This window comes from Alitiscatomonas aceti, assembly GCF_025567195.1.
Lineage (GTDB): Bacteria > Bacillota > Clostridia > Lachnospirales > Lachnospiraceae > Alitiscatomonas > Alitiscatomonas aceti.
Genome location: NZ_JAOQJF010000029.1, coordinates 1,247 through 41,987, shown reverse-complemented (window position 1 = coordinate 41,987; position 40,741 = coordinate 1,247). Strand labels below are relative to the sequence as shown.

The following is a 40,741-nucleotide window of genomic DNA, read 5'->3' as shown; positions in this document are numbered from 1 at the left end:
GGTGGAAGTGCAGCAATGTACGGAGCTGACTGTCACTAATCGGTCGAGGGCTTATCCAGAAAGGCTGTTTAAAAGGTTTCGGAAGTTCAGTATGTGGTTTTGAAGGCATAGTCCTTCAGATGGCCCGGTGGCTCAGCTGGTTAGAGCGCCGCCCTGTCACGGCGGAGGTCGTGGGTTCGAATCCCATCCGGGTCGCTCTTCTTAAATAGAAGAAACAATTTCATATCTGGGGTCTTAGCTCAGCTGGGAGAGCATCTGCCTTACAAGCAGAGGGTCATAGGTTCGAGCCCTATAGGCCCCACTTTTCAACTAAATGTGCCGATGTGGCTCAATTGGCAGAGCAGCTGATTTGTAATCAGCAGGTTATCGGTTCGAGTCCGATCATCGGCTCGAAAAACTCATTGAGCTGAAGACAATATGGGCGGGTTCCCGAGTGGCCAAAGGGGACAGACTGTAAATCTGCTGCAACTTGCTTCGGTGGTTCGAATCCACCTCCGCCCAGTAAAATAAGTATTGATATTTTCAAACTTATTGTATATAATAATATAAGAAACGTCGCGGGGTGGAGCAGTCTGGAAGCTCGTCGGGCTCATAACCCGAAGGTCGTAGGTTCAAATCCTGCCCCCGCAATTTTTATGCCCAGATAGCTCAGTTGGTAGAGCAGAGGACTGAAAATCCTCGTGTCGCTGGTTCGATTCCGGCTCTGGGCATTACAACTAAATAGTTGTATGGGATATTAGCTCAGTCGGTAGAGCACTTGACTTTTAATCAAGTTGTCCGGGGTTCGAATCCCCGATGTCTCATGATTATAAAATGGCGGAAAACCTAGTATTTATGCGGGTTTCCGCCATTTTTGTTGTAACCGTATGTGGGAGATTCTGGACTAAAGTAAATGTCCCATTTGTGTCCCAGAGGGGCATTCTGGATGGGAAATGTCCCAAAAATGTCCCAGATTTTTTTTCCTATAAAGCCAGGGCCTTGGCAACAACGTCCGGGGCTTTTTCTTTTTCATCCACGATGTGACTATACACCTCCAGGACCATCTTTTCATCGTCCCCCAGAAGCTGGGCAATCTTTTTAGTGGAGATTGCCGGAATCTGATAGCATAATTCCGTACAGTAATTATGGCGGAATATATGTGCCGTCAGACCAAAGATCACACGGATATTTTTGTTTCCACCAGCGGCAGCATTCATTTTGTCCACGATACGCTGCCACATCCTGGTATATCCAGTATGTGTCATGATCCGGGCATTCTGGTTATGGAAAAGATATTCCCCAGGGATAGAGGGCATATAATTTTTTAATTGCATCACCAGATAAGGCGGCATAGGGACTGTACGGTAGCCGTTATCCGACTTTGGAGACTTGGGAGAGGGATTATTGCCATCAAACTCAAAAGCCTGTCTGACGGTCAGTTCGGCTGTTTTAAGACATATGTCAGTTTTACGGAGGGCCAGTGCCTCTCCACGTCTTAGGCCGCAGCCGTAGAGGATATAAACAAAGGTCCGTTCCATAGGGCTGAAATCCGCTTTAGGGATCATTTTTTTCTCCAGATCAGTCAGGGGACGCCTCTCTTTTGCTTTATACCTGGGCAGTTCTATCCCCTCACAGATCGTCCGGAAGGCGCTTTCCGGCAAGAGGTGGTCTGAGATTGCGGATCGGATGACCTGCCGGAAGGTAAGCCGGATCTGCTGGCAGATACGCGGCCGGTCAATCGCGGAGTTGATAAGCATCTGGAAGTGCAGCTTACGGATGTCCTGGAGCCGGATCCCTTCCAGAACAGGAAAGTGATGCGTGATAATATTGAGGTACATTTTCCGCGTGTTTGTGCTCCGGACGGCCTTATAGGTTTCCAGCCATTCCGCAGCATACTCGCAAAACAGTGTATCTGATCCGCGCACGGCATCTCCGTTCCGGATCTTGGCCTTCAGCTCGATTACCTGTTTTTCCAGGTCCGCGCTGGATTTTTTTGACCGGAGTGTGACCCTGTGTTTCGTTCCGTCCTGGTTATAGGATCCGTCCCACGTCTTTGTTGTGAAATATCCGTCTGCTCCTTTGGTATATTTTGCTTTTGCCATCTTCGTTCCTCCTTTTTAAGTATAAAAACAACAGCCGTACAAATGTTTGGATTGCATGCTGTTTCCGAAGATGGTACAATGTTCTTGTGATTGGTTGTCACATTGTATCTCTTCGGAGATATCTGAAGCCGGTTCCTGTTGGCGCAGGGGCCGGTTTTTATTATTTCTGACGCGATAATCAATAGCCAGAACCGATCTGGACCATTTTGTTGACCTCAACGAAATGGTATTCAGATTTGACAAAATGGTCCAGGTGACATATAATATACTTAACAAGACAGCCGACAGGTAGGTGCACGCTACCCGTCCCGGCGAGTCAATAACCTAAAATAGTCGTCTCCTCCGCCAAGAGCAGGACGGCTATTTTTTATGGGTGTAATTCAGAATCGCAACAATCAAACTGGCTGTCGCCAGAATTATCATAAATTCCTCATATGTACTCATAAAGCATCTCCCCCTTTCCGAAAGGCTCGGAACGGATAGAGAGCTGCCGCCTGTTCGGCTGCCCGGATAAGTATATTATATTGTCAATGGGGTGCCCCTTGCGGTGAGGCAAGGGACACAAAGAAAAATTTTATTCAAGATGCTCAATTGCATAGTCCGCTTCTTCGGCTGTAAACTTTTCTCCATATTCAGAAACTAATTGATCACGAATTGCAGCAGGAGACATGCTCATAGTATCCTGGTAGACTTTGGCTTTTTCTAACGCATTAGAGTTCCAATCTGCCTCAATATTATCAATGGCATATTGGGCTTCACTCTCAGTAAAGGCCTCACCATGCTCAGAAATGAGCTGGTCATAAATAGCAGCCTTAGACATATGCATGGTTTCACTATAAGTCTTGGCTTTTTCTAAAGCGTTGATATTCCAATCTGCATCTAAATTATCAATAGCATACTGGGCAGCTTCTGGTGTAAATTGCTCACCGAATTCAGAGGTCAATTGGTTATAAATTCCGGCCTTGGACATGTACATCATATCACTGTAGGTTTTAGCTTTTTTTAATGCTGATTTATATTCTGTGGGAACAGAAGGCTCTGTTCTAGCAGTTGCTTGCTCTGCAATGGATGTTTGCGTTTCAACTGGTTCTATGGTGGACGTTTCCGCTTTGGGTTCGGCTGAAGAGATTTCAGTTGCAGAGACAGAAGGAATTGTATCTACGGAGTTGTCTGAACCGTTCCCCCCAAAAGCACTTCCTATTACACCAATAACAACTAGACCAATAACAACTTTAGGGAACATTCCCATCCCTTGCTTTTTACGACATTGAGGACAAATTTTTGCCCCATAGGGGATTTCTGTTTTGCAATGTTTGCAAACTTTTGTTGTGGGTTTTTCTTTTTTCATACTCATACTCCTTTTTCGTTTGATTATTTATTAAAACGCCGTAGGCTGTTTTAACCTTAATTCAACCAGTTCTTTCGGGTACCCTGTACCCTGGCAGAACTGCTCAATCGTGCATTCTTTGTATTCCGATATCATCTCATCGGATATCAGAAGATACGCTGCAAATAAATTTGCCCTTCGTTCCAGTTTTGAGTTAAGTAAAAACGTTTTGTTCCGGATAAAATAACAGTTTGATTTTCGATCAAGCAGAGCATGTCCCAGTTCGTGGGCCATTACAAGGATCAGCTCTTGACGGTTTAAAACGCTACTTAAAAAAATATACCGGTGATTTTTTAGAAACATATAGCACCCGTCGCATTTTAAATTACCTATTTGGTAAAGTACACCAAGCTGATCGGCAATCTCAAATGGATCAGTAGTTCCGAATTTACGGATACAGGATGCGACCATACGCTTGACCCTCTCAACATCCCCCATAAGTTACCACCTTTTATTTCTTTTTGCGGCCGTACTTTTCTTTGTTTATTATCTTAAGTCTGCGGAGGGCGAGATCTAACTCGTCCCGGAAAAGTTCTGCGGCTTCCGGATCCAATTCTTCTCCATCATAGGAGGCAGGACCTTCTTCTCCAGCAGACAACTTCTCCATAATCCGATTCAAGTCTTTGGCAATGTCCCGCTCATCTCTGGCAGTCAGAACAGGGGCTTCCTTTTTATCCTCTGTGCCGGTCATCAGATAGTCAATAGTTACCCCAAAATAATCAGCAATTTTTTGAAGTTTATCGTTTTTAGGCTTGCTACGACCACTTTTCCAGTCGGAGAAGGTTGATTTTGTAATTCCTGTTGCTTTTACAACATCTGAATCTTTTACTCCTTTTGAATCTCTTAACTTGCAATAAATTTCATACATAGTGCACTCCTCGTAAGTTTTAAAATCCGTACAAAAAACTATTGACAAGTTCTGAAATCCGTCTTATAATACAGGCACAAAGTTCGGAAATCAAAACAGCCAAGAGCTGTGGGTTATTTTATATCTGGTAAATGTATTATAACTGATTTCCGAACTAAAATCAATAGGAAAGTTCGGAAAGGAGGAAAAATATGTATGGACGATATGTTGCGCTAAGAGAAAAAAAGGGCGTGACTGATTACAGAGTGGCTGTAGAAACAGGGATTACAAAATCCACTTTTTCAGATTGGAAAAGTGGTCGTAGTGTTCCAAAGGCGGACAAGCTTCTTAGTTTGGCAAAGTATTTTGATGTACCCGTAGAGTATTTTCTGGAAGAAGAGAAGAGTCCCGATGTGTCTGTTGCTGAAGTGGGGAGGTGAGAGAAATGGGATCAAAGGAACGTTTAGAGAATGAAATTCTGGACTTTATTGAGAAAACAATAAAAGAGCCAATGTCGGAAAAAGCGATAGAAATACTCCCGGCGTTGGCTCATGAGTTGATTGAATTATGGAAAAGCTAATCTGCCTTGTTGTTTAGTTCAATAAGCTTATCGTAGATTACTTGCATAAATTCAGCAACTTTTTCTCCACCTTCTTTTGATGGAGGGGTGTTAGTATTGGACATTTTTGCAACAGTAATTTCCTTTACCATGTCTATTACATGTTTGTTACTAAGTTTATCCATAAAGCGCTCCTTTCTTTTATACTCGGCCTGGCGGGGCCTGTAAGTACAGTATAGAACTAAGAGGGAGAAAAAACAAGATTCAGAAGGTCGCGGATTATCTGGCGTGATCATTGAGGAATTGCTGAAGTAGGAGGTGAAGAAATATGAAATTTCCCAAGCCGATTATGAGGACGTCAGAACTGGTTAAAATGGGGTTTCCGGAAGAATTTCTCCGGCGGGCCTATGGGGATAAGAACCAGAGGTTTGCTACAAAACTGGATCCGATGAAATCGAATAGCCCCATTATTTATGATACAGAGGGGCTGTGGATCTGGTGGCAGAAACAGGTAGAGCTTCAGACAAAAACCATGCAGAGGAGGTGAGGACGATGAAAAGAAGACCAAAGCGGCCGACCGATGAGCAGGCGATGCTGATCGCAAAGGCCGGGCTGATGGCCAGGGACTGGCTGGTCCTGTGGGCATCAGAGCGCCAGATGTGCCTGGTGCATCGGGGAAACGGTAAGACCAGGAGAATCGAGATTTAACGGAGGTGAGGATGATGGAAAAAGAGATCCTGTACATGCCGGTGGGCCGGGTACGCCGCCGGAGAAGGACCTGGCACCGGACCATGAGAGATCTGGTCCGGATGCTGATGGCCGGAGGCGAGCTGATCGTCACAGGGATCCTGGCCGGGGCCGGATTCGGGATCGGGCTGGCAGCAGTGACAGTTTTATTATAGGCAGGGAGGTGCGGACATGAAGGACGGAAGCGTGGCAGTAAAGATTGATTTCCCGGGAAGCGACCTCGCAGGGGCAATCATTTTCCTGGAGGACTGGCAGGCCCGGGGGCTGAAAGCCCGGGTGGACAAACATAACCGATGGCTGCGGTCCCTGGGACGTCCGAAGGATTACACCATGGCACATGCCATCCACTTTGCGCTCGAGATGTACTTCAGATGGCTGGAAGAAAAAGAATCCCCGGAAGCGGTAACTTCCAGGGGACTCAGGTAAAAAATTCACACACCCTTATTGTAGGGCAAAAACAGGAGGAAATCAATGAAAAAATTGATTCGGGTTTCGACAGACTTAAAAGTGACCATTCACGACTACCCGGAAGGTGGAGCCTACCGGACTCACAATGAAGCATTCCACAAACTGATCGGCGAGGACTGTGAACTCTATGAAATAGTAAAGCCGAAAAGACTCTACACAAGGATTCTGACAGGAGTGGGGATGAAGAACAAAAGAACTCCGCTCGTGATGCTGGTTGACGAGGAAGGACTGCTTAAGAATTTGGAATCGAATATGCTGGGGAGCTGGCTGTACATGACAGACAGGCATGGTTGTCCGATTGCAGGTAACGTACTCTTTGTTGGAACTGAATACAGCGGTATGGGAATTGATATCTGCGGAATTCAGGAAGACATAGCGGAAGCATTGAGCGAGGAGTTGAAAAAGGTGATTGAGAGGATTGCAGGATGATGCCAGCCCAGAAGTATGTACTTCCTGATCGTATCGCCTGGCTGGAAGCAAGAAAAAACCATATCGGCGGGTCGGATGCGGCTGCCTGTGTGGGGCTGAGTCCCTATAAGGACAACGTCCAGCTCTGGGAGGAGAAGATGGGGCTGGTACTTCCGGAGGATATCTCAGACCGGGATTATGTCCGGTATGGAACCGAGGCAGAGGGGCATCTGAGAGCGCTGTTTGCCATGGATTTCCCGCAGTACCAGGTCCTGTATGAGGAGAACAACATGTTCCTTAACCCGGAGTACCCCTGGATGCATGCCTCCCTGGACGGGGAGCTTGTGGATCCGGATGGGCGGCACGGGATCCTGGAGATCAAGACCACGGAGATCCTCCAGGGAGCGCAGACCGTCAAGTGGAACGGGAGGATCCCGGACCAGTATTACTGCCAGATCCTCCATTACCTGGCTGTGACGGGATATGATTTCGTGGTCTTAAAGGCACAGTTAAAGGACAGCCGGAGCGGAGAGCTTCGGATCACGACAAAGCACTATTTTATGGAGAGGGATGAGGTCCTGGAGGATATCCGGTGGCTCGTGGAGGCCGAAAAGGGCTTCTGGGACTGCGTGGTCTCCGGACGGAGGCCGTATCTCATCCTTCCGGTTATTTAGGAGGCAGCTATGGAGTTAAAGATTTACAGCCCGCAGGATAACGGGTTTGCACAGGTGGTTAAATGGAATTTCCAGGAACTGAAAGCGGAGATCTCGGAGACGGTCCGGGACTATGAGATGGCCGTGTATACGGATGATACCATCAAACAGGCCAGGGCGGACCGGGCAAAGCTACGGAAATTTACGGAGGCCCTGGAGGACAAGCGGAAAGAGATCAAAAGGAAGTACCTGGAGCCGTATGAGCAGTTTGACCGGGAAGAAAAGGAACTGGTGGCCATCGTACAGGCTGCCATTGACAATATCGACAGCCAGGTAAAGGCATATGAAGAGCGGCTCCGGAAAGAGAAAACGGATAAGATCCGGGAGTTTTATGAGGACAACATCCATGACATCGGGGAGTATCTTCCCTTTGAGCGGGTCATGCGGCCGGAATATGCCAATGCCAGCGTGACTATGAAAGCGGTCAAGACGGAGATCCTTGCCATGATCCAGAGGGTGGATGAGGGCCTTGCAGTCTTAAATGAGGTGGACAGCCCCTATGCCGCCGACATGAAAGCCGTATTTTTAAAGACCTATGATATCGGCGCGGCACTGGCCGAGCAGAACCGCCTGGAGGCGGCAGAAAGAAAGCGCCAGGAGTATGAGGCAGAGCGGGCCAGGCAGAAGGCCGAGCGGGAAGCCAGAGAAAAGAAGGAGACCGAGCAGATCATCCGGGCCGGACAGAAGGCTGAGACGTCTCCCACTGCGGCCGCAGAAGAGCCGCAGCCGGAGGAACCGGTGACTGCGATCGATATGCGGGTGTATGTGACCAGGGCCCAGATGGTGCAGTTAAAGCAGTTTTTAAAGGATAACGGGATCCAGTTCGGACCCGTTCCGCAGCAGTAAAAGGAGGAAACAAAAATGGCAGTAGGAAACAGTCTGACAAAAACACAGCCGAAAGCAGACCGTGTGGAATTTGAGGTGGCCGGTGAGAAGATCGTCTTAACCCCTCAGACCGTGCGGGATTACCTGGTAAGCGGAGACAAAGAGCGGGTGACCATGCAGGAGGTTGTCATGTTTATCAATCTCTGCAAATATGCGGGCTTAAACCCGTGGTTAAAAGAGGCGTACTGCATCAAGTATGGGAACGAACCGGCCACGATGGTCGTCGGCAAAGAAGCGTTTATGAAGCGGGCCGAAAAAACACCGGGATTTGACGGCATGGAGGCCGGTATTATCGTAATGTCCGGGAACGAGGTCGTATACAGGACCGGAACCCTGAAACTTCCCGGAGAGGAGCTTGTGGGGGGATATGCGGAAGTGTACCGGAAGGACCGGTCCCACACATATCGTATTGAGGTATCCTTTGATGAGTATGCCGGCCGGAAGAAGGATGGCTCCTTAAACAGCCAGTGGTCCAAGAAACCGGCTACGATGATCCGCAAGGTGGCTCTGGTACAGGCGCTCCGGGAAGCGTTTCCGGAAAGTTTCTCCGGCATGTACAGTGAGGAGGAAGGGGGTGGATCGGAAGCCTCTTTCCTGGCTCCTCCGGCTCCGGCAGAGGCCGATGCAGCCGTTTCTGAGCTTCAGCCCCAGAGACCGGCGCAGATCCAGGAGCCGGTGACTCCCCCGCCCACCCAGCAGGGAGGACAGGCCGGTGTGCAGATGGATATGGCATCGGCGTTCTTTAACGACTAAGGAGGTGAGAGCAGATGCCGATCACGTTTGACAACATCGCCGGAGGAGAGCTGGCGGAAAAGTTTTCCATGGCTCTGGCCCAGATCGGACGGAATATCATAGATCCCAACATGGATCCGGAGGCCGCCCGTGGGATGACCATAAATCTCAAATTCAAGCCCTCAAAAGCCGGGACGATCCAGGTCGCATTTAACATCAGGACAAAGCTGGCCGGGATCGCAAAGACAGAAACAGTATTCCTGATCGGCCAGGATGCCCGTACCGGGCGGGTGGAAATGTCCGAGTATGGAAATAACCGCCCGGCCGTGACAGGAGCCTATGATGCGGTCCCTGCGGATCCAGGGGCACATGAAAAAGCGTTTGACCCGGATACGGGAGAGATTTTAGAAGAGGAGCGGCGGGGGCCTATTGACCTCCGGTCAGCCAGATAAAAGAAAGGAGAATTAGATATGTTGGAAGGATTAAAAGAAGCATTACAGTATGTGGTGGGGCTGGGGAACAGCTCCGAGAAGGTACAGGTCGTGGAGATCTGCGGGGAGACGTATGCCAACCGGCGCCTGGAGCGCTACGGGGCTCCGAAGCGGGCGGAAGCTGTGGAGGCATCCACTCTGTCTTCGATGGCAGAGTATATTTCACGCTGCTCTGAGGAGTTTAAGGGCAATAAGATGATCATCCATGTGGAGAGCCCGAAGCTGGTCAGCCTGGTCTCCTTCCTGGACGGGGAGAGAAAAAGGGAATGCCTTTTCTCCTCAAAGGCAGAAACATCCGAATTCCAGTTCGGACGATGGTATGACCAGGAAGAGTTCATGATCGCACTCCAGTCCAATTTCCAGATGACCCCGGACCTGGAGGCCATCATGAAATTTGCTGGAAATGTAGAAAAGAAAAACGAGCAGACGTATTCGGATGACGGCAGGACGCAGGTGGCTACAATGAATGTGGGTGTGGCATCGAAGGCGGATGTGATCGTGCCGAATCCGGTGGAGCTGATCCCGTTCCGTACCTTCCAGGAAGTGAAGCAGCCGCGCAGCCAGTTTGTGTTCCGGATCAGCGACAAAGGGGCCCCGGCCTTTAAGATCGTAGAGGCAGAGGGAGGCATCTGGAAGAACGAAGCAGTCCAGAACATCAAGGAATACTTTGAAAACGAACTCGGAGACGCGCCGAAGGAGATCCTGGAGCATATCACGATCATCGGGTAAAGCATAAAAAGACAGCCCTCCCCTTTTTTAATATGTCACAGTAAAATATCCCGGCGTTTTGGCTGTCGACGCCGGGGATCAAAGGAGAGAGACGTATGAACAGCAGGCAGAAAGGAAGCCGTGGGGAGCGGGAACTGGCAAAGATCTTTCGGGAACATGGATATGAGGCAAGACGAGGACAACAATATTGCGGAATATCCGGAGATGCGGACGTGGTCGGGCTTCCAGGAATCCATGTGGAGTGTAAGAGAGTTGAAAAGTTAAATCTTCTGGATGCGATGGGGCAGGCCATGCGGGATGCGAAGGATGGAGAGTTGCCTACAGTCTTTCATCGGCGCGATCGGTGCGAATGGCTTGTTACCATGAGGTTAGAGGACTGGTTTTCCTTGTTTCGTGAATGGGAAGCAGGTATCGAATTAAGACAGAAAGATGAAAGGTAGGTGACTGCCTTTATGAATTATATTGCCCAGATCAATGCGTTCTGGGATTCGGCCACAACAAATCCGTTGTCTACAGGGCAGGTGTCGTTATACTTTGCGTTATTGCATGTATGCAACAGGAGCAACTGGACAGAGTGGTTTGCAGCGCCGAATCAGGTGCTCTCGGTACTGACAGGTTTATCCAGGTCAGGAATACTGAAAGCGAGAAACGAATTGAAGCAGAGAGGGCTGATTGACTTTCAGGAAAAGGCCACGAAGGCCACTAAATATAAAGTCACTATGGCAAATAGTAAGCAAGTTAGTACGCAAATTGGTGTGCAAGATGGTACGCAAATTGGTGTGCAAGATGGTACGCAAATTAGTGACACATTATATAAACATAAACAAAACGAAAAGAGTAGTACTGACGTACTACCAGAAAAGACGGATGCCTTTTCTGACCAGATCACCACGATTCGAGAGCTTTATAACTCCGTTTGCGGGTCGTATCCCCGCCTGGTGAAAATGTCAGAGGCAAGAAAGAAGGCGATCCGGGCCAGGCTGAGAGCTGGATATACCGTAGAGGATTTCCAGAAGCTCTTTGAGATGGCAGAAGCAAGTGATTTCCTGAAAGGCAAGAACAATCGAAACTGGTCCGCCACTTTTGACTGGCTGGTGGCGGATTCCAACATGGCCAAGGTTCTGGACGGAAATTATACGGACAGGAAGAGCGCAAAGGAGCGTGACGGGGATGCGGATCGGAGACCGGCGGCGGATTTTTATAAACAGTTCATGCCAGGTGGAAGCAACCGTGAAGATGGTCCGGCCATACGGACAGGGACGGGACCGCTGCCTCCTGGTGACGTATGATGTGCCCGGATATGGGGAGACACAGCCGTTTATGATGCCATGTGGATCCGAGTCCCCGTATGCAGATGACCCGTCCAGGCGGATTTCCAGGAGCATGATGCCCGAAGGGTATATGCAAAAGACCGGTAAGGACTTTGACTGGAGCCTGTATGGGGAGGATACAGAGCCGCAGAAAAAGATTGTAAATGCCTTTGTAACCAGGTACGCAGAATTTGAGCGATCTGGCCGGGGACTCTATATTTTCTCAAAAGTCAAAGGATCCGGGAAAACATTTCTGGCCTGTATCCTGGCTAATGAGATTGCAGCGAGAAGGCCGTTTTCGCTTAAATTTATTACGCTTCCAGACCTCATCGAACTGGTAAAGAGCCGCGATGAATTGGATCGTCAGACATTGGACGGCCTGTATGCTTGCCGACTGCTGATTATGGACGACATAGGCGCCCATGACGGGGGACAGGCATGGATCAATGAGGCCATCTTCCGGCTGATCGATTACCGGTACCGGGAGCGGAGACCGGTGATCTTTACCAGCAACTGCGATACCAGCCATCTGGACTGCAATGAGCGGATTGCGGACCGGATCGAGGCAATGACCGTTCCGCTCCGGATGCCGGAGGTACGGGTCAGAAAACAGATTGCGGCAAGGGAGTCTGGAGAATTTTTAAGATCTGTGATGGGATAGGAGACACAGGATGGAAGAGGAAGAAAAAACAGGTATAGAGCTGGTGCAGACACCTGCGTATTATCCGGATGTGGGATTGGAGCAGGCGGACCAGAGCATCAAGGCCTGTCTGCTGGATGCCGGAAGAAATGTGATCGCTGTCGGATATTATCTCAAGGTGATCCGGGACCGGGAGCTCTTCCGGGATGCTGGTTATGAGACCATCTGGGATTATGCCAGAGAGACGTATGGATTCAGCAAATCGACAGCGTCCCGGTACATGGCACGGAATGACCGGTTTTCGGTCGGCGGGAACAGCCCGGTCATGGCAGAGGAGTACCGGGAGTACAGCAAGGCCCAGCTCCAGGAGATGCTGTCCCTGGATGCAGAGCAGATGGAGCAGGTGACGCCGGAGATGACTGTGCGGGAGATCCGGGAGTTAAAACGGCCAAAAGAGATCCCGTATTATGAGATCCCGGGACAGCTCTCCATGGGAGAGGTGAGCCTGGAGGATTTCCTGGGAGCGGCGGAAGAGCCGGAAACCGCGAAGGATCCGGAAACTCCGGACTGTCCGGAATGCAGCAGTTCAGAGAGCCACACGATCCGGCCGGAAGATTTCTTCCCAGCCAGTCAGCCGGGAGACTGCATACACCGCCCGGGATTTGCATGTACGCTTCCGGAAGAGGCAAAACAATCGCCGGGAACCGGAGCAGACTGCAGTACACACTGCTGCTGGGACTGCGTAAAACATGGAGACTGCCGGCTGGAGTGCCATGCATCCGCGGGACGCGAGGGAAGAATTGCGACGTCGCAACGGATCCTGGAAGATGTCGAGCAGGAGCTTGCTGCGGAAACGCAGCAGAAAGAGGCTGGGTGCTGCGAAAACCGCAGCGGAGAATTATCAGCATATGGTACTCCGGCCAGGATATATCCAGCAGACAGTCTGATTGCGACTGCGGGCTGTGAGGGCGGCCATGATTGTTTCTCCTGTTCCGCGGAGTGCGGGATCCGGAAGAAAGACCGGTGGTGTGTGGAAGCTCCCTGTGGAAATCCGTTTCCCTGTGAGATCCTTCCGCATCTGGAGGAGGTCCGGGAACATGTAAGAGATACTTGTGAGTTCACAAACCATGATCTGGCTTATCACCGGGCCGGAGACGGGGAGCCTGATCCATGCTGCAAGCACTGCAAAGAGCCATGCGAGTACATATGCGGGCGGGCCATGAAAGCCCTGGATACCGGGGATAAGGCAGCGGAGAGCCTGGAGGAGCCGTCAGAAGAGTCAGTAACCGTAGAGGCCAGGGAGCCGGATCCGGAGGAACCAGCCGCCAGTGACCAGGATTTACTTCGGGGAATGCTGGAGAAGGAACAGAGCTTCCTGGAGGAGATGCTGGCAATCGATCAGACGGATCCTCTTCCGGATAACATGGTCAGAAAGAAAAAGCTGCTGGTCGGGGCCCTGGCCGGGATGCTGTGTGATCTGGAAGTCGTGGAAGAAGAGGAAACGGAGCAGCCGGAACTCCCGAAGCTGAAAAATAATGACCAAAGGAAAGAGTGGCTCCAGAATTACCAGGAATGGGGCATCTGGTACATAGATGACCATATCGGATGCCGGTATTACAAGTATGATTTTGACAACGGGGCCCGGCTCATCGTGGAGGAGTATGATGAGCGGAACGAATTCACCGGTGATGCGTATGTATCCGCCTATTATCATCTGGTGGGCGGCCCGGAGCCGCCGAAACATCCCATGCATGGAGCTTGCAAATGGGCCTGGCATGAAAAATACAACCGGTATCCGGACAGCATGACGGAGCTGATCGAATTCCTGAAGGCTGTCCAAAAAGGCGAGGAATAGGAGGGGGAACCATTGAAAATCCGGAGTATTGCAGAAGCGAAAAAGAAGATTAAGATCGGGTCAAAGGTTATGATAACGACCCAGAAGGCATGCGCCAAAGACTCATTTGGGGCAGTTAAGACCGGGATCCCGAGACAAGCGGTTGTTATTGGCATTTATGAGTATTTTGTCCATGTACAGCTGGAGAGCGGAGTATGTGAGAGCGTGATGTGGATGGATCTGATCAATGCCAGGGAATAGGTACAGGAGGGAAGAAATATGTTTGTGAAACAGATTGATATGGCAAAAGCCCTGGAACTGGCGGCGAAGGGGATGGAGATCAAGGTCCTGGCCCCGATCGGCCAGGAAGACGGCTGGGAGAACTTGGTCCCGGATACTCTCCAGCACATGCTTGAGGGAGTAATATTCTTTCGGCAGGAACCGGCCCTGGAGAAGGAGATCCTTCCAGTAGTTTCCAGAGAGGAGCCAGAGCCGCCAGCAGAAAAGTCCCTGTCGGATCTCACGAAGGAATTGAAACAGGCCAGACTGCAAAAAGGGAAGCTGGATGTGGACATCGGGAAGATGAAGGCCCTGCGGGAGGCCGGATGGAGCTACGCGAAGATCGCGGATGAGATGCGGATCAGCGAAGGGAGCGTATATAACTATCTCAAGCGGGCAGAGGAGGAAGTAAAATGATCAAAGACAGTGGGGAGCGCACAAAATTTGGGACCGGAGCTGTCCGGGACATGCATGCGGGCAAGGGGAGGATGGATCTCCTCCCTCTGTCGGCGCTGATCGAGTTGTCAAAGCACTGTGAGGAGGGGGCCCTAAAGTACGGCGAGCACAACGTGGACAAGGGGATCCCGCAGCACAGCCTCTGCGACTCGGCTATGCGGCACCTGGTCAAGTATATGCGCGGCGATACAGACGAGCCCCATCTGAGGGCGGCAGCCTGGAATCTTATGTGGGCACTTAACCAGTCCGTAGAGTGTCCAGAGCTAGTGGATATGCCATGGAGGGAGGAGGAAGAGCGATGAAAAATAAAGAGGGATACTCGGATCCGACTGCGGGCAGAGCGATCCGGGAGGCCGACCGGCCGCCGGAGAACGTGGTCATGTTCCGGCGGATGATCAAGTCGATGTGCACGATCTTCCATCTCCGGATCCTGGGCAAGGTGACGATTGTGGATGAGAAAGGACGACGGTGGTGATGACGAGAGCGGAGAGGAGGCGTCTGGAAAAGGCCGGAGCCAGGAGGGAGCCGGTCTACACGTTGACCCAGACCCAGATCAATGAGATCCGGAAGCAGGCGGTCCTGGAGCGCAAGGAGGAGCTTAAGGCCAGCATATCCAGAGAGATCGACGAGCGGATCCAGAAGGAGTGGGCCGCACGCGAGGCGGCGCTGACAGGAGAAACAGACGAGGAGCAGATCCTAAAGGTCCTGTGCCTTCTCCTGGCGGTGCCAGCCAAGGTCCTATGTGAAAAATTCCGTTGGAAACCGATTGAGGATGAGAATGACCGGAGATCACGGCTTTTACAGTTTTCTGAGGCCGTGGTGAAAGAGGTCAACCGGACATTTGAAAATGATAATGTGGACATCCGGGTGATCGGCGAGGAAGTATATGAGAAATACGGTGTGAGATTTGAAGTGAGGTGAGGCCGTTGGACCAGAGCGTCTTAGTCCAATACAGCGAGGTTATGGAGGAGATCAAGGATTTAAGGGAGAGGATCCGGAAGCTGGACCGGTTTTTATCGGATCCGCCAATCGTTTCGGATACGGTCCGGGGAACCCGGAAGAACGGGACCATCGGTCCGATCAAGATCACGGGGATCCCGGTACCGGAGTACCAGCGGAAGGAAAAGATGCGGGACCAGTACAGGGAGATGCTGGAAGAGAAGGAGGCAGAGCTCCTGGAGCTGACCTGTAAGGCAGAGGAGTACATAGAGTCGATCCCGAAGGCAGAGATCCGGATCATGTTCCGGCTGTATTACATTGACGGGCTTACCTGGGAGCAGGTGGCCAGGCAGATGAATCGGGCATTTCCGAAAAAGAGGATTTCTTATACTGCGGACAGCTGCCGGATGCGGGCGAAAAGATTTTTTGAAAAATTTTAAAAATGTTCGCCAATGTTCGGTAAAAACGTGGTAGTCTATAGACTGGGAGCCGGAGGCGGAGAGCTGCCGGCCCCCATCTTCCTCATCCAAGTACTTATCCCCGTAAGCCCGTCCATCCCAGGCGGGCATTGACGGAACATCTTCCCAAACGGGAGGAAGCGTGAGCCGTAAAACCGAGCCGCAGGTTCGAATCCTGGTGTTCCGATGTTGTCACAACCTCCTATACAGTATATCCCGGGCGGCCATCGTACCGCCTGGAGAACTAAAAACTTGAGGGGAATCGAACCCCTGTCCACATGGAGACATCCTCGAAAGAGGGTGTTTTTTGTATGCTTTAATTATTTAAAGATGCTAAATATATTGTATTTTAACAATTCAAATGGTATACTGAATTTATTACAAACGAAAGAGGATGGGGATTATGGGACTGAATGAAAATGTAATAAAAGTACATATTGCTGTGTTTTTTGAAGAAAGTCCGGATGCTTTTAAGTTAGCTTTGGCTTTAAAGGAAACTTTTTCAACTATGTTTCCGAATGATCCTCAAATGATTCCGCTTCCTCCAGAAGCTCCAGCTGACGCTCCAAGATGTGTTTTTCAAAATGCAGAAGGAAGTGCTAATTTGACATTTGGTTTAAACCGAATGGATTTGGATAATTTGTTAAAAGTAGGGAGCCCTTGGAGAAACCATATTGAGGTTATAGAATTAGCATTTATTGCCATATGTAAAGCCTGTGAAATAAAAATTAAGCGGTTGGGTATAGTGGTACAGACATTAGCTGATGATATTTTGATTCAAAATGTAAATAACAAGATTGATATTAACAATTTCTCTGAAAGCGATGAAAAAAGTATTGCTTGGGTTGTGCATGAAAAAGTATGCGATTCATTGAAATTTAATGTAAATACCAATATACAGATTAATTATAAAAATCCTGAATCTAATGGGATTTTGACATTTGACGTTAATACAAGTGTTAATTCGTGTTTACCCAAAGAGGATACCGAGCTAGTGAAAATAATTGGTTTACTGTTGGATCGAATTGAGGAGAAGATGAAAGATGTTTTCAACTAATAATGGTGATAGTAAAATTATCAATATACACAATCTGTCAGATAGAGGTATGCGTGCAGCTGGCGCAGAGGAAACATCAAGTATATTACCGGCAGCGGACGAATATACTAATACAAGAAGTGCTGTGTCAAAACAATTTGACGAGTATTTAAAGTCCATAAATACTCAAGAATTAAAGAGAGAGGTTGATGGCATGGGCGAAAATAAATTACTTGAAATGTATATAGAAAAAGTTGATAAAGATCAACGAGAGCTTCGGGAAAATATGAAAGAACGAGAGGAGAGAGTCGAAAAACAAATTGAAGCTTCTGAGGCAAGGGAAAATGAACGAATGAATCGAATAGAGCAGATGATTTCGTCTCAAAATGAAAAAATAGATTCTTTAAAAGAAAAGATAAGTGAGCAATTGGAAGAAGATAAGAAGTATCGTCATACAAATAATATTGCTATTGTCACGGGAGTAGTTGCAACTGTGATTGCCTTAATTGGAATTTACTATGCAACAGTTTCTATGATTACTGATATCATTGGAGTTACAATAAAATAAGAAGGATAATTTTTGAGAGGATAGCTTTGGCTATCCTTTTCCTTTGCCCAAAAACCAACGAATAGGAGGTGATTGACATGGCCAGAGCGCCGGATTCACAAGATGGTGCCTTTTTATATATCAACATATTGTGTATAACATGTTAATAACTACAAAATACAGACTGGAGGTGAGCCGAGATGGCATTAACGCCAAAGCAGCAGCTGTTTGTGGAGGAGTATCTGATTGATCTGAATGCCACCCAGGCTGCCATCAGAGCCGGGTACAGCCCGAATAATGCAGATAAGATCGGGAGTGAGCTGCTAGGGAAAACCAGAGTTTCAGAGGCAATAAAAATAGCAATGGCTGAGCGGTCCCGTCGGACCGGGATCAACCAGGACCGGATCCTGGCAGAACTGGCCAAAATTGCCCTGGTGAATCCGGCCAGGGTGGTCAACTTCGACGAGGCCACGATCCGGAAAGATGCGCTTCCGGAGGATCTGGCGGCAGTGGCCTCTGTAAAGGTCAAGCGCTTCCCGACCAAAGACGGGGAGGGGATCGAGCGAGAAGTCAAATTCCACGATAAAAACAAAGCGCTGGATCTGGCAGGACGGCATCTCGGGATGTTTAAGGACCGGCTGGAACTGTCTGGCGGCCTGGAGGCCGAAAAAACAAAGCTAGATGATCTGATCCAGCAGATGAGGAAGGACAATGTATGAGCACCGAACGATTATTACTGTCGGATAAATATAAAGCCTTCCTGCGATGCGACGCCCCTGTGGAGTTCCTGGAAGGAACCACAGCTGCCGGAAAAACAACAGTAGGCCTGTTTAAGTTTATGCTCAAGGTGGCCGAATCACCTAAAAAGCTCCATATCATTGCGGCCAAGGACACCGGTACTGCCGAAAAGAATATCATAAACAAGGATCTGGGAATCATTGATGATTTTGGTATCCTGGCTGAGTACAATGGTAACGGGACCAAGGATGATAAGATCCCGCATATCCTGTTCCACACATCCCGCGGGGATAAGGTGGTATATGTTATGGGCTATGGAGATAAAAAGAAGTGGCAGAAGGCTCTGGGCGGCCAGTATGGATGCCTGTACATCGATGAGATCAATACGGCAGATATTGACTTTGTGCGGGAGGCTGCCATGCGATGTGACTATCTCATGGCCACGCTCAATCCGGACGATCCGAATCTGGATGTTTACAAAGAGTACATAAACTGCTCCAGGCCATTGCCAGAATGGGAAGAAGAGACACCAAAGGAAATCAAGGACGAGCTGAAAGAAGAACCAAAACCCGGATGGGTACACTGGTTCTTTTCTTTTTCGCATAACCTGGGACTCCCAAAAGAAAAGTTGGAGAAGATCATGGCCAACACCCCGAAGGGGACCAAGATCTGGAAGAACAAGATCCTGGGGCTCCGGGGGAAGGCAACCGGCGTTGTTTTCAGTAACTTCGACCGCGCGCGTCATGTGCGATCAGAAGCCTGGGCGATGCAGTTTGTACAGCTCCCCGGAGAACGGAAAAAAGAAGAATTTTTTATGTACTTTTCTGCTGGCATAGATACATCCTATTCCCAGCAGTCTCCGGATACAATCGCAATCTCCTTTCTGGGGATCACGAATAAAGGACGCTGTGTCGTGCTGGGTGAAAAGGTGTATAACAATGCTGCCATGGAGATTCCCCTGGCCCCTTCTGATACGGTATGGAATATCGTGGATTTTTTAGACCGGAATAAAAAGAAGTGGGGCCTGGCCCGGAACGCATTCCTGGACACTGCCGATCAGGCAACTATGCAGGAATGGAACAAATATAAGCGTCGGAATGGCTGCGTATACACATTAAATAATGCCTGGAAACAGATGGAGATTATCGATCGTATCAATGCCCAGCTGGGATGGATGGCCTACGACGATGCGGCCGACATTGAACCATGTTTTTATGTACTGGACAGTTGCCCGAACTATATAACGGAACTAGAAACATACAGCTGGCGGGAAGATAAAGACAACGTTCCAGAGGACCGGAACGATCATATGGTCAACTCCGTGCAGTATGCATGGATCCCATACCAGAGCAAGATTTTCAGGAGGTGATCCGGATGAACCGGTTACAGGAATTTATAAAACGGATATTTAGGATCGAACCGGCCAGAGACAGAGAAATCGTGATCATCGAACCCCATACGTTTATTGCAGACGTGATCCGTAATAAACTTTGGTACCGGGGAGACAGTGCGGAACTGGAGCAGTACTTTAAAAAGACGGCCAGATGGGACGTTGAGAAGGCACGTTTCTGGGCGGCAAAGGCCCAGGGCAGCGTCAGAAAAATGCACAGCGGCATTGTAGCGATAGTCGTGGACCGCTACCGCGATATCGTGCTGGCGGATCTGGACCGCGTGTCTTTCGGAGAGGGGCAGATGGAGACGAGCGAAATCTGGCAGGAAATTTTTGAAACGACACATCTTAACGATGTGATCGGGGATGGGATATCCGGTGCGCTCTCCTCTGGAGATGGGGCATTTAAGATCACCGCAAATGAGCTGAGTCCTTACCCGGTTGTGGAATTTTATGATGCCGAAAATGTGGATTATGTGTATGTTCATTCCAGACTGAAGGAAATCAAGTTCTATACCAGCTATAAAGACGGAGGAAAGGATATACGCCTGGAGGAGATCTACGGATACGGATACATTCGGTATCACCTGTATGATGATGCTGGAAAAGAGATTCCCATGGACAGGCTTCCGCAGACGGCAAACCTGATAGATATCGGAATTGAAGGGAATCTTCTCCTGGCGGTCCCGTTCCGGGTCCTGTCCTCGGTTAAGTATAAAAACCGTGGCAGGGCTCTTTTTGATGCCAAAACAGACGTGTTGGACGGCCTGGATGAGGTGATCAGCCAGTGGATCGATGCGATCCGTATGGGACGGATCAAGCGGTACATACCGGAGAACCTGATTCCGCGCGATCCGGATACTGGTAAGCTGCTTCCGGCCAACCCGTTTGACAATGATTTTATCGCTATCGGAGATAACATGGCCGAAAATGCCAGCCAGCAGGTAGCGGTTTCCCAGCCACAGATCTCCTATGAGGCGTATGTGGAGAGTTATTCCAGCTTTTTGGATATGGTGCTCCAGGGAATCATGTCCCCGGCCACGCTGGGTATCGATCTGAAAAAGACCGATAACGCCGAATCGCAGCGGGAGAAGGAAAAGGTTACGCTGCATGTAAGAAATAAAATTGTAGATGCCCTAAATGAGATGCTTCCGCAGCTGATCCGGGCTGTGATGCAGTGCTACGACCTTATGTGCCAGAAAACTCCAGGAGAGTATAATCCATCCGTCAAGTTCGGGGAGTATGCATCCCCGGATTTTGGGACCACGGTGGAGACCGTAGGAAAGGCCAGGCAGTACGGCATCATGAGCGTGGAGACGTCTGTGGATCAGCTTTACGGGGATACCTGGACAGATGAGGAGAAGAAAAACGAGGTGGAGCGGTTAAAGGCCGAACAGGGGCTTATAGAACTGGAGGAACCAGCGGTAAACCGAGATACAAATCTATTACAAAGGGGAAACAAGGATGCAGGTGAAGGTCATGAGCCGGATCTACCGGATGAGTAAAACGGAATATCAGGGGCTTTTACAGGTGGCCAGTGAACAGGTGCCGTTCGGGATCTATGCGGTGGAAAAACAGGGATATGCTGAGCTCCGGTGTGACCGGTGCAACAGCGTTACACGGCTGAAGGAGCTGACCAGGCAGTTTAAAAGCCAGGGATTTAAAGTGTATGCGAACGGGAGGTGAGTGCCATGGAAGTGCCGGGATTTACATTGCTGTTACAGGATTTCTGTGGGTACTGCCCGGACTTTGATGCAGAAGTGGATACGTTTGATTGCAAGTCTCTTGGAGGGGCTCCAAAAGCGACCCACAGTATTCGGTGCAGGAACCGCCGCCGCTGTGCCAGGATTGCAGAAAATCTGAAAGTGAAGCAGCAGAATGAATGAGTATGATATTGCTGCCGCTTTCCAGGCCATTGAAGAGGAACTGATCGCCTCCATGATCCGTAATATGGACCGTCACCGGGCAGAAGAAACGAAAGAAGGTTATGAATGGTCCATGTGGCAGGCAGAACAGCTGAAAGCCCTGGAAAAATACAAACGGGAGAACCAGAAAAAGTATACGAAGCGGTTTAAGGAGCTGAACGGAGAGATTGAGGATCTGATCCGGCAGGCCAGACAGGCCGGCAGCATGGGACAGGAGATCCAGATCCTGGAAGCCATAAAAAAAGGCTTTACGGCCCGGAAATCTGAAAAAGGTATGATGGCGGAATTTTTCAAGTTGAACGAGCGGAAGCTGGAAGCGCTGATCCAGGCAGTTCTGGACGATATGGAGAAGGCGGAGACGGCAGTTTTAAGGAAATCCAATGACGATTACCGGAAAGCCATCTATAACGCACAGGTTTACGCGAATACCGGTGCCGGAACCTATGAGAAAGCTGTGGATATGGCTACCAGGGATATGCTTTCCCGTGGCCTTAACTGTGTCGTATATTCCAACGGTGCCAGACACACACTGGCTGATTATGCGGATATGGCGATCCGGACGGCCAGCAAACGGGCATATCTCCAGGGCGAGGGGGAAAAGCGGAAGGAATGGGGGATCACGACCGTTATCTTGGCTAAGCGTGGAAATCCCTGTCCTAAGTGCGTTCCATTTTGCGGGAAGGTTCTGATCGATGATGTGTGGAGCGGCGGCCCGGAGGATGGCGTGGATCCGGAGACAGGAAAGAAATATCCGCTTATGAGCAGGGCGATTGAGAAGGGCCTGTATCATCCGAGATGCAAGGACAGCCACACAACCTATTTCCCAGGGATTTCGACGGCAGACGATACCTGGACAAAAGAGGAACTGGAACAAATTGGCTTGAATGTGAAGCGGGAAGCCCGGAGACAGTACGCAGAACGCCAGGAAGAAAAGTTCAGTCGTATGGCAGAATATTCATTGGATACGGAGAACCAGGAGACTTACAAGAAAAAAGCCGAAGAATGGAAGCACATTCAGATCCAGGAAGACAGCACGGAAAAGTACAGGGCCGTAGATGTTACAGAGGAATGGTTTAGAGATGCACAGCCGGATTCACATGAGGTAACAGATTTATTTGAATACATAGTAGATGGAATCACATACAAGGTTGACGGAAAATATGTGCGGTTGGATTATTCGGACAGGGAAAAAGAAGTGGCACAGCTTCTGGAGCACAGGCTTGGCGGCGAACTATTTATGGTTCCCCGGATTTTAAATCCGCCAGGTATTTCTACACCCGATTATCTTTTCAGAGGAGAGGCATTTGATCTGAAGGAATTACAGGGAACAAGTAAAAATCTAATCTACAATGTAATTTCAAAAAAGAAGAGGCAGGCGTGTAATTTCATTCTGGATATTTCCTGCTGCCCTTTGCCCGAAGAAGAGTTATGCAGACAGGTAGATGGAATTTACTGGTCAAAGCATACGACCTTTGTGGACAAAATTATACTTGTTAAGGGTGGGGAGATAAGAAGAATTTTTAGAAGAAGATAATTAAGAAAAGCGATGGCCCAACCCAGTATGCGGGGGTCAGGTATCGCTTTTCATAAAAGATATATCTTAGGTATAGTATATACCACTATAATTAAAATGTCAAATCCGTTATAGCGAAGAAGAACAACGAATCCACCGGATGGCCGGTGGTATTTTTATACCCATTTTGCAGTTGCGGCGTCGCAACGGGAAAGAGGAGGCGGGAATCATGATTACAGTGTTTTTTGATGAAAAGAACGAGTATGCAAGAGCGGCCGGGCTCTGGCAGTGGGACTATGGGCAGGTTTTAAGGATCCAGGGACTTACACTTCCAACAGCTGTGGAGATTCACTTTTCTTTGACGGAAACAGGTGGGCAGGCGATCACCCGTGTCGGAGTGACCAGGGACGGTGTGACTGAGGTTGTGATTCCGGACAGTATGCTGGAGAATGGACCTGCGGCAGGTTCCCAATATACAATCTATGCGTGGTTATATCTCACAGACTCGACCAGCGGGCAGACGATCCGGCGTATTTCCTTACAGGTGAGAACCAGATCAAAACCAGAACCATTTGATACCCCAGAGGCAGAGGAATTGTTCCGGCGGGCTATTGATACAGTCAATGAGGCCGTTAAAAAGGCTGAGGATATTGGAACTGGGGCGGAAACTGCTGCGGGGGAGGCAAAAACTGCAGCTTCAGAAGCTGGAAAGAGTTTGAAAGCGGTGCAGAGGCTGGCAGACCAGGTACAGCTTGACGCAGATGCAGCAGCACAGGACAAAATAGCTGTGGAAAAGATAGCAGCGCAGGCACAGGAATCAGCCTTTATGGCGGGTCTTTCAGAGCAGTCGGCAAGAACATCGGAAACGGCTGCAAAACAGGCGCAAGCAGGCGCAGAGGCCGCCGAGGATGCGTCCAGACAGCATGCGGAGGCAGCGGAGGAAGACCGGATGGAGGTGTCTGAGGCCAGAAAGGCAGTAGAACAGGCCGTTGCAAATATCGTTGCAGACCGGGAACTGATCCAGCAGAATGCAAAGGATCTGGCGGATGTAAAGAACGAGCTGACGGAAAAAGCCGATGTGATCGTAGAGTCAGCAAATGGGAATGGGTACTGTATGCCAGATTCGGCCGATGAACCACTTAGATCACTGCGAATCCTTGGTAAATCCACACAAAATGGCGACCCCAGCCCGGAATCCCCAGTGCCGATTGTCAACGCGGGAGGCAAAGGGAATATCGGGATAAAGATCGAGGGAAAAAATCTGATTCCAGAGTCAGAAATTAGATTAGATCCTTTTCTCAAAAGAGCTTTTTTAAAAGGGTATCTCTTGAAAGCCGGGGTTACATACACATTAAGCACAAAAGGTATTGTTTCTGGTATATATTTTAATAATGTAGGTGAAACAGAGAAAATTGCTTATGCATATGAAGCTAAATCCGTGACGTATACGCCCAATGTAGATATTCTTACAACATTAAGGGTATGGGATGATGGATCGCACATGTCCGATTTAAAGGATTATTACATCCAACTTGAGGTTGGTGATACGGCTACCGGATATGAGCCTTATAAGACACCTCAGAATCTCACTGTCCAGACTCCCAATGGTCTGCTCGGGATCCCGGTTAAGTCTGGCGGTAATTACACAGATCATGATGGACGGCGGTGGATATGTGATGAGATTGACTATGGCCAAAGCGTTTATATTCGTCGCATCGGCAAAACCGTGGTGGATGGGGAGAATATTAAATTCACGGCATCGGCCGATGAAAACTACTGGAATTTGCCATCGAAAAGTTCGCCTGGCATTATATCGGGCGGAATTATTTCGGCATTTTTTAAAACTGGAATTTTCCCCGCAAACATAACCAACCAATTTATTTTTGTAAAGAAGGAATCAATTAGTAGCCATTTCGCAACGGTGGACGAACTCAATGCTTTTTGTGTCCAGAAAAATACGGAGGGTACACCAGTTGAGTTTTATTACATGGCGAACCCCATCGAAACTCCTTTGTCTCCAGAAGATATCGCCGCATATAAACAGCTCCACACGAATTATCCGACAACCATTATCCTCAACGATGAAAATGCCGACATTGATGTTGCCTATGTGGCTGATACGAAAAATTATATCCAGAAACGCGAAAATATTATGCAGAAACAGCTTTCTGATATCCAGGCGGCATTGATTAGTCAGAAAATTTCTGGGGGGGGTGTTAAGGTAACTGATAGTTTAAAGATGCCTCTTAAGAATCTCCGCCTTTGTGGCCGATCATCGCAAGTCGTTACGACTGGAGCGCAGTTGTTCGATATCGGGAAAGCAACTCCCCACGCCGATTCTTATGGGTTAAAAATATCCATTGATGGACGACAGCGTGTGAAAATAAAAGGAACTGCAGAATCGGAACACTCTACCATTTGTTTTAACATATTGAATTATGATAATTTTGATTTATCTGGTAAGAGCTATAAGATTAAAATATTTAATTTACGAGGAACCCATTCGATTCAGGAAATTTATGGACTTAGAACCAAGAATGAAAAATCCATTGCGGTTGTTATTGACGTTTCGAGTAAGAAGAATGTTGATATAACCTTCCAAATTATGGTCAGCAAAGAGGAGCCAACAAAGTGGGAGCCTTATACCGGAGGCAAGCCAGCTCCGTCTCCAGTGTATCCGCAAAAAATTTCCGATGCGGGAAATGATGGGAATATCGTGGCCAAAATAGAGGGAAAAAATCTGATTGATATAGAATCTGGAATTGTTGCAGGATGGAACATCAATCTTCCAGAGCTTAAATTAATCCCCGGAGAAACGTATTCTTTAACAAATGTAAATGTACCAGTTAATATCGCACTTGTTGAGGAAACTACCAATACCAGATTAACAGCGAACTATATCGCGAGCGGAAGAAAAGATACTTTTATTATGCCTGATATTCCGGATGCTAAAATATTTATTTCTGGAACGAATGCAACGTGGAATAAGGGCGATTTATCTACTGTCAAAATCCAGCTTGAGCTTGGTCCTGCCGCCACAGAATACGAGCCTTACAAACCAGCACAGACCCTCATTGTATCCACTCCAGACGGCTTACCAGGGATTCCGGTCTCTTCTGGCGGTAACTATACGGACGAAAACGGTCAGCAGTGGGTGACAGATGAGGTGGATTTGACAAAGGGTGTATACATAAAGAAAATTGAAAAGATTGCATCTTATAACAATGAGTCGATTAATGGATCGTATATATCTGAAACCGGGGAATTAACTGTTGGGGCAAGAGTCTTGTTTGTGCTTGATACCTCAGTAGAGACTCCGCTCTTACCAGAAACCATTGCAGCATTTAGAAAGCTTTGCATGAATTACCCGGTTACTACAATCACCAACAGCGACAACTGCGGGATGGAAGTCGCTTATACCGCCGATACCAAGGCGTATATTGATGGCAAAATCGCAGAGATCAGCGCAGCTATTGTATCGAAATAGGAGGGGGTGAAACTATGGTTTTTAACTTACATGACTTTGTCATGAAGACTTTAAAAGGAATGAGCGAACAGTATTCTGAATTCCAGGTTAGAGAGTATGCTCTGAACTGGTATTCAAGAGGCATCCTTAAAGACGAGGATATGGTGGAGATTGAGAACTGGTATCCTTCTGCAGCAGGGGAAGAGATTCCTATTATGTAGCACAGCAGACAGAATCAGCACCCAGACTACTGGGTGTTATTTTTATGTCCGGAATGACGTAAAACTACCAGAAAGGAGAAGAGCATGACTCAGGAACAGTTTGAAGCCATTGGCATTGAGAAGAGCCTGGCGAAAAAGGCTGCTGAAGCTTCCAAGAAGGAATTGGAAGGGTATGTATCAAAAAATACATACGACCAGACGGAGCAGCAGCGTAAGCAGTTGGAGACATCGGCCAACGATTATAAAACGCAGCTGGAGGATCTCAAAAAGGCGGCCGGAGATAACGCCGAGCTGGCAAAGAAGATTGAAGATCTCCAGGCTGAGAACAAGAAAAAGGACGAGGATCATCAGAAAGAGATCCAGGATCTGAAGCTGTCCAGCGCGATCCGGATGGCTGTTTCGGCTTCGGCGCAGGACAGCGATCTGGTAGCCGGCCTTCTGGACAGGACCAAGCTGATCCTTGGAGATGATGGGAAGGTGACCGGTCTGGACGAGCAGGTGAAAGCTTTGAAAGAAAGCAAGCCCTTCCTGTTTAAATCCGAGCAGAAGCCCGACGGAAAAAAAGGATTTTTCCCTCTGGGAGGCAAGGAAACTGGAGGAACCGGAGGAGAAGGCGGTCGCATGAGCATGAAAGAGGCAATCGCCGCAAAACTGGGCATGGGCCCGGAAGGGAAAGGAGAATAATATATGGCTGTTACATTGGAAGAGGCAAAAAAGAATGTGCAGGATGATCTTCAGATGGGAGTGATCGACGAGTTCCAGAAATCGAACTGGATCCTGGAGCACATCCCGTTTGATGATGCAGTGTCCCCGACTGGAGGAGGTGCAACACCCAGCTACAGTTATACCAGGCTGAAGACTCAGCCGACGGCTGCTTTCCGCGAGATCAACAAGGAATACAGCCCCTCCGAGGTGACCAAAGAGCGCCATACCGTAGAGATCAAGGTATTTGGTGGATCTTATGAAATCGACCGTGTGATCGCCAGTATGGGCGGTATCGTCAGCGAGGTCGAGTTACAGCAGGCCCAGAAGATCAAGGCGGCGCAGGCACTGTTCAATGATACGTTCATCAACGGTGATTCGGGCCAGGATTCCAAGGCGTTTGATGGGCTTGATAAAGCGCTGACCGGGAGCTCCACAGAGTACAACAAAGAGACGGAGATTGATCTTTCTACTTCGGAGATGATCACTAAAAACTACCAGTATTTTCTGGATATGCTGGATGAATTCCTCGGAGGTCTTGACGGTACTCCGTCCTGTATCATGGGTAACAACAAGCTGATCGCGAAGCTCCGGGCCTGTGCAAGACGCGCAAGCATGTACCAGATCACCAAGGACAACTGGGGAAACCAGGTGGAGAGCTATGGCGGGATCCCGTTTGTGGACATGAAGACAAAACCTGGAACAAACGATGAGGTCGTAAAAATTGGGGAGGACGGTACCACGTCTCTCTATGTGGCCCGTCTTGCGATGGACGGCCTTCATGCGGTATCCTTTGCCGGTGTGGCGCCGGTCCAGACCTGGCTTCCGGATTTTTCTACCGCTGGCGCAGTAAAGAAAGGCGAGGTTGAAATGAATGCCGCGCTTGCCTTAAAAGCATCGAAGGCGGCAGGAGTATTCCGGAAGATCAAAGTAAAATAGGAGGGGTGATTGATAATGAAGATCTACAGTCCGAACAAAGAATATACAGGGATCTCTGCTTCTGTCCCGTTTTGCGGCGGGGTTGGAGAAACCGATGACCCGTATCTGATCCAGTGGTTTAAAAGCCACGGATACCAGGTAGAGGAGGCGGGGAAAGAATCCGCCTCCTCTTTGAAGGAAAAGGATAAAAACGGGGACGGCGGTAAAAAGGCGGGTGAGTAGGATGGCCTATGAGCCGTATTCCACTACGGAGTACTATACCGATGTATATGGAGGCAGCCTGATTCCTGGAGAGAAACTGCTGGGGCTTCTCCGCCAGGCATCCCGCCATGTGGACTCCCTTACGTTCAACCGGATTTTTGGGAGAGGATTTTCCTCTCTTACGCCGTTTCAGCAGGACATAGTCCGGGAGGTGGTCTGCCAGCAGGCTGACTTCGAATACGAGAATGCGGACGAGATCAGCACGATCCTGTCCAGTTACAGCATCAATGGGGTATCGGCCCAGTTTGGCAGCTCCTGGAATGTGTTTACGGAGCATGGAGTGGCCATGAAGCGGGACACTTATGCCCTGCTGTGCCAGACAGGCCTTTGCTGCAGGTTAGTGGGGTGAGATCATGAAATATCCATGTCTGGTGCCGAAACGGCTATGCCGGACGGAAATCCATGTGCATCTGGAAACAGAGGAGATCACAAATCTGGGAATGCCGGCGGGAGTGCGGGATCTGGATCTGAAATGTAATTTCCAGGACAGGGCCAGAACAGTCCTGACGGCCGAAAAGAAACTGGTACAGGCTACGGGAACCGCACTGTTTCCCGGGGATATTGCACCGGATATGCCGTCTTTAAGCGCGGGGACTGTGACGGTTTTTAGCCAGGAGCGGAGGATCATCCAGGGATCGAAGGCCAGGAACCCGGACGGGACGGTCAATTACTGCTGTCTGGAGGTGATGTGATGCGGGTGAAATCTTCCGTTAAGCTGAATATGGCGAGGATCAATGAGCTTACACAGGCGGCGGTGACGGCTTTGGAGAAGACTGGAGAGGCTCTGCATACAGAGGTGGTACAAGCCCAGGTGATGCCATTTGAGACAGGCCATTTGCAGGAGGACGCCACCTTTGTGGATTACAGCGAATCTTCACAGGGAAAGGTATCACTGGTAACAAGCACACCATATGCCCGGAGGCTGTACTACCATCCGGAGTATAATTTCCAGACAGATGAGAATCCATTTGCCGGAGGGGAATGGTATGAACCATGGCTGCCGGGCGGTATCAGCGAGGATTTTGCCAAAGAGGCATTCAAGAAATTTTACAAAAAGGCAGGTGGGGTCTGATGCTGGCATTAAGAGATATCCGGGAATGGGTGGCCGGATTCGGTATATCTGAAGACAGCCATGTATATATAGGAAAACTGGATAACAAAAAGGAGCGATCCATCGGAGTGTACCGGAGAAAAGGCAGCGGCCCTCCGGTAATGGCCCTGGGGGGCGCTCTACAGTCCAGCTACGATGTCCGGCGGATCTCCCTTCTGGTCCACTGGGAGCGGGATCCGGTCCGTTCTGAAGCGGCGGCCATGGAGTTGTTTGAACGGATCCGGAAGGAGTCGGATAAGCCGGACCTTGAGGTGGGTGATACCCGGATCTTCCTGGTATCTTTACAGGTCCCAGAGCCCCAGGATGTAGGAACCGATGAGTCCGGCATATACGAATACGTGATATGGCTGGACCTTTATTATGAAAGAAAGAGAGGAATGGGTTATGAGTGATGCAGCCGGAAGAGTGTATCCGGTACACAATAACAAGTTTAAATTTGGAACAAAAGGCCTGAAAAGTGAAGACCTGGACATGGTCATCCCGAAGGACCTGGAGAATTTTGCCCCGGCTATTGATGGTACGTTAGAGGAATGGTACGCCATGGATGCCGGAGGATGGGCGAAGGCAGCTATGACAGGAAAGAAACTGGGATTTTCCTTTAAGGGGAAGCGCTCAGTCGGAGATCCTGGAAACGATTACATTGCCGGCCTTGCCTGGAAGTTTGGCGAGGACGTGATGACAAAGTTTGAATGGGAAATGGTATCGGGTGCGAAGCTGTCCTGCGAAGTTGTGGTGAACGTGACCACACCGGGCGGCGGAGATACCACAAACATTGATACCCTGGAATTTGAAGTGGTGTGCTACGGAGCCCCGGTATTTACACCGGCGGGGGGAGCGTAGGCTCTGTTGGAATTGATGTATATACAGTATCCGGGGAAACGGATCTGCTTGGAAAGAAGGCATCCGAACTGATGGAAGGAATCACGGTGGAAGGAGATACCGTTACTGGTATGCTGAACTATGTGACGGGGTATACCGGTTTTCATGGTTCTGATCCGGAAGAACAGGAGGGCAATTACCTGGCCCTCTTGTTCCGGGCGGATGGATACCAGCTGTCGGCCTCCCATAGCGGGGGGAAGCATCCGGACAGTCCGGTTCCCCTGGATGGGGACGGGATTTACCTTCTCCGGGTCTCCGAACCCGGTCAGACGATCACTGTACATGCATCCCGGGACAGCTCCCGGCAGATCCGCACACTTAATCTGGCTGTTACATTAAAAGAAAAGGAGTAGAAACAGAATGGCAAAAGTCGTTGATATTACAGAAAAACTGACATTTGATGGAAATCCCAGACTGGGGATCATGGGAAAGGAACTGGAGGTCCGCGCGGATGCTCCCACCATGCTGAAGGTTATGGGACTGATGGGGCAGGAATCTCCTGGTATAGGAGAAATATTGGAGACATACAGTCTCCTTTTTCCGGAGGAATCCAGAAAAACACTGGAGGAGCTGAAACTGGGATTTAAGGATCTGGTCGTCGTGATCCAGGAAGCAGTCAGCCTGATCGCAGGGGAGGAAACTGCACCGGGAGAGCAGTGACCCGTACTACGACCTTTTCGGGGACTGGGATCTGATTGTTTCCAGTTTCCTGTCGCAGTACGGGCTCCGGATCCGGACGAAGGAATTTGAAACAGTCACATGGGACGAGTTCCGGTCCTTGCTGGCCGGGCTCTCCCCGGAAACGCCGTTGGGGAGGATCGTTGCCATACGGTCTGAAACAGATAAAAATGTGATCCATAATTTTACCCGTGATCAGAAGCGCATTTATGATGAGTGGAGGGAGCGGGAGGTGGAGACGATGACCCAGGAGACGTTTGAGAAGCAGATGGCCAGCCTGGAGCTTATGATGGCCCGGTTATGCGGTTAGGAGGCGGTAAGGATTGAAAAGATAGATGTGAAGCGTGAGAAGGTCCGGTGCCCGTTCTGCGGGCATCCGGTAAACGCCATGAGACAGAGAGACGCCTATTGTTCCGGCGTCTTTTTTAAATGCAAGAACAGAGAGTGTAGAAAAGAGTTTGAGTTAAAGATTTAAGACGCTGTGCCGATGTGCCTGTCTTATGAAAAAGGCAGGTGGAGACATATGGCAGCGGATGCATCTATACAGTTTGATATATCGCTGGATTTGGGAAAAATCAAGACAGCGATAGACAGTACATCTCACAAAGTAAAGGCTGATTTTGAAAAAACTTTTTTAAATTCGGCGAAAAAATGCCAGCAATCATGCGATGAGATGGCCGGGGCTTTTGGAAAAATTAACACTTCCACTGATGAAACTCGTCAGAAAATAGAAGCTGTTCTAAATAATAGCGAAAAGAGTGCGAAGTCAAAAGCTTCCTCTATTGCTTGGATTTATCGGAAACAGGGGATGACACAATCTGAAGCCATGAGAAAAGCATGGACGGAGATTGAGCGGAACAGTAAGGTATCTTCAAGGAGGGTAAAAAAGAGCATATGGGGTATTGGGGCACAGGCCCAAGAAACTTCAAGAGAGCTCACAGGGACTTTAGGCCCAGCTCTTAAAAAGGTGGGCCTTACCCTGGCAGCGGCTTTTTCCGTAAAAAAGCTGGTGGATTTTGGGGCCAGGTGCATAGAGCTGGGTTCTGATCTCCAGGAAGTACAGAACGTGGTGGATGTAACATTCCCACGGATGTCAAAGCAGGTGGATACGTTTGCACAGGGTGCGGCGGCATCCTTTGGCCTGTCGGAGACCATGGCGAAGAAGTTTACGGGAACTTTCGGGGCCATGGCAAAGGCGTTCGGCTTTAATGAAAAGGCCGCTTATGAGATGTCCACGGCGCTGACGGGCCTGGCCGGTGATGTGGCATCCTTTTACAATATCAGCCAGGATGAAGCCTATACCAAGCTGAAATCTGTATTTACAGGTGAGACAGAATCCCTAAAGGACCTGGGCGTAGTTATGACCCAGAGCGCTCTGGATTCCTATGCGCTGGCCAATGGTTTTGGTAAGACCACAAAAGCCATGAGCGAGGGCGAAAAGGTTGCGCTGCGGTATAAATTCGTCCAGGATCAGCTGGCCCTGGCATCCGGAGACTTTATCCGGACATCCGATGGATGGGCAAACCAGGTCCGGGTCCTGAAGCTCCAGTTCGATTCGTTAAAGGCTACCATTGGACAGGGACTCATCAACGTACTGACACCGGTTATTAAAGTTATCAATACCATTATCGGGAAACTGATGAGCCTGGCCAATGCATTCAGGGCTTTCACTGAAGCTTTGTTCGGTAATGCAGGAGGCGGTAGTGGAGCGACCGCCATGTCTGATGCCATGAATAATGCCGCCAGTGCTTCTGGAGTAGCTGCCGGTAATGCCAAAAAACTGGCAGGAGCATCTGAAAAAGCCAAGAAAAATATGGGTTCAACGGGGATTGATGAGCTGAATATCATATCCGGGCCAGTTTCCTCTGGAGAAGCTGGCGAGAATGCGACTGGCGGAGTGGGGGGCATTCCTGGATTACTTCCAGAGAACATGGCAGTTCCCCCCATTGATACGTCTGCGGTAGAAGCGGCTGCACAACGGATTAAGGATTCGGTCAATCGGCTCAGACAGTTCCTTTCAGATAACAAGAATGCAATCCTGTCCATTGCTGGAGGCTTGGCCTCTGGTATTTTGTCTTATTTTGCAATAACCAGATGGGATGCTATTAAAAATGCGATCGTAGGCACATTTGGAACACTCAAGACCGGAATTATGGCTGCGGTTTCTGGTCTGTCTCTTCCAGCTGCGGGGGCTGCGGCCGCCATTGGTCTGATTGTCGCCGGGATTATTGATCTTTGGAATACATCAGATCAATTTAGGGATGCGGTTAAGCTTGCATGGGAGCTCATTGCAAACGCTTTTAGGACTTCTTGGTCATTTATATGGAATGAGGGACTTAAGCCCTTAGGAGAGGCCCTGGCAGAACTGGGGAGTACCCTGTACACATTTTATGAGGCCAGTGGTTTAAAGCGACTTTTTGAGATTGTCATGACAGCGCTCGTAACAGTGGCCGGAGCACTTACTTCGATCTTAATCGGCGCGATATCCGGTGCCTTGACTGTGATTTTAAAAGCGGTGACCGCTCTTATCCATGCAGTCACATGGATTGTAGAAAAGATTCTGTGGCTTAAGGATAACTGGGTAGAGGTTTGGAGAGGGATTGCAGACTTCTTCTCACGGACTGGACAGGCAATCTGCGATACCGGGCGACAGATGATGCGGAGGATTGCGGAATCGATCTCGTCCAAACTGGATACGATACAGGCCGCATGGAATAGAATCTGGGAAAATATCCATACGTTTGCGGGAAATATCTGGGACAGTATTAGCAGTCTGGCAGTTACGATTTTTACGACGATCCGAAATGAGCTTTCTGATATATGGTCAGCGATCAGAGGGACTGTGGAAACGGTCTGGAATGGGATTCGGTCATTCTTTACATCTACATGGACCGGGATCAAGACAACTGTTAGTACCATAACGGACGGGATATACATGAAAATCCAGACCGTTATGAGTGCCGTGAAAAACCAGTGGACCCTTATCTGGAATGCGATCCACGCCTTCACGGACACCCTGTGGAATGCTATAAAAAATCTGGCTGAAGCTGTCTTTACAGCGATCCAGTCAAAGATTTCTGCGGTATGGGCCGTAATCCGTAATACTACGGAGACGATCTGGAATGGGATCCGGTCATTCTTTACATCCACATGGACCGGGATCAAGGACACAGTCAGCAGTCTGGCAGACGGGATCCGCGATAAGATCCAGATGGTCATGGATGCAGTGAAGTCGGGAATCCAGACTGCCCTGGACAGCATTCGGGAGAAGTGGAGCAGTGTCTGGAATGGCCTTAAAGAGACCACAATTTCTGTTTTCGACGGAATGAAGGACGGAATCAGGGGCGGGATCAACGGCATTCTCAAGGGAGTCGAGACCATGGCCAATGGCGTCATAAAGGGACTGAACCGGATGATCGATGCCCTCAATAATCTGAGCTTTGATATTCCGGACTGGGTGCCGGGCCTTGGAGGAGAAAGCTTCGGGCTGGATATTCCGACTCTTCGTGAGATCCAGATTCCCAGGCTGGCCAAAGGCGGCTTTGTGCGGGCCAATACCCCACAGCTGGCCATGATCGGCGACAACCGGCATTACGGGGAGATCGTAGCACCGGAAGACCGGATGCAGGAGATGGTAAACCGGGCAGCGCTTATGGCCTCCCAGGCCAACAGCGGTATGAGCGACCAGTATCTGGCCCTCATGGTGGAGCTTCTGAAGCAGATCATCGAACTGATTGAGGCCATGGACCTGACGGTGAATATTGACATCCGGGAAATCAAGAAAAAGCTGACAGACCTTGATAAACGTACAGGATTCCGGCTGCGGACAACATAGGGAGGTGAAAGTGTGTGGCTGTAATAACGATCAACGGAAAGGAATTTCCGGCCCCGGACCTGGGAGCGAATCTGGTTGTTGCCACGAATGTATCGGATGGAAAAAACGCCCTGGGTGAGTTTGTGGGTCAGAAGGTGGGCCGGGACCAGTACAAGTTCGACAGCCTCCAGTGGAAACTTCTGGATGCCGCCACATGGGCGGCCATTCTCCAGGAGTTTGACCGTTTTGTGGTATCGGCCAGGATCCCGGATATGGTACATAACTGTTTTATGACCATCCGGATGTATCCGGGAAACCGGACGGCAACTCCGGTGGCATTTGACAGTGATGGCCTCCCGGTCCTGTACCGGGACTGTAAGGTAAATCTTATTGACTGCGGGGTGATGGAATAATGCAGACGGCAAGCCAGGCGTATAAGGCAGAAATGAAAAAGCAGCTCCGGGACAGATCGTATATCCGGGTAACGATCGGGCTGATCAACCAGGAGGCCCAGGCCTCCGCCAGTGTGCCGTACCCGGAACGGTATACCTATTACAGCAATCTGGGGATGCCGCTCAATAATTACCAGGTGGAGGAACTGTATGCGGCCTGTGACCAGGATTACAGCCAGGTGGACGGCAGCATGTATTTCCTCCCCAGAAGGGCGGAGGACGTAGTTTTAAACCAGGGGATCGTTTCAGAGTCGCTTCTGGGACCCGTCGAACTCCGTTTTCCTCTGCCATATGACATCCGTGGGCTGACCATTGAGTTTGGGAAGGCCTGGCCTGTGAATTTCAGGATCGAATCAGACCAGAGCACTGTGGAGGTAAAGGGGAACGCCTTCGGACATTTTGTCACGGAGGAGATTTTCGATAACACCACCTGGCTGCGGATCGTACCGGAAACCATGGTCAATGGCCAGGGGCGGCTCCGGATCCACCAGATCACCATGGGAATCGGAATTTATTTTGATAACCACAAGATCCTGTCGGCCACCAAAAAGGAGCATGTGAGCCCGATCATGGAAGAGCTGCCCACTCTGGATTTTGACCTCACAGTGAATAATAAAGACCGGACTTTTGATATTGAAAATGAGGATTCGGCGGTTAATTTCCTGGAGATCGGCCAGGAGATCCGGGTTCTGTATGGCCAGGAGCTGGAGAATGGGGATACAGAATGGATCCCCGGGGCAACGGTCTACCTGCGGGAATGGTCAGCGGATGACGAGCGGATGAGCTTTTCGGCATCGGACCGGTTTGAGGACCTGGACGGAACGTATTACCAGGGGACCTACCGCCCGGAGGGGATTACCCTGTATAACCTGGCGGTCGATGTGCTGGAGGATGCCGGGGTAGACAGCCGGACTTACTGGCTGGATGGATATCTCCGGGACGTGACGGTAAACAATCCGCTTCCTCCGGTTCCGCACAGGGAGGCCCTTCAGATGATCGCCAATGCCGGAAGGTGTATCCTGTACCAGGACCGGAACGGGAAAATCTGTATGAAATCCAGTTTTATTCCGGATATGGAGGCGCGTGCGGGTGCGGAAACCTACTTCAGCAGCGCGGCCAGTGTTCTGGAAAAAACCAGGAAAGAAGCCTATGCCATGACTGGACGGAATTTTACAGATGTGAAACCGGCTCAGTTTTTCCTCCCCCGGGAGGGTGGAGATACCGGCCGGATCCAGAACGGGTATGTATCAGAAGCAGTGGCCGGAGAGGACGGCCGTTTCCAGGAAAATCCCCAGGTGGAAATTGTTCTGGAGGCCAGGTATAAGTGCTTTGGCCTTACTCTGGTTTTCGGCCGGAATCCTCCGGGCGAGGTGGTTTTCAGATCCTATCTCGACGGAGACCTGGCGGAAGAGTATACCGTTTCGGAAATCGACGGGGTTACCGTTATCAGCCATGAATTTCCGGATTTTGACCGTCTGGTCCTGGAGTTTACGAAAGGTACACCGTTTAACCGTGTGGTTCTGGACCAAATAGAGTTCGGAGAGAGCACGGATTATGAGCTGTCCTACGGAACAGAACTGACCAGAACACCCAAAGGGACGCAGCTTGCCAGGGTACGGGAGCTCCAGGTGCTGCGGACGCTTTACAGCCCAAGTGCGGAGGAAAGCAAGGAGCTGACACGGGAGACGGTGGAGATCACTTCGGCGGATAACCGGTATACTTTTTATTTTTCCAATGCTTCTTATGAGTTTTCATGCGCGATTACAGATGCCGGGGCGGGGCAGACGGCCAGAATCGTAGACAGCAGCAGTTATTACGCTACAGTGGAATTTTCCGGGATCTCCGGTTCCTGTGAGGTTGTGATCATGGGGAAAGAATATGCGGTCTCCCAGGCAAAGATCAGCCGTCAGACAGGCTTGCAGGGAAGTCTGGAGGTGTGGGAGAATCCACTGGTTTCCAGCCCCATACATGCGGCAGATCTGGCGGACTGGGTGGGGGATTATCTAAAGGCAGACCGGGAATATGACCTGGAATACCGCGGGGATCCCAGGATCGACACGAATGATCTGGTTTTTCTGGAAAATAAGTATGTGCCCGATCTTCTGGTGCGGGTTTACGACCACACGCTGAAATTCAACGGGGCCCTGGCCGGAACGATCAAAGCGAGGAGGGATATGAGTGGCGTGGCAGCAGCCAAAAACAGACTGGAAAGAAAGTGATTATTTCAACGTGGAAGATTACAACCGGATCAAGGGCAACCTGAACGAACTGCACCGGATGGCCCTGGTATACTGGGAGGAATTTCCATGGGATGAGATGGGAGAGGACAAAACCTGGGAAGACTATGGTTTTTACTCCGATGAGATCAACTGCTTTGAGTCCAATGTGGAACATATCTGCGGGGGGACATATCCTTTTCCAGTGGGGAAAAGAAAGGTGTTTTATGATAACCAGCCGTTCATCGACTGGAAGGAATTAAACCGGGTGGAATCAGCGTGCCTGATGATTTATGAGAATATCAGAAATGTTATAAACGGCCGGAGACGTCTGGCCTTTAAACTGGGAAGGAGGGAAGTACCTTGTTAAAAACAGATTACAGGGATGACATGTTTGCCGGGGCAAGAAAATATGCAATGACAACCAATGATGATAAAACAATCTCGTTGATTGACATGACTGAGTATACACAGGAGGGGGATTTTTTTGGAGCCAATGACATCAATGCATCCAATACGGAAATCAACCGCCTGGGAAATGCCGTGGTGGTCAGCCTTCCGGCGTCCGGATGGAGCGGTTCTCTTCCATACGGACAGACCGTGGCGGTACCGGGGGCAAAGGCTACGGATGTGGTCGGGATTCACCCATATACGCCAAAGGAACTCCCTGCGGCTACAGTGAAGCAGTATAGGAAATTGGCCGGAATGATCACGGACGGGGAGAGCGGAGACGGAACTATGGCCTTTTATTGCGGAGAAAAGAAGCCGGATGCAGACTTCCAGGTCATGCTTACCGGAGTAAGTATCCAGAAAGGAGATATCTAATGGCAAAAGCAGTTATTATGGGAGGCGGAGGTGGCGGAGTATCATCGGACGAGCTGACCGCCGCCAGAGGAGATGTGTTAAAAGGGAAGACTGCAGTTACAAGCGACAGTAACGATGAGCCTGTGGAGGGAACGCTGGATCTGACCGGGGATGCGGCGGATTCCCATGTTCTGACCGGGAAAACCTATTACAATAAGGACCCGAAAACGAGACGGACCGGGACGATGCCAAATCGTGGGGCTGTGGCCCAGGAGCTGGCAGCAGGAGGGAGCTATACAGTTCTGGAAGGGTACCATAACGGCGCGGGAAAGGTAACGGCAAAGAGCCTGGCATCGCAGACGGGAGGAGCCACGGCAGCAGACGGGGATGTCCTGTCCGGCAGGACCTACTGGAAGGACGGCGTGAAACGCACCGGAAGTATGGCCAATCAGGGAGCGAAAACAGCAGCATTAAACGCTGGAGGGAGTTATGCGATTCCGGCAGGCTATCATAACGGATCCGGCCGGGTGACGGCCAACAGCCTGGCGTCGCAGACCTCTGCCAATGCGGCAGCGGGGCATATCCTGTCTGGAAAGACTGCGTGGGTCAATGGAGTGAAGGTCACAGGTACTCTCGCTGTACAATCCGCGATTTCTTTTAGCGTGGCCGCTCTCTCTCATGATAAAATCCGGATCAGCTGGAAAAACCCGGCCAAAGGTCCATGGCAGGGGGTATTCATCCAGATGTCTGCATCTGGAAATCCAGGGACGGGCGGCGGAACGAGAGTATATACCGGGGCTGGAAATAACCCGAACCAGGCTGGGGGGAGCAATTACGTGGATATTGGAGGACTGAGTCCTAATACCACATATTACTTCACTTGTACAAGTTATTGTGATGCGCTTGGTTGGGGAAATAGCTATAACTTGAATGCGAGAACGACGTATGTTTATCTTTACAACCGTGGTAATAATATCGCAGGATTTAAAAAAACGAGTAGCGCTAGTAATACAACATTTGAGTCGGATAGAATTTCGATTAAAAATACAATGCCCCCAATACTGAAATCATCTCTTGAATATGACTTGTCCAAGTACTCTAAATTAAAGATGAGATGTAATGTTACTGGTGGAAGATATAGTTACTATCAATTTCGATCATGGCTAATCGTAAATGGGTCCACTTTTAGACTTGATTCACCTAAAATACTTCAAAAGGGAGATCAAGTAACGGAAACCAATAGGGAAACATCTACTTGGAAATCTACTTGGGAGAAAACGGGACTTATACAAGTAAATGTTGGTAGCTACAATGGTACTGGTGAGTCTTCTGCTTCTGGTACTGTTACTGCTGATATATATGAGATTTGGCTGGAATAAGAACGGAGGTGATACCAATGGATGAGGCTGTAAAAGCGGAGCTTGCCAGACTCCGGGATGAGGACAACCGCCAGAACCATCGGATCGATGACCTGGAGCAGTCCGTAAAGGCAATCCAGGACCTTACGATCTCCGTCCATGCCCTGGCCCAGGACATGCGGCAGATGTTATCAGAACTTAAGGACCAGGGAACGCGGCTGGAGCGGTTTGACGGCCGCCTGGAGGCTCTGGAGCAGCAGCCGGCGAGGAGATGGCAGCGGATGTCGGACAAGGTCCTGGATACGGCCGTGGGGCTCCTGGCCGGTGCTGTGATCACAGGGCTTGCAATGCTGGCCGTGCAGTATATCAGATAATGAAAGGGGAAAAATAGAATGGATTTTAGCGGAATCATGCAGTACATATCGTATCTTTTGGTGGCCATCGGCGTGATGGCCTTTGCGGTGTCTACAATTACCCAGGTGGTCAAATCCTGGCCGGGCTTAGATAAGCTCCCCACGTCAGCGGTGGTGATCGTGCTGTCCCTGGTGCTGTGCCCGGTGACCTTTGTGGCGCTGATGGCGTGGATGGATCGTGAGATCACCTGGTATATGGTCTTTGCGTGTATGATCGGGGCCTTTATCGTGGCACTGGTAGCCATGGACGGATGGGAGCGGATCAAAGAGATCTGGGACCGGACAGGTTACCAGAAAAAGCCCATGGACAAGTCT

General features: G+C 49.7%; 56 protein-coding genes and 8 tRNA genes. 59 read left to right on the top strand and 5 right to left on the bottom strand.

Annotated features, from left to right (window positions below; translation table 11 throughout):
* Window positions 1-121 precede the first annotated feature (121 nt).
* The 7 genes from OCV69_RS12845 to OCV69_RS12815 all read left to right on the top strand — a co-directional run bounded on the left by OCV69_RS12845 (window position 122) and on the right by OCV69_RS12815 (window position 803).
* Window positions 122-195 (top strand) — tRNA-Asp (locus OCV69_RS12845).
* A gap of 33 nt (window positions 196-228) precedes the next feature.
* Window positions 229-301: transfer RNA gene (locus tag OCV69_RS12840), tRNA-Val, on the top strand.
* Window positions 302-317: 16 nt separating this feature from the next.
* Window positions 318-390: transfer RNA gene (locus OCV69_RS12835), tRNA-Thr, on the top strand.
* A gap of 29 nt (window positions 391-419) precedes the next feature.
* Window positions 420-501 (top strand) — tRNA-Tyr (locus tag OCV69_RS12830).
* A 55-nt stretch (window positions 502-556) separates the two neighbouring features.
* Window positions 557-630: transfer RNA gene (locus OCV69_RS12825), tRNA-Met, on the top strand.
* 7 nt (window positions 631-637) lie between these two features.
* Window positions 638-710 (top strand) — tRNA-Phe (locus OCV69_RS12820).
* Window positions 711-730: 20 nt separating this feature from the next.
* Window positions 731-803: transfer RNA gene (locus OCV69_RS12815), tRNA-Lys, on the top strand.
* Window positions 804-962: 159 nt separating this feature from the next.
* Here OCV69_RS12815 and OCV69_RS12810 read toward each other — a convergent pair.
* From OCV69_RS12810 to OCV69_RS12795, 4 genes are all read right to left on the bottom strand, one after another.
* Window positions 963-2,081: a tyrosine-type recombinase/integrase gene (locus tag OCV69_RS12810; protein ID WP_158359556.1), complete on the bottom strand. Its 1,119-nt coding sequence runs from the start codon at window positions 2,079-2,081 to the stop codon at window positions 963-965.
* 574 nt (window positions 2,082-2,655) lie between these two features.
* Window positions 2,656-3,429 (bottom strand): Ltp family lipoprotein, encoded by a 774-nt coding sequence (locus OCV69_RS12805; protein ID WP_262563137.1) that lies wholly within the window; start codon window positions 3,427-3,429, stop codon window positions 2,656-2,658.
* A 30-nt stretch (window positions 3,430-3,459) separates the two neighbouring features.
* Window positions 3,460-3,906, bottom strand: a complete 447-nt coding sequence (locus OCV69_RS12800) for an ImmA/IrrE family metallo-endopeptidase (RefSeq protein ID WP_158359554.1) — start codon at window positions 3,904-3,906, stop codon at window positions 3,460-3,462.
* A 13-nt stretch (window positions 3,907-3,919) separates the two neighbouring features.
* Window positions 3,920-4,336 carry a helix-turn-helix domain-containing protein gene (locus OCV69_RS12795; protein WP_158359552.1) on the bottom strand — a complete coding sequence of 139 codons (417 nt, stop codon included), beginning with the start codon at window positions 4,334-4,336 and terminating at the stop codon, window positions 3,920-3,922.
* Window positions 4,337-4,527: 191 nt separating this feature from the next.
* Here OCV69_RS12795 and OCV69_RS12790 point away from each other — a divergent pair, with 191 nt between their 5' ends.
* Together OCV69_RS12790 and OCV69_RS12785 are read left to right on the top strand one after the other, a co-directional pair.
* On the top strand, window positions 4,528-4,755 hold the full coding sequence (locus OCV69_RS12790; RefSeq protein ID WP_158359550.1) for a helix-turn-helix domain-containing protein: 228 nt from the start codon (window positions 4,528-4,530) through the stop codon (window positions 4,753-4,755).
* A gap of 5 nt (window positions 4,756-4,760) precedes the next feature.
* The gene (locus OCV69_RS12785; protein WP_262563136.1) at window positions 4,761-4,895 is read left to right on the top strand and encodes a hypothetical protein; all 135 of its coding nucleotides are present in this window, start codon (window positions 4,761-4,763) and stop codon (window positions 4,893-4,895) included.
* On the opposite strand, the gene OCV69_RS12780 is transcribed toward OCV69_RS12785, so the two are convergent.
* Window positions 4,892-5,059, bottom strand: a complete 168-nt coding sequence (locus tag OCV69_RS12780; protein ID WP_262563135.1) for a hypothetical protein — start codon at window positions 5,057-5,059, stop codon at window positions 4,892-4,894. The two genes, OCV69_RS12785 and OCV69_RS12780, sit on opposite strands and share 4 nt — an antisense overlap.
* A gap of 143 nt (window positions 5,060-5,202) precedes the next feature.
* Here OCV69_RS12780 and OCV69_RS12775 point away from each other — a divergent pair, with 143 nt between their 5' ends.
* The 50 genes from OCV69_RS12775 to OCV69_RS12530 form a co-directional block, all read left to right on the top strand.
* Window positions 5,203-5,421 (top strand): hypothetical protein, encoded by a 219-nt coding sequence (locus OCV69_RS12775; protein ID WP_158359548.1) that lies wholly within the window; start codon window positions 5,203-5,205, stop codon window positions 5,419-5,421.
* A 5-nt stretch (window positions 5,422-5,426) separates the two neighbouring features.
* The gene (locus OCV69_RS12770) at window positions 5,427-5,582 is read left to right on the top strand and encodes a DUF6906 family protein (protein ID WP_262563134.1); all 156 of its coding nucleotides are present in this window, start codon (window positions 5,427-5,429) and stop codon (window positions 5,580-5,582) included.
* Window positions 5,583-5,593: 11 nt separating this feature from the next.
* A complete protein-coding gene (locus OCV69_RS12765) occupies window positions 5,594-5,776 on the top strand; it encodes a hypothetical protein (RefSeq protein WP_158359546.1) in 183 nt (60 codons plus the stop codon).
* 16 nt (window positions 5,777-5,792) lie between these two features.
* A complete protein-coding gene (locus tag OCV69_RS12760) occupies window positions 5,793-6,047 on the top strand; it encodes a hypothetical protein (protein WP_158359545.1) in 255 nt (84 codons plus the stop codon).
* 45 nt (window positions 6,048-6,092) lie between these two features.
* Window positions 6,093-6,518, top strand: coding sequence for a hypothetical protein (locus tag OCV69_RS12755; protein WP_158359543.1), 426 nt, complete (start codon window positions 6,093-6,095; stop codon window positions 6,516-6,518).
* Window positions 6,515-7,171, top strand: a complete 657-nt coding sequence (locus OCV69_RS12750; RefSeq protein WP_262563133.1) for a YqaJ viral recombinase family protein — start codon at window positions 6,515-6,517, stop codon at window positions 7,169-7,171. Before OCV69_RS12755 ends, OCV69_RS12750 begins: the two co-directional genes overlap by 4 nt.
* Before the next feature lie 9 nt (window positions 7,172-7,180).
* Window positions 7,181-8,056: a DUF1351 domain-containing protein gene (locus OCV69_RS12745; RefSeq protein WP_158359541.1), complete on the top strand. Its 876-nt coding sequence runs from the start codon at window positions 7,181-7,183 to the stop codon at window positions 8,054-8,056.
* Window positions 8,057-8,071: 15 nt separating this feature from the next.
* On the top strand, window positions 8,072-8,848 hold the full coding sequence (gene bet, locus OCV69_RS12740) for a phage recombination protein Bet (protein ID WP_158359539.1): 777 nt from the start codon (window positions 8,072-8,074) through the stop codon (window positions 8,846-8,848).
* 14 nt (window positions 8,849-8,862) lie between these two features.
* Window positions 8,863-9,279, top strand: a complete 417-nt coding sequence (locus tag OCV69_RS12735; protein WP_158359538.1) for a hypothetical protein — start codon at window positions 8,863-8,865, stop codon at window positions 9,277-9,279.
* An 18-nt stretch (window positions 9,280-9,297) separates the two neighbouring features.
* The gene (locus tag OCV69_RS12730) at window positions 9,298-10,047 is read left to right on the top strand and encodes a hypothetical protein (RefSeq protein ID WP_262563132.1); all 750 of its coding nucleotides are present in this window, start codon (window positions 9,298-9,300) and stop codon (window positions 10,045-10,047) included.
* A 95-nt stretch (window positions 10,048-10,142) separates the two neighbouring features.
* Complete coding sequence (locus OCV69_RS12725) at window positions 10,143-10,487, top strand: putative PDDEXK endonuclease (RefSeq protein WP_158359536.1); 345 nt, start codon at window positions 10,143-10,145, stop codon at window positions 10,485-10,487.
* Between the two features lie 12 nt (window positions 10,488-10,499).
* On the top strand, window positions 10,500-11,336 hold the full coding sequence (locus OCV69_RS12720; protein WP_158359534.1) for a hypothetical protein: 837 nt from the start codon (window positions 10,500-10,502) through the stop codon (window positions 11,334-11,336).
* Complete coding sequence (locus OCV69_RS12715; RefSeq protein WP_262563139.1) at window positions 11,284-12,018, top strand: ATP-binding protein; 735 nt, start codon at window positions 11,284-11,286, stop codon at window positions 12,016-12,018. Before OCV69_RS12720 ends, OCV69_RS12715 begins: the two co-directional genes overlap by 53 nt.
* 10 nt (window positions 12,019-12,028) lie before the next feature.
* Entirely contained in the window at window positions 12,029-13,852 is a 1,824-nt protein-coding gene (locus OCV69_RS12710; RefSeq protein ID WP_158359530.1) for a hypothetical protein, read from the top strand.
* A 12-nt stretch (window positions 13,853-13,864) separates the two neighbouring features.
* Window positions 13,865-14,092, top strand: coding sequence for a hypothetical protein (locus OCV69_RS12705; RefSeq protein WP_158359529.1), 228 nt, complete (start codon window positions 13,865-13,867; stop codon window positions 14,090-14,092).
* Between the two features lie 18 nt (window positions 14,093-14,110).
* A complete protein-coding gene (locus tag OCV69_RS12700) occupies window positions 14,111-14,527 on the top strand; it encodes a helix-turn-helix domain-containing protein (protein ID WP_158359527.1) in 417 nt (138 codons plus the stop codon).
* Window positions 14,524-14,868: a dATP/dGTP diphosphohydrolase domain-containing protein gene (locus tag OCV69_RS12695; RefSeq protein WP_158359525.1), complete on the top strand. Its 345-nt coding sequence runs from the start codon at window positions 14,524-14,526 to the stop codon at window positions 14,866-14,868. Before OCV69_RS12700 ends, OCV69_RS12695 begins: the two co-directional genes overlap by 4 nt.
* Entirely contained in the window at window positions 14,865-15,041 is a 177-nt protein-coding gene (locus OCV69_RS12690; protein WP_215654059.1) for a hypothetical protein, read from the top strand. Before OCV69_RS12695 ends, OCV69_RS12690 begins: the two co-directional genes overlap by 4 nt.
* Entirely contained in the window at window positions 15,041-15,487 is a 447-nt protein-coding gene (locus tag OCV69_RS12685; RefSeq protein ID WP_262563131.1) for a hypothetical protein, read from the top strand. Before OCV69_RS12690 ends, OCV69_RS12685 begins: the two co-directional genes overlap by 1 nt.
* A gap of 41 nt (window positions 15,488-15,528) precedes the next feature.
* Window positions 15,529-15,945, top strand: coding sequence for a hypothetical protein (locus tag OCV69_RS12680; RefSeq protein ID WP_158359523.1), 417 nt, complete (start codon window positions 15,529-15,531; stop codon window positions 15,943-15,945).
* A 132-nt stretch (window positions 15,946-16,077) separates the two neighbouring features.
* Window positions 16,078-16,150: transfer RNA gene (locus tag OCV69_RS12675), tRNA-OTHER, on the top strand.
* A 216-nt stretch (window positions 16,151-16,366) separates the two neighbouring features.
* Window positions 16,367-17,020: a hypothetical protein gene (locus OCV69_RS12670; protein ID WP_158359521.1), complete on the top strand. Its 654-nt coding sequence runs from the start codon at window positions 16,367-16,369 to the stop codon at window positions 17,018-17,020.
* Window positions 17,007-17,567, top strand: coding sequence for a hypothetical protein (locus OCV69_RS12665; protein ID WP_158359520.1), 561 nt, complete (start codon window positions 17,007-17,009; stop codon window positions 17,565-17,567). The genes OCV69_RS12670 and OCV69_RS12665 overlap by 14 nt, the downstream gene beginning before the upstream one ends.
* 179 nt (window positions 17,568-17,746) lie before the next feature.
* A complete protein-coding gene (locus tag OCV69_RS12660; protein ID WP_158359518.1) occupies window positions 17,747-18,265 on the top strand; it encodes a terminase small subunit in 519 nt (172 codons plus the stop codon).
* Window positions 18,262-19,653 carry a terminase gene (locus OCV69_RS12655; RefSeq protein ID WP_158359516.1) on the top strand — a complete coding sequence of 464 codons (1,392 nt, stop codon included), beginning with the start codon at window positions 18,262-18,264 and terminating at the stop codon, window positions 19,651-19,653. The genes OCV69_RS12660 and OCV69_RS12655 overlap by 4 nt, the downstream gene beginning before the upstream one ends.
* A gap of 5 nt (window positions 19,654-19,658) precedes the next feature.
* Entirely contained in the window at window positions 19,659-21,179 is a 1,521-nt protein-coding gene (locus tag OCV69_RS12650) for a capsid protein (RefSeq protein WP_262563130.1), read from the top strand.
* Complete coding sequence (locus OCV69_RS12645) at window positions 21,139-21,360, top strand: hypothetical protein (RefSeq protein ID WP_158359514.1); 222 nt, start codon at window positions 21,139-21,141, stop codon at window positions 21,358-21,360. Before OCV69_RS12650 ends, OCV69_RS12645 begins: the two co-directional genes overlap by 41 nt.
* Window positions 21,361-21,365: 5 nt before the next feature.
* Window positions 21,366-21,560: a hypothetical protein gene (locus tag OCV69_RS12640; RefSeq protein ID WP_158359512.1), complete on the top strand. Its 195-nt coding sequence runs from the start codon at window positions 21,366-21,368 to the stop codon at window positions 21,558-21,560.
* Window positions 21,553-23,133, top strand: coding sequence for a phage minor capsid protein (locus OCV69_RS12635; protein ID WP_158359510.1), 1,581 nt, complete (start codon window positions 21,553-21,555; stop codon window positions 23,131-23,133). Before OCV69_RS12640 ends, OCV69_RS12635 begins: the two co-directional genes overlap by 8 nt.
* 208 nt (window positions 23,134-23,341) lie before the next feature.
* The gene (locus tag OCV69_RS12630) at window positions 23,342-26,599 is read left to right on the top strand and encodes a hypothetical protein (protein ID WP_158359508.1); all 3,258 of its coding nucleotides are present in this window, start codon (window positions 23,342-23,344) and stop codon (window positions 26,597-26,599) included.
* Between the two features lie 14 nt (window positions 26,600-26,613).
* Window positions 26,614-26,799 carry a hypothetical protein gene (locus tag OCV69_RS12625; protein ID WP_158359507.1) on the top strand — a complete coding sequence of 62 codons (186 nt, stop codon included), beginning with the start codon at window positions 26,614-26,616 and terminating at the stop codon, window positions 26,797-26,799.
* Between the two features lie 84 nt (window positions 26,800-26,883).
* Window positions 26,884-27,483, top strand: a complete 600-nt coding sequence (locus OCV69_RS12620) for a phage scaffolding protein (RefSeq protein ID WP_158359505.1) — start codon at window positions 26,884-26,886, stop codon at window positions 27,481-27,483.
* 3 nt (window positions 27,484-27,486) lie between these two features.
* Window positions 27,487-28,440, top strand: a complete 954-nt coding sequence (locus tag OCV69_RS12615) for a major capsid protein (protein WP_158359503.1) — start codon at window positions 27,487-27,489, stop codon at window positions 28,438-28,440.
* A 15-nt stretch (window positions 28,441-28,455) separates the two neighbouring features.
* Window positions 28,456-28,662 carry a hypothetical protein gene (locus OCV69_RS12610; protein ID WP_158359501.1) on the top strand — a complete coding sequence of 69 codons (207 nt, stop codon included), beginning with the start codon at window positions 28,456-28,458 and terminating at the stop codon, window positions 28,660-28,662.
* Between the two features lies 1 nt (window position 28,663).
* The gene (locus OCV69_RS12605) at window positions 28,664-29,050 is read left to right on the top strand and encodes a head-tail connector protein (RefSeq protein ID WP_158359500.1); all 387 of its coding nucleotides are present in this window, start codon (window positions 28,664-28,666) and stop codon (window positions 29,048-29,050) included.
* A gap of 4 nt (window positions 29,051-29,054) precedes the next feature.
* A complete protein-coding gene (locus OCV69_RS12600) occupies window positions 29,055-29,393 on the top strand; it encodes a hypothetical protein (RefSeq protein WP_158359498.1) in 339 nt (112 codons plus the stop codon).
* Window positions 29,393-29,773: a hypothetical protein gene (locus OCV69_RS12595; RefSeq protein ID WP_158359496.1), complete on the top strand. Its 381-nt coding sequence runs from the start codon at window positions 29,393-29,395 to the stop codon at window positions 29,771-29,773. Before OCV69_RS12600 ends, OCV69_RS12595 begins: the two co-directional genes overlap by 1 nt.
* A complete protein-coding gene (locus OCV69_RS12590) occupies window positions 29,773-30,204 on the top strand; it encodes a phage tail terminator protein (protein WP_158359494.1) in 432 nt (143 codons plus the stop codon). The genes OCV69_RS12595 and OCV69_RS12590 overlap by 1 nt, the downstream gene beginning before the upstream one ends.
* Window positions 30,197-30,652, top strand: a complete 456-nt coding sequence (locus OCV69_RS12585; RefSeq protein ID WP_158359492.1) for a phage tail tube protein — start codon at window positions 30,197-30,199, stop codon at window positions 30,650-30,652. Before OCV69_RS12590 ends, OCV69_RS12585 begins: the two co-directional genes overlap by 8 nt.
* 71 nt (window positions 30,653-30,723) lie before the next feature.
* Window positions 30,724-31,044, top strand: coding sequence for a hypothetical protein (locus OCV69_RS12580; RefSeq protein ID WP_158359490.1), 321 nt, complete (start codon window positions 30,724-30,726; stop codon window positions 31,042-31,044).
* A 7-nt stretch (window positions 31,045-31,051) separates the two neighbouring features.
* Window positions 31,052-31,351 carry a hypothetical protein gene (locus tag OCV69_RS12575; RefSeq protein WP_158359489.1) on the top strand — a complete coding sequence of 100 codons (300 nt, stop codon included), beginning with the start codon at window positions 31,052-31,054 and terminating at the stop codon, window positions 31,349-31,351.
* Complete coding sequence (locus OCV69_RS12570) at window positions 31,332-31,679, top strand: Gp15 family bacteriophage protein (protein WP_158359487.1); 348 nt, start codon at window positions 31,332-31,334, stop codon at window positions 31,677-31,679. The genes OCV69_RS12575 and OCV69_RS12570 overlap by 20 nt, the downstream gene beginning before the upstream one ends.
* A gap of 498 nt (window positions 31,680-32,177) precedes the next feature.
* Window positions 32,178-35,204 carry a phage tail protein gene (locus OCV69_RS12565; RefSeq protein ID WP_262563129.1) on the top strand — a complete coding sequence of 1,009 codons (3,027 nt, stop codon included), beginning with the start codon at window positions 32,178-32,180 and terminating at the stop codon, window positions 35,202-35,204.
* Between the two features lie 14 nt (window positions 35,205-35,218).
* The gene (locus tag OCV69_RS12560) at window positions 35,219-35,596 is read left to right on the top strand and encodes a hypothetical protein (protein WP_158359485.1); all 378 of its coding nucleotides are present in this window, start codon (window positions 35,219-35,221) and stop codon (window positions 35,594-35,596) included.
* Window positions 35,596-37,854 carry a hypothetical protein gene (locus OCV69_RS12555; RefSeq protein WP_158359483.1) on the top strand — a complete coding sequence of 753 codons (2,259 nt, stop codon included), beginning with the start codon at window positions 35,596-35,598 and terminating at the stop codon, window positions 37,852-37,854. Before OCV69_RS12560 ends, OCV69_RS12555 begins: the two co-directional genes overlap by 1 nt.
* The gene (locus OCV69_RS12550) at window positions 37,814-38,221 is read left to right on the top strand and encodes a hypothetical protein (RefSeq protein WP_158359482.1); all 408 of its coding nucleotides are present in this window, start codon (window positions 37,814-37,816) and stop codon (window positions 38,219-38,221) included. The genes OCV69_RS12555 and OCV69_RS12550 overlap by 41 nt, the downstream gene beginning before the upstream one ends.
* Window positions 38,215-38,676, top strand: a complete 462-nt coding sequence (locus OCV69_RS12545; RefSeq protein ID WP_158359480.1) for a hypothetical protein — start codon at window positions 38,215-38,217, stop codon at window positions 38,674-38,676. Before OCV69_RS12550 ends, OCV69_RS12545 begins: the two co-directional genes overlap by 7 nt.
* The gene (locus tag OCV69_RS12540) at window positions 38,676-40,034 is read left to right on the top strand and encodes a fibronectin type III domain-containing protein (protein WP_158359478.1); all 1,359 of its coding nucleotides are present in this window, start codon (window positions 38,676-38,678) and stop codon (window positions 40,032-40,034) included. Before OCV69_RS12545 ends, OCV69_RS12540 begins: the two co-directional genes overlap by 1 nt.
* Window positions 40,035-40,051: 17 nt before the next feature.
* Window positions 40,052-40,387, top strand: a complete 336-nt coding sequence (locus tag OCV69_RS12535) for a hypothetical protein (RefSeq protein ID WP_158356934.1) — start codon at window positions 40,052-40,054, stop codon at window positions 40,385-40,387.
* A gap of 18 nt (window positions 40,388-40,405) precedes the next feature.
* Window positions 40,406-40,741: hypothetical protein (locus OCV69_RS12530; protein ID WP_158359476.1), on the top strand; the 336-nt coding region annotated here is incomplete at its 3' end.

Excerpts from the sequence above, each read along its gene's own strand:
- OCV69_RS12810 (WP_158359556.1), bottom strand. The coding sequence starts at position 2,081 with ATGGCAAAAGCAAAATATACCAAAGGAGCAGACGGATATTTCACAACA.
- OCV69_RS12805 (WP_262563137.1), bottom strand. The coding sequence starts at position 3,429 with ATGAAAAAAGAAAAACCCACAACAAAAGTTTGCAAACATTGCAAAACA.
- OCV69_RS12800 (WP_158359554.1), bottom strand. The coding sequence starts at position 3,906 with ATGGGGGATGTTGAGAGGGTCAAGCGTATGGTCGCATCCTGTATCCGT.
- OCV69_RS12795 (WP_158359552.1), bottom strand. The coding sequence starts at position 4,336 with ATGTATGAAATTTATTGCAAGTTAAGAGATTCAAAAGGAGTAAAAGAT.
- OCV69_RS12790 (WP_158359550.1), top strand. The coding sequence starts at position 4,528 with ATGTATGGACGATATGTTGCGCTAAGAGAAAAAAAGGGCGTGACTGAT.
- OCV69_RS12785 (WP_262563136.1), top strand. The coding sequence starts at position 4,761 with ATGGGATCAAAGGAACGTTTAGAGAATGAAATTCTGGACTTTATTGAG.
- OCV69_RS12780 (WP_262563135.1), bottom strand. The coding sequence starts at position 5,059 with ATGGATAAACTTAGTAACAAACATGTAATAGACATGGTAAAGGAAATT.
- OCV69_RS12775 (WP_158359548.1), top strand. The coding sequence starts at position 5,203 with ATGAAATTTCCCAAGCCGATTATGAGGACGTCAGAACTGGTTAAAATG.
- OCV69_RS12770 (WP_262563134.1), top strand. The coding sequence starts at position 5,427 with ATGAAAAGAAGACCAAAGCGGCCGACCGATGAGCAGGCGATGCTGATC.
- OCV69_RS12765 (WP_158359546.1), top strand. The coding sequence starts at position 5,594 with ATGATGGAAAAAGAGATCCTGTACATGCCGGTGGGCCGGGTACGCCGC.
- OCV69_RS12760 (WP_158359545.1), top strand. The coding sequence starts at position 5,793 with ATGAAGGACGGAAGCGTGGCAGTAAAGATTGATTTCCCGGGAAGCGAC.
- OCV69_RS12755 (WP_158359543.1), top strand. The coding sequence starts at position 6,093 with ATGAAAAAATTGATTCGGGTTTCGACAGACTTAAAAGTGACCATTCAC.
- OCV69_RS12750 (WP_262563133.1), top strand. The coding sequence starts at position 6,515 with ATGATGCCAGCCCAGAAGTATGTACTTCCTGATCGTATCGCCTGGCTG.
- OCV69_RS12745 (WP_158359541.1), top strand. The coding sequence starts at position 7,181 with ATGGAGTTAAAGATTTACAGCCCGCAGGATAACGGGTTTGCACAGGTG.
- bet (WP_158359539.1), top strand. The coding sequence starts at position 8,072 with ATGGCAGTAGGAAACAGTCTGACAAAAACACAGCCGAAAGCAGACCGT.
- OCV69_RS12735 (WP_158359538.1), top strand. The coding sequence starts at position 8,863 with ATGCCGATCACGTTTGACAACATCGCCGGAGGAGAGCTGGCGGAAAAG.
- OCV69_RS12730 (WP_262563132.1), top strand. The coding sequence starts at position 9,298 with ATGTTGGAAGGATTAAAAGAAGCATTACAGTATGTGGTGGGGCTGGGG.
- OCV69_RS12725 (WP_158359536.1), top strand. The coding sequence starts at position 10,143 with ATGAACAGCAGGCAGAAAGGAAGCCGTGGGGAGCGGGAACTGGCAAAG.
- OCV69_RS12720 (WP_158359534.1), top strand. The coding sequence starts at position 10,500 with ATGAATTATATTGCCCAGATCAATGCGTTCTGGGATTCGGCCACAACA.
- OCV69_RS12715 (WP_262563139.1), top strand. The coding sequence starts at position 11,284 with ATGGTCCGGCCATACGGACAGGGACGGGACCGCTGCCTCCTGGTGACG.
- OCV69_RS12710 (WP_158359530.1), top strand. The coding sequence starts at position 12,029 with ATGGAAGAGGAAGAAAAAACAGGTATAGAGCTGGTGCAGACACCTGCG.
- OCV69_RS12700 (WP_158359527.1), top strand. The coding sequence starts at position 14,111 with ATGTTTGTGAAACAGATTGATATGGCAAAAGCCCTGGAACTGGCGGCG.
- OCV69_RS12695 (WP_158359525.1), top strand. The coding sequence starts at position 14,524 with ATGATCAAAGACAGTGGGGAGCGCACAAAATTTGGGACCGGAGCTGTC.
- OCV69_RS12690 (WP_215654059.1), top strand. The coding sequence starts at position 14,865 with ATGAAAAATAAAGAGGGATACTCGGATCCGACTGCGGGCAGAGCGATC.
- OCV69_RS12685 (WP_262563131.1), top strand. The coding sequence starts at position 15,041 with ATGACGAGAGCGGAGAGGAGGCGTCTGGAAAAGGCCGGAGCCAGGAGG.
- OCV69_RS12680 (WP_158359523.1), top strand. The coding sequence starts at position 15,529 with ATGGAGGAGATCAAGGATTTAAGGGAGAGGATCCGGAAGCTGGACCGG.
- OCV69_RS12670 (WP_158359521.1), top strand. The coding sequence starts at position 16,367 with ATGGGACTGAATGAAAATGTAATAAAAGTACATATTGCTGTGTTTTTT.
- OCV69_RS12665 (WP_158359520.1), top strand. The coding sequence starts at position 17,007 with ATGTTTTCAACTAATAATGGTGATAGTAAAATTATCAATATACACAAT.
- OCV69_RS12660 (WP_158359518.1), top strand. The coding sequence starts at position 17,747 with ATGGCATTAACGCCAAAGCAGCAGCTGTTTGTGGAGGAGTATCTGATT.
- OCV69_RS12655 (WP_158359516.1), top strand. The coding sequence starts at position 18,262 with ATGAGCACCGAACGATTATTACTGTCGGATAAATATAAAGCCTTCCTG.
- OCV69_RS12650 (WP_262563130.1), top strand. The coding sequence starts at position 19,659 with ATGAACCGGTTACAGGAATTTATAAAACGGATATTTAGGATCGAACCG.
- OCV69_RS12645 (WP_158359514.1), top strand. The coding sequence starts at position 21,139 with ATGCAGGTGAAGGTCATGAGCCGGATCTACCGGATGAGTAAAACGGAA.
- OCV69_RS12640 (WP_158359512.1), top strand. The coding sequence starts at position 21,366 with ATGGAAGTGCCGGGATTTACATTGCTGTTACAGGATTTCTGTGGGTAC.
- OCV69_RS12635 (WP_158359510.1), top strand. The coding sequence starts at position 21,553 with ATGAATGAGTATGATATTGCTGCCGCTTTCCAGGCCATTGAAGAGGAA.
- OCV69_RS12630 (WP_158359508.1), top strand. The coding sequence starts at position 23,342 with ATGATTACAGTGTTTTTTGATGAAAAGAACGAGTATGCAAGAGCGGCC.
- OCV69_RS12625 (WP_158359507.1), top strand. The coding sequence starts at position 26,614 with ATGGTTTTTAACTTACATGACTTTGTCATGAAGACTTTAAAAGGAATG.
- OCV69_RS12620 (WP_158359505.1), top strand. The coding sequence starts at position 26,884 with ATGACTCAGGAACAGTTTGAAGCCATTGGCATTGAGAAGAGCCTGGCG.
- OCV69_RS12615 (WP_158359503.1), top strand. The coding sequence starts at position 27,487 with ATGGCTGTTACATTGGAAGAGGCAAAAAAGAATGTGCAGGATGATCTT.
- OCV69_RS12610 (WP_158359501.1), top strand. The coding sequence starts at position 28,456 with ATGAAGATCTACAGTCCGAACAAAGAATATACAGGGATCTCTGCTTCT.
- OCV69_RS12605 (WP_158359500.1), top strand. The coding sequence starts at position 28,664 with ATGGCCTATGAGCCGTATTCCACTACGGAGTACTATACCGATGTATAT.
- OCV69_RS12600 (WP_158359498.1), top strand. The coding sequence starts at position 29,055 with ATGAAATATCCATGTCTGGTGCCGAAACGGCTATGCCGGACGGAAATC.
- OCV69_RS12595 (WP_158359496.1), top strand. The coding sequence starts at position 29,393 with ATGCGGGTGAAATCTTCCGTTAAGCTGAATATGGCGAGGATCAATGAG.
- OCV69_RS12590 (WP_158359494.1), top strand. The coding sequence starts at position 29,773 with ATGCTGGCATTAAGAGATATCCGGGAATGGGTGGCCGGATTCGGTATA.
- OCV69_RS12585 (WP_158359492.1), top strand. The coding sequence starts at position 30,197 with ATGAGTGATGCAGCCGGAAGAGTGTATCCGGTACACAATAACAAGTTT.
- OCV69_RS12580 (WP_158359490.1), top strand. The coding sequence starts at position 30,724 with ATGGAAGGAATCACGGTGGAAGGAGATACCGTTACTGGTATGCTGAAC.
- OCV69_RS12575 (WP_158359489.1), top strand. The coding sequence starts at position 31,052 with ATGGCAAAAGTCGTTGATATTACAGAAAAACTGACATTTGATGGAAAT.
- OCV69_RS12565 (WP_262563129.1), top strand. The coding sequence starts at position 32,178 with ATGACACAATCTGAAGCCATGAGAAAAGCATGGACGGAGATTGAGCGG.
- OCV69_RS12555 (WP_158359483.1), top strand. The coding sequence starts at position 35,596 with ATGCAGACGGCAAGCCAGGCGTATAAGGCAGAAATGAAAAAGCAGCTC.
- OCV69_RS12540 (WP_158359478.1), top strand. The coding sequence starts at position 38,676 with ATGGCAAAAGCAGTTATTATGGGAGGCGGAGGTGGCGGAGTATCATCG.
- OCV69_RS12535 (WP_158356934.1), top strand. The coding sequence starts at position 40,052 with ATGGATGAGGCTGTAAAAGCGGAGCTTGCCAGACTCCGGGATGAGGAC.